The organism is Bradyrhizobium sp. USDA 223 (assembly GCF_044909005.1).
GTDB lineage: Bacteria > Pseudomonadota > Alphaproteobacteria > Rhizobiales > Xanthobacteraceae > Bradyrhizobium > Bradyrhizobium yuanmingense.
Map to the genome: position 1 here is coordinate 3,798,885 of NZ_JBIYDR010000001.1, position 57,671 is coordinate 3,856,555.

44 protein-coding genes and 1 pseudogene (1 of these 45 only partly in view) are annotated in these 57,671 nt (G+C 65.2%); 19 read left to right on the forward strand and 26 right to left on the reverse strand.

Features of this window, described 5'->3' with window-relative positions; genetic code table 11:
- The 3 genes in view from ABIA40_RS17585 to ABIA40_RS17595 are tightly spaced (at most 16 nt apart) and all read right to left on the reverse strand, a layout consistent with a single transcriptional unit that may run on beyond the window.
- On the reverse strand, positions 1 to 1,431 hold the 5' portion of the coding sequence (locus tag ABIA40_RS17585; protein ID WP_271545251.1) for a S8 family serine peptidase. It extends 279 nt beyond the left edge of the window; the window shows 1,431 of its 1,710 coding nt (coding positions 1-1,431); it begins with the start codon at positions 1,429 to 1,431; the stop codon falls past the left edge of the window.
- A 16-nt stretch (positions 1,432 to 1,447) separates the two neighbouring features.
- Entirely contained in the window at positions 1,448 to 2,143 is a 696-nt protein-coding gene (locus ABIA40_RS17590) for a hypothetical protein (RefSeq protein ID WP_271545252.1), read from the reverse strand.
- Positions 2,140 to 2,709, reverse strand: coding sequence for a sigma-70 family RNA polymerase sigma factor (locus ABIA40_RS17595; protein WP_271545253.1), 570 nt, complete (start codon positions 2,707 to 2,709; stop codon positions 2,140 to 2,142). Before ABIA40_RS17595 ends, ABIA40_RS17590 begins: the two co-directional genes overlap by 4 nt.
- 437 nt (positions 2,710 to 3,146) lie before the next feature.
- Between ABIA40_RS17595 and ABIA40_RS17600 the strand changes: the two genes are divergently transcribed.
- On the forward strand, positions 3,147 to 4,304 hold the full coding sequence (locus tag ABIA40_RS17600; RefSeq protein WP_271545254.1) for a GGDEF domain-containing protein: 1,158 nt from the start codon (positions 3,147 to 3,149) through the stop codon (positions 4,302 to 4,304).
- 63 nt (positions 4,305 to 4,367) lie between these two features.
- Positions 4,368 to 5,471, forward strand: coding sequence for a DUF2336 domain-containing protein (locus ABIA40_RS17605; protein WP_271545255.1), 1,104 nt, complete (start codon positions 4,368 to 4,370; stop codon positions 5,469 to 5,471).
- Positions 5,472 to 5,583: 112 nt separating this feature from the next.
- Here the strand turns inward: ABIA40_RS17605 and ABIA40_RS17610 are convergent, their stop codons facing one another.
- Both ABIA40_RS17610 and ABIA40_RS17615 read right to left on the reverse strand, forming a co-directional pair.
- Complete coding sequence (locus ABIA40_RS17610) at positions 5,584 to 6,222, reverse strand: NrsF family protein (protein WP_404542417.1); 639 nt, start codon at positions 6,220 to 6,222, stop codon at positions 5,584 to 5,586.
- A 2-nt stretch (positions 6,223 to 6,224) separates the two neighbouring features.
- Positions 6,225 to 6,770: a sigma-70 family RNA polymerase sigma factor gene (locus ABIA40_RS17615; protein WP_036042899.1), complete on the reverse strand. Its 546-nt coding sequence runs from the start codon at positions 6,768 to 6,770 to the stop codon at positions 6,225 to 6,227.
- A gap of 291 nt (positions 6,771 to 7,061) precedes the next feature.
- On the opposite strand from ABIA40_RS17615, the gene ABIA40_RS17620 reads away from it, so the two are divergent.
- The 5 genes from ABIA40_RS17620 (at position 7,062) to ABIA40_RS17640 (ending at position 11,823) form a co-directional block, all read left to right on the forward strand.
- Positions 7,062 to 7,718, forward strand: a complete 657-nt coding sequence (locus ABIA40_RS17620) for a hypothetical protein (RefSeq protein ID WP_271545257.1) — start codon at positions 7,062 to 7,064, stop codon at positions 7,716 to 7,718.
- A gap of 109 nt (positions 7,719 to 7,827) precedes the next feature.
- On the forward strand, positions 7,828 to 8,607 hold the full coding sequence (locus tag ABIA40_RS17625; protein WP_036006037.1) for an enoyl-CoA hydratase: 780 nt from the start codon (positions 7,828 to 7,830) through the stop codon (positions 8,605 to 8,607).
- A 188-nt stretch (positions 8,608 to 8,795) separates the two neighbouring features.
- Complete coding sequence (locus tag ABIA40_RS17630; RefSeq protein ID WP_271545258.1) at positions 8,796 to 10,226, forward strand: TolC family outer membrane protein; 1,431 nt, start codon at positions 8,796 to 8,798, stop codon at positions 10,224 to 10,226.
- A 25-nt stretch (positions 10,227 to 10,251) separates the two neighbouring features.
- Positions 10,252 to 10,809 (forward strand): hypothetical protein, encoded by a 558-nt coding sequence (locus ABIA40_RS17635; RefSeq protein WP_271545259.1) that lies wholly within the window; start codon positions 10,252 to 10,254, stop codon positions 10,807 to 10,809.
- 51 nt (positions 10,810 to 10,860) lie between these two features.
- A complete protein-coding gene (locus ABIA40_RS17640; RefSeq protein ID WP_404542420.1) occupies positions 10,861 to 11,823 on the forward strand; it encodes an amidohydrolase family protein in 963 nt (320 codons plus the stop codon).
- A 3-nt stretch (positions 11,824 to 11,826) separates the two neighbouring features.
- Here ABIA40_RS17640 and ABIA40_RS17645 read toward each other — a convergent pair whose 3' ends face one another.
- The 3 genes from ABIA40_RS17645 to ABIA40_RS17655 form a co-directional block, all read right to left on the reverse strand.
- Complete coding sequence (locus tag ABIA40_RS17645) at positions 11,827 to 14,943, reverse strand: efflux RND transporter permease subunit (protein ID WP_404542423.1); 3,117 nt, start codon at positions 14,941 to 14,943, stop codon at positions 11,827 to 11,829.
- 28 nt (positions 14,944 to 14,971) lie between these two features.
- Positions 14,972 to 16,222, reverse strand: coding sequence for an efflux RND transporter periplasmic adaptor subunit (locus tag ABIA40_RS17650; protein WP_404542426.1), 1,251 nt, complete (start codon positions 16,220 to 16,222; stop codon positions 14,972 to 14,974).
- A 166-nt stretch (positions 16,223 to 16,388) separates the two neighbouring features.
- Positions 16,389 to 17,789, reverse strand: a complete 1,401-nt coding sequence (locus ABIA40_RS17655) for a CoA transferase (RefSeq protein WP_271545263.1) — start codon at positions 17,787 to 17,789, stop codon at positions 16,389 to 16,391.
- A 109-nt stretch (positions 17,790 to 17,898) separates the two neighbouring features.
- Here ABIA40_RS17655 and ABIA40_RS17660 point away from each other — a divergent pair, with 109 nt between their 5' ends.
- Complete coding sequence (locus ABIA40_RS17660) at positions 17,899 to 18,186, forward strand: hypothetical protein (protein WP_135168054.1); 288 nt, start codon at positions 17,899 to 17,901, stop codon at positions 18,184 to 18,186.
- Positions 18,187 to 18,360: 174 nt separating this feature from the next.
- The gene (locus ABIA40_RS17665) at positions 18,361 to 19,131 is read left to right on the forward strand and encodes an SDR family NAD(P)-dependent oxidoreductase (RefSeq protein WP_404542429.1); all 771 of its coding nucleotides are present in this window, start codon (positions 18,361 to 18,363) and stop codon (positions 19,129 to 19,131) included.
- 239 nt (positions 19,132 to 19,370) lie between these two features.
- Here the strand turns inward: ABIA40_RS17665 and ABIA40_RS17670 are convergent, their stop codons facing one another.
- The 3 genes from ABIA40_RS17670 to ABIA40_RS17680 are packed head-to-tail and all read right to left on the reverse strand — an operon-like array spanning position 19,371 to position 25,121.
- Positions 19,371 to 22,844, reverse strand: coding sequence for an error-prone DNA polymerase (locus tag ABIA40_RS17670; protein ID WP_271545265.1), 3,474 nt, complete (start codon positions 22,842 to 22,844; stop codon positions 19,371 to 19,373).
- Positions 22,841 to 24,436 (reverse strand): DNA polymerase Y family protein, encoded by a 1,596-nt coding sequence (locus tag ABIA40_RS17675; protein ID WP_271545266.1) that lies wholly within the window; start codon positions 24,434 to 24,436, stop codon positions 22,841 to 22,843. The genes ABIA40_RS17670 and ABIA40_RS17675 overlap by 4 nt, the downstream gene beginning before the upstream one ends.
- A complete protein-coding gene (locus ABIA40_RS17680; protein ID WP_271545267.1) occupies positions 24,333 to 25,121 on the reverse strand; it encodes an ImuA family protein in 789 nt (262 codons plus the stop codon). The genes ABIA40_RS17675 and ABIA40_RS17680 overlap by 104 nt, the downstream gene beginning before the upstream one ends.
- Positions 25,122 to 25,283: 162 nt before the next feature.
- Here ABIA40_RS17680 and ABIA40_RS17685 point away from each other — a divergent pair, with 162 nt between their 5' ends.
- Positions 25,284 to 26,519 (forward strand): putative DNA modification/repair radical SAM protein, encoded by a 1,236-nt coding sequence (locus ABIA40_RS17685; RefSeq protein ID WP_271545268.1) that lies wholly within the window; start codon positions 25,284 to 25,286, stop codon positions 26,517 to 26,519.
- Complete coding sequence (locus ABIA40_RS17690; RefSeq protein WP_404542433.1) at positions 26,519 to 27,961, forward strand: UdgX family uracil-DNA binding protein; 1,443 nt, start codon at positions 26,519 to 26,521, stop codon at positions 27,959 to 27,961. Before ABIA40_RS17685 ends, ABIA40_RS17690 begins: the two co-directional genes overlap by 1 nt.
- Before the next feature lie 105 nt (positions 27,962 to 28,066).
- Here the strand turns inward: ABIA40_RS17690 and ABIA40_RS17695 are convergent, their stop codons facing one another.
- The gene (locus ABIA40_RS17695; RefSeq protein ID WP_036023104.1) at positions 28,067 to 29,239 is read right to left on the reverse strand and encodes a M20 aminoacylase family protein; all 1,173 of its coding nucleotides are present in this window, start codon (positions 29,237 to 29,239) and stop codon (positions 28,067 to 28,069) included.
- A 170-nt stretch (positions 29,240 to 29,409) separates the two neighbouring features.
- Here ABIA40_RS17695 and ABIA40_RS17700 point away from each other — a divergent pair, with 170 nt between their 5' ends.
- Positions 29,410 to 31,029: a GMC family oxidoreductase gene (locus ABIA40_RS17700; protein WP_404542436.1), complete on the forward strand. Its 1,620-nt coding sequence runs from the start codon at positions 29,410 to 29,412 to the stop codon at positions 31,027 to 31,029.
- 13 nt (positions 31,030 to 31,042) lie between these two features.
- Positions 31,043 to 31,923 (forward strand): annotated as a pseudogene (locus ABIA40_RS17705) (alpha/beta fold hydrolase).
- A 37-nt stretch (positions 31,924 to 31,960) separates the two neighbouring features.
- Here the strand turns inward: ABIA40_RS17705 and hpnO are convergent.
- Positions 31,961 to 33,352, reverse strand: coding sequence for an aminobacteriohopanetriol synthase HpnO (hpnO, locus tag ABIA40_RS17710; protein ID WP_404542439.1), 1,392 nt, complete (start codon positions 33,350 to 33,352; stop codon positions 31,961 to 31,963).
- A 141-nt stretch (positions 33,353 to 33,493) separates the two neighbouring features.
- Between hpnO and ABIA40_RS17715 the strand changes: the two genes are divergently transcribed.
- Positions 33,494 to 34,156, forward strand: coding sequence for a DUF2147 domain-containing protein (locus ABIA40_RS17715; protein WP_404542441.1), 663 nt, complete (start codon positions 33,494 to 33,496; stop codon positions 34,154 to 34,156).
- Here the strand turns inward: ABIA40_RS17715 and ABIA40_RS17720 are convergent.
- Entirely contained in the window at positions 34,124 to 36,712 is a 2,589-nt protein-coding gene (locus ABIA40_RS17720) for an MMPL family transporter (protein ID WP_404542442.1), read from the reverse strand. The two genes, ABIA40_RS17715 and ABIA40_RS17720, sit on opposite strands and share 33 nt — an antisense overlap.
- 454 nt (positions 36,713 to 37,166) lie before the next feature.
- On the opposite strand from ABIA40_RS17720, the gene ispH reads away from it, so the two are divergent.
- A complete protein-coding gene (gene ispH / locus ABIA40_RS17725) occupies positions 37,167 to 38,093 on the forward strand; it encodes a 4-hydroxy-3-methylbut-2-enyl diphosphate reductase (protein WP_157281381.1) in 927 nt (308 codons plus the stop codon).
- Between the two features lie 36 nt (positions 38,094 to 38,129).
- On the forward strand, positions 38,130 to 39,290 hold the full coding sequence (hpnH, locus tag ABIA40_RS17730; RefSeq protein WP_128262668.1) for an adenosyl-hopene transferase HpnH: 1,161 nt from the start codon (positions 38,130 to 38,132) through the stop codon (positions 39,288 to 39,290).
- 348 nt (positions 39,291 to 39,638) lie between these two features.
- On the opposite strand, the gene ABIA40_RS17735 is transcribed toward hpnH, so the two are convergent.
- The 7 genes from ABIA40_RS17735 to ABIA40_RS17765 form a co-directional block, all read right to left on the reverse strand.
- Complete coding sequence (locus ABIA40_RS17735; RefSeq protein ID WP_404542446.1) at positions 39,639 to 39,947, reverse strand: hypothetical protein; 309 nt, start codon at positions 39,945 to 39,947, stop codon at positions 39,639 to 39,641.
- Between the two features lie 183 nt (positions 39,948 to 40,130).
- Complete coding sequence (locus ABIA40_RS17740; protein ID WP_404542448.1) at positions 40,131 to 40,943, reverse strand: phosphorylase; 813 nt, start codon at positions 40,941 to 40,943, stop codon at positions 40,131 to 40,133.
- A complete protein-coding gene (shc, locus tag ABIA40_RS17745) occupies positions 40,877 to 42,829 on the reverse strand; it encodes a squalene--hopene cyclase (RefSeq protein WP_404542451.1) in 1,953 nt (650 codons plus the stop codon). The genes ABIA40_RS17740 and shc overlap by 67 nt, the downstream gene beginning before the upstream one ends.
- A 64-nt stretch (positions 42,830 to 42,893) precedes the next feature.
- Positions 42,894 to 44,150 (reverse strand): hydroxysqualene dehydroxylase HpnE, encoded by a 1,257-nt coding sequence (gene hpnE, locus ABIA40_RS17750; protein WP_275496554.1) that lies wholly within the window; start codon positions 44,148 to 44,150, stop codon positions 42,894 to 42,896.
- Complete coding sequence (hpnD, locus tag ABIA40_RS17755) at positions 44,150 to 44,989, reverse strand: presqualene diphosphate synthase HpnD (protein ID WP_404542454.1); 840 nt, start codon at positions 44,987 to 44,989, stop codon at positions 44,150 to 44,152. The genes hpnE and hpnD overlap by 1 nt, the downstream gene beginning before the upstream one ends.
- Positions 44,979 to 45,863: a squalene synthase HpnC gene (hpnC, locus tag ABIA40_RS17760; RefSeq protein ID WP_404542456.1), complete on the reverse strand. Its 885-nt coding sequence runs from the start codon at positions 45,861 to 45,863 to the stop codon at positions 44,979 to 44,981. The genes hpnD and hpnC overlap by 11 nt, the downstream gene beginning before the upstream one ends.
- 190 nt (positions 45,864 to 46,053) lie before the next feature.
- The gene (locus ABIA40_RS17765) at positions 46,054 to 46,287 is read right to left on the reverse strand and encodes a hypothetical protein (protein ID WP_225145159.1); all 234 of its coding nucleotides are present in this window, start codon (positions 46,285 to 46,287) and stop codon (positions 46,054 to 46,056) included.
- Positions 46,288 to 46,744: 457 nt separating this feature from the next.
- Between ABIA40_RS17765 and ABIA40_RS17770 the strand changes: the two genes are divergently transcribed.
- Positions 46,745 to 47,242 (forward strand): hypothetical protein, encoded by a 498-nt coding sequence (locus ABIA40_RS17770; RefSeq protein WP_157281367.1) that lies wholly within the window; start codon positions 46,745 to 46,747, stop codon positions 47,240 to 47,242.
- Positions 47,243 to 47,333: 91 nt separating this feature from the next.
- On the forward strand, positions 47,334 to 48,164 hold the full coding sequence (locus ABIA40_RS17775) for a hypothetical protein (protein WP_404542457.1): 831 nt from the start codon (positions 47,334 to 47,336) through the stop codon (positions 48,162 to 48,164).
- Positions 48,165 to 48,180: 16 nt separating this feature from the next.
- Here ABIA40_RS17775 and ABIA40_RS17780 read toward each other — a convergent pair whose 3' ends face one another.
- The 5 genes from ABIA40_RS17780 to ABIA40_RS17800 all read right to left on the reverse strand — a co-directional run bounded on the left by ABIA40_RS17780 (position 48,181) and on the right by ABIA40_RS17800 (position 55,522).
- Entirely contained in the window at positions 48,181 to 48,963 is a 783-nt protein-coding gene (locus ABIA40_RS17780; protein WP_404542458.1) for a class I SAM-dependent methyltransferase, read from the reverse strand.
- Between the two features lie 73 nt (positions 48,964 to 49,036).
- On the reverse strand, positions 49,037 to 51,403 hold the full coding sequence (locus tag ABIA40_RS17785; RefSeq protein WP_271545280.1) for an RND family transporter: 2,367 nt from the start codon (positions 51,401 to 51,403) through the stop codon (positions 49,037 to 49,039).
- A gap of 209 nt (positions 51,404 to 51,612) precedes the next feature.
- Positions 51,613 to 52,398 (reverse strand): ethanolamine ammonia-lyase subunit EutC, encoded by a 786-nt coding sequence (gene eutC / locus ABIA40_RS17790; protein ID WP_404542460.1) that lies wholly within the window; start codon positions 52,396 to 52,398, stop codon positions 51,613 to 51,615.
- A gap of 6 nt (positions 52,399 to 52,404) precedes the next feature.
- Positions 52,405 to 53,991, reverse strand: a complete 1,587-nt coding sequence (locus ABIA40_RS17795) for a B12-binding domain-containing radical SAM protein (RefSeq protein ID WP_157281353.1) — start codon at positions 53,989 to 53,991, stop codon at positions 52,405 to 52,407.
- Between the two features lie 148 nt (positions 53,992 to 54,139).
- Positions 54,140 to 55,522: an ethanolamine ammonia-lyase subunit EutB gene (locus tag ABIA40_RS17800; protein WP_404542463.1), complete on the reverse strand. Its 1,383-nt coding sequence runs from the start codon at positions 55,520 to 55,522 to the stop codon at positions 54,140 to 54,142.
- A gap of 235 nt (positions 55,523 to 55,757) precedes the next feature.
- On the opposite strand from ABIA40_RS17800, the gene ABIA40_RS17805 reads away from it, so the two are divergent.
- A complete protein-coding gene (locus tag ABIA40_RS17805; protein ID WP_404542466.1) occupies positions 55,758 to 57,497 on the forward strand; it encodes a methyl-accepting chemotaxis protein in 1,740 nt (579 codons plus the stop codon).
- Positions 57,498 to 57,671 lie beyond the last annotated feature (174 nt).

Sequence of the window (57,671 nt, forward strand, 5' to 3'; positions counted from 1 at the left end):
CGGCTTGAGTGCGTGGTTGCGCTCGAGCAGCAGCGCCGCGACGCCTGAGACATAGGCGGCCGAGAACGAGGTTCCCGATGTCACCTGGTATTTACCGTCGGGTGCCGGCAGGAAGATGTCGACGCCGGGGGCCGCGACGGCGATGTAGTTGCCGCGGTTGGAGGCGGAGAACAGCCTGTCCTGCCGATCCGTCGCGCTGACCGCAATCACGTTGGGGTTGGCCGCCGGATAGAGCGGCGGCGATTTCGCCCCGGCATTGCCGGCGGCGGCGATCAGGATGAGACCACGCGCGGCCGTCGCCGCGATCGCGCGCTCGATCACCGCGTCCTTCGGGCCGGCAAAGCTCATGTTGACGATCTGCGCGCCGTGCTCGGCGGCGTAATTCAGGGAACGCAGGATGATATAGGACGAGCTCTCCGCACCGCCATTGGCACCGCCGAAGGCGCGGATGGCGATGATGCGGGCCTCGGGCGCGCTGCCCATCAGACGGGCATGGGCCGCGATCGCCCCGGCGATGCCGGTGCCATGGACGTGCGGCCCTTCGGCACTGCCGAGCGCGTCGAAATTGTCGGCGACGGAATTGGCGAGCTCGGGATGCCGGGCGTCGATGCCGGAATCGATCACGGCGATCGTGACGTTGGCCCCGTGCGCCAACGTATGCGCCTGAGGCAGGCGCAGCTTTGCCAGCGCGTATTGCGCAGGATCGCCCTCGGTGGCGGCCGACGATTTCTGGTCCTGGAGCACGTAGCGGAAGTTCGGCTGCAGCGAGCGCACGCTGCCGTCGGCCGCGAATTCGCGCCGCACGGTCTCATAGGGCCGGCCGTCGGCGATGCGGAACAGGCCGAACGTGGCTCCGATCAGCGGGAAATTCTCGGAAGCGAGGCGGGTCAGGCCGTGGCGACGCGCCAGCTCGTCGGCCTCGGCCGTCGACAGCGCGCCGTCGATCTCGGCGACGAATTCGCCTGCGAAGCTGCGCGAGATCAGCGCCACCGGCGTGTTGTTCCCGCGCCCTTTGCCGGCGCTCTTCTTGCCGGATTTTCCAGTGCCCTCGCCGCCCGCGTTCGGCTGCGCCAGACATTCGCCGTCGCCGCTGCGATAGGGCGCGGTGCAGGCCGGATAGAGGTTCGGCGAGTAACGTGCATAGGGCAGCACCGGCGTCGTCGGCCGGATGCGCGACGTCGTGGGAATAGTCGCCATCGTCCGCGGGCCGCGGCCAACGCTCACCGCGCGCGCAGCGATGTTCGGGCTGACCCGCGGGGTGATGTTTGGAGAGACGGTCGGCGTGCGCGAGGGAACGCTGATCGTCGGCGTGCGCATGATCGCCTGCGCCTGCGCAACTTCCACGCCAAAACAGAAGGCGACCAGAAGCGCAACGCCGACGGATGAAGCGCGGGCCCCAGTGCGCACCCTGCTCTCGGATTTGCCCGTCATCGGCTCGGCGGCGCGCCTAGGGCGCCGCGACGGCGAGGTTGACGAACTTCTCGCGCTGCATCCTGCCGAGCAGCGAAGCGAGCTCGTCCTGGTTCATCGCCTTGTCGAACTGGAGGCGGAACATGCCGCCCTTGGCATCGCCGATGATCGAAGCCTGGTAGCTGTCGAGCAGCGCGGTGATGTCGGCGACGCGCGCCTCAGGGGTGAAGCGCACCAGCGCGCGCGCCGGCGCGGCGGCGCTACCAAGCTCGCGCGTGATCGGTGCGCTGGTCGAGAGCGAAGCGGTCTGGAAGGTCGCCGGCTGGTTCTTCATCAGCACGGCGCCGATGATGCCGGCCTGCAGCACGAGCGCGACGGCACCGAGGCTCGCCGACCACGCCAGCGTGCGCGGCGACAAGCTCGCGAAGAAGGTCGAGATACGCGCCGACAGCGGCAGCGAGCCGCTGGCCCTCGCCGGCTCGGCATCGATCGCGGCGAACAGCTTCTGCATCGCGCGCGCCGACGGAGCGCCAAGGCTCTCGTTCAGATGAATGGTCTCTTCGTACTCGCCCCGGATCGCCGCATATTGCTTCGCCAGGTCCGGATCGCGCGCCAGCGCTTCCTCGACACGGCGCGCATCGCGCGCGTTCAGCGTGCCGGCAGCGTGCCAGGGCAGCAGCAGTTCAATTTCACTGGGCTCTTGCTCCAGCATCTTCTTGCTCAAAGCCATCATGGCCAGCCTCGCTCGACGCCGGCTGCCTTCAGCAGTTCGGCCAGTTTCTTGCGCGCATAGAACAAGCGCGTCTTCACAGTGTTCTCCGGTATCCCGACGATTTCGGCCACCTCTTCCACGGACTTCTCGTGGTAGTAGACGAGATCGACGACTTCCCGATGATCCGGCGAGAGGCCCGTCAGACACTCCCGCAACGCCTCACTGGTATCCTTCTTCTGCACCACCGTTTCCGGATCGTCGGACGTATCCTCGATCGCGTTGGCGGCGTCTTCGTCCAGCTCGAAATCCTTCCTGCGCCGGAGCGCAGACAGGGCCTTGAATCGGGTGATTGCCAGCAGCCAGGTGGAAACGGCAGATCGGCCCTCGAATTTGCCGGCTTGACGCCAGACGTCGAGAAACACCTCGCTGATGAGGTCTTCCGCCGCCTGCTCGTCCCGCACGAGCCTCAGCCCGAACCTGTAAACCCTGACATGGTGCCGCCCGTACAGCACCTGCATGGCGAGCCGGTCACCTTGAGCGATCCTGGCGATCAGGATCTCGTCTGAAGCCGCCTGTGTCGCGCTCAATGGCCGTCTCGCAAGGTTGGTCGGGTCGATGCGGTGGACGGTTCGATGTGGGGGGCAAAATTGTTGAACCTACCGCAGTCATACGGGGGCTTGTGTGAGCTACCCCACATACGGGCATTTTTCCTGTCCCACCCGTGGTGGTCAGCGTCGCTCATCCGAATCGGTACCATAATACTGCGATATTCCCTGCGGGATGCCTGCCCGGACATAGGCAGGCCGGCCTCATCCGGTTCCATAGCAGCCCTGCACCACTTTTGTCGCGCCAAGCCTTGCTTCGGCTCGACCGCAGCGCACACGATGCGTGATCATCGGTAAAATTCTCACGCTAGATGATCGCCTTGTTCCCTGCTGCACGGTTCGGATTCGATTTCAAAGGATACCAAACCTAAAGGCTTGCCACGTAGGTTTTTACGCTGACATGCACCATTGGCGGGACCATGGATACGGCCGCGACGTCCTTTCCGGAGAGGAATGCCGCAGAGGTCGCGGATCTCGTCCTCGCGCCCGAGACGACGGCTCCCGAGGTCAAGGCGCGCCGCGTCTGGCAGCGCCGCCAGATGTATATCGGCCAGGTCGCGAGCTATTCGCTGGGCGGCGCGGTCCTGCTGCTCTACGCCTTTGACGGCGCGGTCTCCGTGGCCGTTCCGACGCTGTTCTGGCTCGGCGGCCTTCTGATCATCGGGACTTTCACGGTGCTGTCGGAGGCCGGTTTCGGCGACCGTTTCGACGATCATTACCTCACCGTCTATCAGATCTCGGCGCATATGGCGCTGCAACTGGTGTTCCTGCTCGCGGTGCCCACCATCGGGGTCGCGTTCCTTGCCGTATTGTTTCTGATCTTCGCGTTCGGCACGCTGCGGATGACGTCGAGCCAGGCCATGCTCACCTGGGGCCTCGCCACCTGCGGGCTCACCGTGGTTTTCCTGGGATCGGACCTGCCGATCGGACTGCCGGTCGCGACCCGGCTGCAGCGGACCGCCTCGATGCTCTGCTTCGTGCTGGTGATCGGGCAGTGCGCCTTCCTCGGCCTGTTCGGCGCCACGTTACGCAAGATCCTGTACAAGCGCAGCATCGAATTGAAGGCCGCCTATCGACGCATCGAGGAACTGGCCGAGCTCGACGAGCTCACCGGCTCCTACAACCGCCGCTGCATCATGCGGCTTCTCGACACCGAGATCGAAAAGTCGCGGCGGGCATCCACGCCCTTCGCGATCGCGCTGATCGATCTCGACTGGTTCAAGCGCATCAACGACGCTTACGGCCATCCCATTGGCGATGAGGTGCTGCGCACCTTCGCGATCACCATTTTCGCCAACATCCGCCCGGCCGACAGTTTCGGCCGCTACGGCGGCGAGGAATTCCTGCTGCTGCTGCCGGATACGTCGGGTGACGTCGCGCTCCGCACGCTCGAGCGCCTGCGCGGCATCGTCGCCGATCTCGACTGGGGCGCGTTCTCCCTCAGCCTGCGGGTGACCATTTCCGCGGGCGTCGTGACGCTGCGCGACGTCGATACTGCCGACACGTTTCTCGCGCGTGCCGACAGCGCGCTCTATTCCGCCAAGGCGCAAGGGCGCAACTGCATTGCAACGAGCTGACCGATCCATTTTTCTCCGGCACGACAGACGCCGCTGCCGGGCCGAACGCTCCAGGACAGAGCAATGAGATCCAATTCCGCAAGACCATCCGAAAGCCTGCTCGAGGAGTTGCAGGCTGCCCTCTCGCACGGCACCGTCGCGCGCCGGGTGGAGACGCTCCGCCGCGTCACCGATCTCTTCGTGGGCAACGCGGTCGACTATTCCGACGACCATATCCGCGTGTTCGACGACGTGTTCCAGTGCCTGATCGAGCAGATCGAGACGTCGGCCAAGGCGCTGCTCGCCGAGCGGCTCGCGCCGATCGCGGCTGCGCCGCCGCAGATCATCCGCACGCTCGCGCTCGACGAGGTGATCGAAGTCTCCGGCCCCGTGCTGTCGAAGTCGGAGCGGCTGGATGAGGCAACATTGGTCGAGATTGCGCGCACCAGGGGCCAGGCGCATCTCAAGGCGATCTCGCTGCGGCGGACGCTGTCGGAAGCGCTGACCGACGTGCTGGTGGCGCGGGGCAATGAGGACGTGGTGCAATCGACGGTCGGCAATCCGGGCGCGCGGTTCTCGGAGGAGAGTCTCGCCGACCTCGTCGTCCGCGCCGAGCGCGACGACGACCTCGGCGGCTGCATCGGCCTGCGACCCGACCTGCCGCGGCATCACTATCTGAGGCTGGTCGCCAAGGCATCCTCGAGCGTGCGCAGGAAGCTCGCGGCTGCGCATCCCGAGCTCGCGGACGAGGTGTCGAGGGCCGTCGAGGAAGCGGCCCAACGGGTTCGCGCCGTCGCCAGGACGAAACAGACGGAGATGGCTCGCGCGCTGGTGAAGTCGCTGCACGAGGACGGCCGCCTCAACGAGCTCCAGGTCGCCACCTTCGCCGAGCAGGGCAAGTTCGACGAGACCAATGCGGCGCTGGCCGCACTCGCGGGGATCGCGGTCGAGACCGCCGAGACCATGATGATCGAGAGCCGCACCGAAGGCGTGATGATCCTCGCCAAGGCCGCGGGCATGCAATGGTCGAGCGTGCGCGCCATCATCGCCTTGCGCGAGAAGCTCTCCGGCGGGTCGCAGACCGACATGCTGAAGCTGCGCGACACCTATGAGGCGCTGCGCTCATCGACCGCGCAACAGGTGCTGCGCTTCCACCGCATGCAGTTGCACGCGACGCCGGCGGCGTGAAGCCGGCGCGGCTAAAGCGCGATGAGATTTGGATGAATCGTCATCGCGCTTTAGGTTGTTGGTTGCGCATGATCTTTCCGGAAAACCGCTTCGCACTTTTCCGGATCATGCTTTAATACCGCAACACCCTCGATCCGACCGCCGCGCCGATCGCCGTCACCAGCGCGGTCGCGAGCGTGTACCAGGTCGCGACGAACAGCGGGGAATCGTCGGTGCAGTGCGAGGCATAGAGAGTCGCCGCAAGTCCCGCCGACACCAGCCCCGCGAGCGCTCCGGCGAGCGCGGGACGAGACGGCGCGCCGTGGCGCAGGCCGAACAGCGCCCCCGCAAGCAGTGGCAGCGCCATTGCGGGGATCGCGACCATGCAGACCCTGGAGTTCTTACCCACCAGGCGCATCGTCATCGGCATCGCCGGCGCCATCATCGCCTCGCTGCCAATCGCCACGGCGAGCAGCCCGACGGGAAGCAGCAGCAGCCAGCCCCAGCCGCGCAGCAGGGCTTCGGGACGCGACAAATGAAGGCTGACGATGATGGCGGGGATTGCGAGCGACAACGTCACCGCGAACTTCATGTCGAAGAACGGGTTGCGCATGGCGCTCATGACGTCGGCGCGCACGCCGAAGAACGTCGCAAAGATCAGGATCGACAGCGGCGCAGCCACCAGCAGGGCCATGCTCAGCACGGCGCCGACGCGGGGCGCGCGGTGCGGATTGTCGGCGGCGAGCGAGCGAATGAGTTGATCGGTGTCCATGATCAATGGTCCCGCAATTTGGCGGTCAACGCCGCAAGTCCGCGATGCAGCGCGACCCGGACCGCACCCTCGCTCATCGACAACCTTGCCGCCGTATCCTTGATCGAGGCGGCCTCGACCGCGATCGATTGCAGCACGTCGCGCTGACGCTGCGGCAGGGTTCCGAGCTGGGCGGCGACCTCGCCGGCCGAAGCGGTGTCCTGCGGCGCCTCGCCCGGCAGCGTCTCGGCGAAATCGTCGATGTTGACGAACACGCGCCTGCCGCGCCGCCGGAGCGCATCGATCAGCTTGTTGCGGCCGATCGCAAACAGCCAGGGCGCGAAGGGGGCTTCGCTGTCCCAGGTATGCCGCTTCAGATGTACCGCCAACAGAATCTCCTGCACGATATCCTCGGCCTGGTCGGGCGGCTGACCCGCCCGCGCCAAGCCACGCCTCGCGGCGGCCCGCAGCACCGGCGTGACTGCCTTCAACAGACGATGATACGCCGCATCATCGCCAGCCATGGCCGACCGCATCAGGCCGGTCCATTCGTCCTCACGTCCGCGCACGCGCGCCCCTCACCATGCAATTCGGCCGCTCGTTCAATTTGTTACGCGGGCGCCAAAATTATCACGAATTCGTGATCAAGATCCGGGCCGCGCGACCGATGCGGCCGCAAACATCTGCGACGGCTCTTAACACCGATCGGTGCGTCCTGCATCGGGCGGGCGGCTTGGGGAGGCGGTCTGCCGCGTTTTTGCCGGGTGTGGCCCGAAGATTCCCATTTTCTGCCCCGCTGTCGTCACGCCCCGGGGTCTCTGTTTGCTGCCGGGACGGGCGGAATTGGGGAGATCGTCGACATGATGAAAACCAGCGCGCGCGCGGCCCTGATCGTTTTGGCCGGGCTTGTCTTGCTGTCCGGGGGCCTCGCACAGGCGGCGCCGAACGCGGCAGCAGGCAACAAACCGGAGAGCGCCGACAAAGGGGCCGATACGGCCAAGCAGCGGCGCCACGAGTCGCGCCGCACCGACAGCAAGAAGACGGTGCAGAAATCCGAGGACAAGGCGGACAAGAAGGACACGGCGGCCAAGCCCGACGAGGCCAAGAAAGACAAGACCGACGGTCAGGTCCCAGCCTGGAGCCAGCTGGCCCCGGAGGTCGCCAACGCCAATGCGCAGCTCGCCGCCGACACTCCGACTGCCGCGGCAGCCTCCGCGATGACGAACCGCGCCAACGACAACGTCCAGGCAGCCGCCGATAATACCAGCGCCGAGAACCCCGAAAGCCAGGTCGTCGCGCCCGATCAACTCAACGACATCGATCGGGCCTTGCAGGAGACCCCGCCGCCGCAGAAGGCGGTGATCGCCGCAACCGAGGCGCAGCCGCGGCCGGCGCCGGTGATGGCCAGCAGCCAGCAGAGCTCGGCCTGGGACCAGAGCTCCCTGATCGGCAAGATCTTCATCGGCGTCGGCACATTGCTGACCCTGGCCTCCGCCGCGCGCATGTTCATGGCCTGATGGCCGGTTCCGCCGGGACGCGCCCCCGCGCGCGTCCCGCGTCCGGCCCCCTTGAAGGCATCCGCGCCAGCGGGCACATTGCCCGCTCAATCGAAAGCGTGGGTGGAGCATGAGCACGTTCGAACACATCATCGTCGAGAGCGTCGGCGCGGTCGGCATCGTCAAGCTGAACCGGCCGAAGATGCTCAACGCGCTCTCGTTCGGCGTCTTCCGCGAGATCGCAGCTGCGGTCGACGATCTCGAGGCCGATGACGCCATCGGCTGCATCGTCGTGACCGGTAACGAGAAGGCCTTTGCCGCCGGCGCCGACATCAAGGAGATGCAGCCCAAGGGCTTCATCGACATGTTCTCCGAGGATTTCGCCGCGATCGGCGGCGACCGCATCGCGCGCTGCCGCAAGCCGACGATCGCCGCGGTCGCCGGCTACGCGCTCGGCGGCGGCTGCGAGCTTGCCATGATGTGCGATTTCATCATTGCCGCCGACACCGCGAAGTTCGGCCAGCCCGAGATCACGCTCGGCACCATTCCCGGCATCGGCGGTACCCAGCGGCTGACGCGCGCGATCGGCAAGTCCAAGGCCATGGACCTCTGCCTCACCGGCCGGATGATGGACGCCGCCGAAGCCGAGCGCTCCGGCCTGGTCAGCCGTATCGTACCCGCCGACAAGCTGATGGACGAGGTCATGGCGGCCGCCGAGAAGATCGCCGCGATGTCGCGCCCTGCGGCCGCGATGGCCAAGGAAGCGGTGAACCGCGCCTTCGAGACCACGCTTTCCGAAGGCATGAGCGTCGAACGCAACCTGTTCCATTCGACCTTCGCGCTCGAGGACCGTTCGGAGGGCATGGCGGCGTTCATCGAGAAGCGCAAGCCTGTGAACAAGAACCGGTAGCGCACGAGCCGGTCAGGCCAGTGTAAGGCTCTGGCGCTTTCCCGCGCACAGCCTGTGACGCGCCTGCAACAAGCACGGAATACATGGGAGTTTTGCCCGCGGCAGTTTGCCTGCGGGACCTCGGCTGGCTAAACAGTTAAGAGGCCATCGTCGGCGGGGGGCGGACAGCCGGGGTTAAGCGGGATTACATGATTGGGCGTACCGCCAGAGCTGGTCGCGGGGTGACGCGACGTCGATCGGGCGCGGGTCATGTGCTTGCGACATGGACCACGCTGGCGCTCTCTTGCGCCCTTCCCTCCGTGGCATCGGCCGAAGCCCTGCCGGACGCCTTGGCAAAAGCCTATCAGACCAATCCGCAGCTCAATGCCGAGCGTGCGCGCCAGCGCGCCACCGACGAGAACGTGCCGCAGGCGCTGGCCGGCTACCGGCCGCAGATCGTGGCGAGCCTCAGCGCCGGCCTGCAATCGGTGCGCAATCTGTTGCCGGACAACACCATCCAGACCGGCAATCTGAAGCCCTGGATCATCGGCGTCACCGTGACGCAGAGCCTGTTCAACGGCTTCCGCACCGCCAACGGCGTGCGGGCCGCCGAGCTCCAGGTGCAGTCGGGCCGCGAAGCGCTCCGCAATGTCGGCCAGGGCGTGCTGCTCGATGCGGTCACCGCCTACACCAACGTTCTCGCCAACCAGTCACTGGTCGAGGCGCAGCGCTCCAACGTCGCCTTCCTGCGCGAGACGCTCTCCGTCACCCAGCGCCGGCTCAATGCCGGCGACGTCACGCCGACCGACACCGCGCAGGCCGAGGCCCGCCTCAATCGTGGCCTTGCCGATCTCAACGCGGCCGAGGTCGCGCTTGCGGTCAGCCAGGCCACCTATGCGCAAGTGATCGGCAATGCGCCCTCGCAGCTCAGGCCTGCCGAGGCCGTCGACCGCTATCTGCCGAAGAGCCGCGAGGACGCCATGACGATGGCGATCCGCCAGCATCCGGCGGTGATGGCCGCCAGCTTCGACGTCGATGTCGCCTCCACCAACATCCGCATCGCCGAAGGCACGCTGCTGCCGAGCGCAACCATCCAGGGCAGCGCCAGCAAGAGCCGCAACAACGACCCGACGCTCGGTACCTTCGCCGAGGATCAAGCCTCGATCGTCGCCAACGTCACCGCGCCGATCTACGACGGCGGCCAGGCCGCGGCGCAGACCCGGCAGGCCAAGGAGATCACGGCGCAGAGCCGCCTCGTTCTCGACCAGGTGCGCAACCAGGCGCGCACGGCGGCGGTCAGCGCCTGGGTCGCCAATGAAGGCGCCAAGGTCACGGTCTCGGCCTCGGAATCCGAGGTGAAGGCGGCCACCGTCGCGCTGCAGGGCGTGCAGCGCGAGGCGGCCGGCGGCCAGCGCACGACGGTGGACGTTCTGAACTCGCAGGCCGACCTGATCCAGGCCAAGGCCCGCCTGATCGGCGCGCAACGCGACCGCGTGATCGCCTCCTACACGCTGCTCAGCGCCATCGGCCATCTCGACGTCAAGACGCTGAACCTGAACACGCCGGACTACCTGCCCGAGGTGCATTACCATCAGGTCCGTGACGCCTGGCACGGCCTGCGGACGCCGTCGGGGCAGTAGCCTTAAGTCTCTTTGGTGGATGCACATGAAAAGCCGCCGCATCCATCTGATGGGAGCCTCGGGCTGCGGCGTGACCACGATCGGCCGCGCGCTCGCGGGCCGGCTGGCGCTGCCGCATCATGACAGCGACGACTATTTCTGGCTGCCGACGGTGCCGCCCTATCGGACGACCCGCCCCGCCGCCGACCGCCTGCGCCTGATGCACGAGATGTTCTTGCCGCGTCTCGACTGGGTGCTGAGCGGGTCCGTCACCGGCTGGGGCGAAGAGCTCGTTTCGTACTTCGACCTGGTCGTCTTCGTGACCGCGCCGCGCGAGATCCGGATGAAACGATTGCGCGCCCGCGAGGCCGCCCATTTCGGCGCCGATGCCGTCGCACCGGGCGGCTGGCGCCATGGCGAAACCGAAGACTTCGTCGAATGGGCCTCCCATTACGAAGCCGGCGATCGCGAAGGCCGCAGTCTCGCCAAGCACGAAGCGTGGCTCTCGGGCCTGCCCTGCCCGGTCGTGCGCGTGGACGGCTCACGTCCGCTTGCGGACCTTGTCGAGCAGCTATGCAGCGAAGCGGAGCAGTTGCCCGGCTGATGTGATAATCTCCTCCCACTCGCCGATAAAAAACAAACCGGGAGAGAAACCGTGCTCAGCCGACGCAGCGTCCTGCTTGCCTCCCTTGCGGCCGGAGTAGCCATGACTAGCAAAGCCCGTGCCCGCGCGGCGCAGCCCTCGACGCCGATCAATTTCGATGTGCCGGCGCATGCCTGCGACTGCCACACCCACATTCATGGCGATGTCGAAAAGTTTCCGTTCTTCGCCGGGCGTGTCTATACGCCGGAGCCGGCTTCGCCGGAAGAAATGGCGGCGCTGCACAAGGCGATGCATATCGAGCGCGTGGTGATCGTGACGCCGAGCGTCTACGGCATCGACAATTCCTCCACGCTGTTCGGCATGAAGGCGCGCGGCGCGACCGCGCGCGGCGTCGCCGTGATCGACGACAAGACGCCGGAGAGCGCGCTCGATACGATGCATCAAGAGGGCTTCCGCGGCATCCGTCTCAATCTGGCGACCGGCGGCGTCAACGACCCCAATGTCGGCCGGCCGCGCTTCACCGCCGTCGTCGAGCGCATGAAGGCGCGCGGCTGGCACGTGCAGCTCTACACCACGCTTGCCATGATCTCTGCGATCAAGGACCTCGTCGAGACGGCGCCGGTGCCGGTCGTGTTCGACCATTTCGGCGGCCTCGAGGCTTCGCTCGGCCTGGAGCAGCCCGGCTTCTCCGATCTCGTCGCGCTGGTGAAATCCGGCAAGGCCTATGTGAAGATCTCCGGCGCCTATCGCTCGTCGAAGCTGGCGCCCGACTATCAGGACATGGTGCCCTATGCCCGCGCGCTGATCGCGGCCAATGCGGACCGCATCGTCTGGGGCACCGACTGGCCGCATCCGGATTCGAGCCGCGTCGAGGGCCGCAAGCCCACCGACATCGCGCCGCTCTACCAGATCGACGACGGCCGCCTGCTCAACCAGCTTCCGGTGTGGGCACCGGATGCCGAGGTGCGCAAAAAGATCCTGGTCGACAATCCGGCGCGGCTCTACGGGTTCTGACGATCAGCGTGCGCGGCGGGAGAAGAAGGAGATCAGCACCGGCAAGGTCACCAGGATCACGACCGGCGCCAGCATCATGCCGGTGACAACGACGACCGCGAGCGGCTTCTGCACCTGCGAGCCGATCCCTTCCGACAGCGCCGCCGGCAGCAGGCCGACTCCTGCGACCACGCAGGTCATCAGCACCGGCCGGAGCTGCAGCTCGCCGGTGCGCACCACCGCGCTCATGCGGTCCATGCCCTCCTCGATCAGCTGGTTGAACTGCGACAGGATGATGATGCCGTCCATCACCGCGATGCCGAACAGCGCGATGAAGCCGATCGCCGCGGAGACACTGAACGCGGTGCCCGAGATCAAGAGGCCGAGCACGCCGCCGAAGATCGCCATCGGGATCACGCTCATCGCGAGCAGCGTGTCGGTCATCGAGCCGAAATTGAACCAGAGGAGCACGCCGATCAGCGCCAGCGAGATCGGCACCACGATCGACAGCCGCCGGATCGCGTCCTGCAGATTGCCGAACTCGCCGACCCATTCCATATGCGAGCCCGGCGGCAGCTGCACCTGCGCGGCGATCTTGTCCTGCGCCTCGCGGATCGCGCTGCCTAGATCGCGCTCGCGCACCGAGAACTTGATCGGCAGATAACGCTCCTGCTGCTCGCGATAGATGTAGGCCGCACCCGAGACGAGGCTGATGGTCGCGACCTCGCTCAGCGGAATCTGCGTGACGGTGCCGTTCGGCCCGGGCGCGCCGATCCGCAAATTCTGGATCGCCTCCGCGCTGCGGCGGTACTCCGGCGCGAGGCGGACGATGATCGGGAAGTGGCGGTCGCTCCCGGGCTCATAGAGGTCGCCGGCGGTGTCGCCGCCGATCGCGACCTTGATGGTGGCGTTGATGTCGCCCGGTGCAAGGCCGTAGCGCGCCGCCTTGGCGCGGTCGATGTCGATCTGAACAGTCGGCTGGCCCAGCGAGGTGAAAACCGCAAGGTCGGTGACGCCTTGCACGGTCGACAGCACCTGCTTGATCTTGTTGGCGGTGTCGGTGAGAGCCTGGAGATCGCTACCAAACAGCTTGATCGAGTTCTCGCCCTTCACACCGGACACGGCTTCGGAGACGTTGTCCTGGAGATATTGCGAGAAGTTGAATTCGACGCCGGGGAAGCGATCGTCGAGCTGCTTGAGCAATTGCGCGGTCAGCTCTTCCTTGTCGCGGGTGCCGGGCCACTGGCTCACGGGCTTGAGCGGCGCGAAGAACTCGGCGTTGAAGAAGCCGGCGGCGTCGGTGCCGTCGTCGGGACGGCCGTGTTGCGACACGACCGATTCGACCTCGGGCCGGGCGCGGATCACCTTGCGCATCTCGTTGACGTAGCCGTTGCCTTCCTGCAGCGAGATGGTCGGCGGCAGCGTGGCACGGATCCAGAGGTTGCCCTCCTCCAGCTTCGGCAGGAACTCGAGGCCGAGCAGCCGGGCGAGCGCGACCGTCACCAATACCAGGCCGACCGCGGCGCCGAGGACGATGTTGCGGTTAGCGACCGCCCAATTCAGCAGAGGCATGTAGAGCCGGTGCAGGATCAGCATCACCTTCGTCTCGGTCTCCTCGACATGCGCCGGCAGGATGATCGCGGACAGCGCGGGAGTCACGGTGAACGTGGCAAGCAGGCCGCCGGCCAGCGCATACGCATAGGTACGTGCCATCGGCCCGAAGATGTTGCCCTCGACGCCTGACAGCGTGAACAGCGGCAGGAACGCCGCGATGATGATCGCCGCGGCAAAGAAGATCGATCGCGAGACGTCGGCGGCCGCGCTGAGGATGGCATGGTTCTTCATGCCGAACAGCGTCTCGGGCGACATATGCTCGGATTCCGACATCGGCGTCGTTTGCGTGAGGCGGCGGAAGATCGCCTCCACCATGATCACGGTGGCGTCCACGATGAGGCCGAAATCGATCGCGCCGACCGACAGGAGGTTCGCCGATTCCCCGCGCAGCACCAGGATGATGACGGCGAAGAACAGCGCGAACGGAATGGTCGCGCCGACGATCAGCGCGCTGCGGAGATCGCCGAGGAAGATCCACTGCAACAGGACAATCAGCAGAATGCCGATCACCATGTTGTGCAGCACAGTGTGGGTGGTGAGTTCGATCAGGTCGCCGCGGTCGTAGATGCGCTCGATGCGCACGCCTGGCGGCAGGATGCTGGAATTGTTGATCTGTTGAACGAGCTCGTGGACGCGCTTGATGGTCGGCGCGCTCTGCTCGCCGCGCCGCATCAGGACGATGCCCTGCACGATGTCGTCGGAATCGTCGAGGCCGGCAATGCCCAGGCGCGGCTTCTGGCCGACGGTGACGGTGGTGACGTCCTTGACCAGCACCGGATTGCCGCCGGTCTGCGCCACCATGGTGTTGGCGAGGTCGTCGATCGAGCGGATCAGGCCGACGCCACGCACCACGGCGGATTGCTGGCCGATATCGACGGTGTTGCCGCCGACATTGACGTTGGAATTGCCGACCGCCTGGAGCAGTTGCGGCAGCGTCAGGCCGTTGGCGACCAGCTTGTTGAAATCGACCTGGATCTCGTAGGTCTTGCTCCTGCCGCCCCAACCCGTGACGTCGATCACGCCGGGCACCGCGCGGAAGCGGCGCTGCAGTATCCAGTCCTGGATGGTCTTGAGGTCGAGCACGCTGTAGTTCGGCGGACCGACGAGGCGATAGCGGAAGATCTCGCCGATCGGGCTGAGCGGAGAGATCTGCGGCTGCACGTTGCCCGGCAAAGGCGCGAGCTGCGCCAGGCGATTCAGCACCTGCTGCTGCGCCTCGTCATAGGTGTAGGCGAAGGAGAACTGGATTTTGACGTCGGACAGACCGTAGAGCGAGATGGTGCGGATGGTCGTGATGTTCTTCAGGCCGGCGACTTGGGTCTCGATCGGGATCGTGATGTAGCGCTCGATCTCCTCCGCCGACAGGCCCGGGCTCTGCGTCACGATATCGACCATCGGCGGGGTCGGGTCGGGATAGGCCTCGATGTTGAGCTGGTTGAACGCGATCAGGCCGCCGATCAGCACGGCGACGAACATGCCGACCATGAGGAAACGCCGGTTGACGGCAAGGGCGACGAGACGATCCATTCAGGTCTTCAATTTCTTGGGTCGTCGATCAGCTGCCGGACGCCGCGCGGTCGATGAACAGACTGCCTTTGGTGACGATCTGCTCGCCGGGTTTCAGATTGCTGGTGACCTCGACGAGGTTGCCGTTGATGAGACCGATCTTGATCTGGCGCAGCTCGACCGACTTGTCCTCGCGTGCGACCCAGAGGCGGACCTTGTCGGCCTCGTAGATCAGCGCCTGCTTCGGCACCGCCGGCGCGGCGCGGTCGCCGGCCGAATAGATCGTGACGTTCGCGAACATTTCCGGCTTGAGCAGCCCGTCCTTGTTGTCGATTGTGGCGCGGACCAGCAGGCGGCGGGTGGCGGGGTCGATCGCGGCGGCAACGTAGTTGATCTTAGCGCTGAACGGACGGCCCGGCAGCGCCATCACGTTGACGGTGATGTCCTGCCCGGTGCACACCGCGGCCGCATCGCTCTCGCGCACGAAGGCGGTGAGCCAGACCGTGGAGAGGTCGCCGACCACGAAGACCGGATCGCTGGCGCCGGAATTGACGTATTGGCCCGGGCCGATCTTGCGCTGCACGACGGTGCCGGAGATCGGCGAATGGATCGTGATCTCCCGATCGATGACGCCCTTTTCCTGGAACGATTTGATGGCCTCGTCGGTGAAGCCGAGGATGCGCAGCTTGTTGCGCGCGGCTTCCAGCGCCGTCATCGAAGAGCGCATGTCGTTGCGCGCCTGCACCTGGGCCGCTTCCGCCTGTTGGTAATCCTTGAGCGGAATGGCATGGCCCTCATAGAGGTCCTTGGCGCGCTTGAACTGGATGTCGGAGAGCTCGAGCGCCGACTTCGCCTTGTTCTGCGAGGTCATCGCCGCGATGAAATCGTTCTGGGCCTGCACGGTGTCGGCGGCCTCGATCGTAAACAGCGGTTGACCTTGCTTCAGCGTCTCGCCCGGCTTGGCGAGCAGCTTGGTGACACGGCCTGCATAGGGCGAGAACACCGGCGTCGAGCGGTCTTCGTCGACCGCGACCTTGCCCTCGGTGACATACTCGGCCCGGAAGCTCCTGGCTTTGACCGGCTCGATCGTCAGCGTCGCCCATTCGGACGGCGTTGGCGCGAAGGTCTGCGCATTTCTGCGCGACTGGCTCGAGATCTCGGAGTGATTCTTTGCCTTCGGGCCCGAAGAGAACAAGCCGTACGCTCCGACACCGGCGCCGGCGAGAGCTAGTAAAACTATGGATGCGATCACCCGTTGTTTTGCAATCAGGTGCAATCGCTTGATATTTTCAAGTGCCATGGGGCCCGGGCGTGTCTGCGACGATCTCGGCAAATGAGTGCCTCGTCGATCGCGCTAATAGTGCCGAATTGAGAGTTCAAACAACCTAAAAAGCGCGTGGCCCTTTCCGTTTGCTTTAAAATCTTGCGACACGTCAGCTTCACGTCAGTCCCACGTCAGCTTCATGTCAGCTTCGGCCCGGCCATTGTGCCGGATGACTGCCGAGCGGCATCGCCGGACGGCTCCATTGCGCCGGCGTCTTCGACAGAAGTGCGGAATGCTGCACCGCCTTCAACATGCCGAAGCCAGATTGCATGTGCTGCATAAACGCAGCATCTACGGCTTCTCCCCCAAGATCCGGGATATTCGATCCGCCCTCGAGCCGGCCGAGATTCCACAGCCAGCGCCCGGTCTGCGCCAGCGACACGCGCACGTGCCAGCTGCCGCCTTCGCGAACTTGGCGTGCCTTGGCCATCATCGCGCCGAACGCCATCAGAAAACCGGTGGCGTGATCGAGCATCTGTGCCGGTAATTCCTTGGGACCATCGATGCCGGCGGCCTGGCCTTCGGCATGGTTGAAGCCGGTCGTAGTCTGCACCAGCGAGTCGAAGCCGCGCCGCTCGGCCCAAGGACCGGCATGGCCGTAGGCTGACAACGTCACATAGACGATGCCGGGCGTGATGTGCGCCGCGTCCTCTGGCGCAAAGCCGAGCGCGGCGAGCGCGCCCGGACGATAGCCTTGCGAGAAGATGTCGGCGTCCTTCAACAGCTCGCGCAGCTGCGCCCGCCCGGCCTTTCTCTTCAGCTCGATGAAGGTGGTGAGCTTGCCGCGGCCGGTGTCGATGGTGAGCCAGTCGATTGCGGGCAGCTCCGGGCCTGACACCAGCAGCACGTCCGCACCGTGCGCTGCGAGCGTGCGGCCGGCGACGGGGCCGGCGATGACGCGGGAAAGATCGAGCACGCGAAGGCCCGAGAGCGGACGATCGCCTCTTGGCCACAGCCTAGGCGGCGCCTCGCCGATCTTCTCGATCGAGAGCAGCGGCAATCGCGCGAGCGCGCGCGCCTGCGGGTGCGCGGACCATTCGTCGTAGGAGCGCATCAAGGCGACGGCGCCGCACGCGGCGTAGGCCGCGGTTTCGAAGTCCTCGCCTTTCCACTGCATCAGCGCGGCCTGCACCTTCTCGCGCTCGGGCTCGCAGCCGAGCACCTTGCAGACGGCGTCGCGGTGATGCGGAAAATTGGTGTGGCAGCGAACGAAGCGGCCATCGCCGGTTCGGTAGACGCCGGCGATCGCGTCCCAAGCCGGCGGCGGCGGCTTGTCGTCGAGGCGCAGATAGCGCTCGGAACGGCATTCGGCGACAGCGTGGCGGATGTCGACGGAGACGTCCTGCGCCTCGCCGCTGCGCAGCTTCCATATCTCGGCGGCGGCAAGGCCGGCCGCCGCGATCGTGGTCTGGCCGGCGACGGCAACGCGAAACGAGGACGGTATTTGCGGCTCCTCGCCAGTCAGCCGCACGCGGCCGAGCGCTGTCGGATCCCCGCCAGCGGAGGTCCAGATGCCCTCGAGGATGTCGGCGGGGCTTTGCATGACCGCTTCTCTCCCTTGCGATTGAGCATGATCTTTCGGAAAACCGCTGCACACTTTTCCGGATCATGCTGTATTTTTACGACCATCCATCAGCACATAAGGGAATGCAATGGTCGCCATCGATCCCCTCATCGCAGGTGCCGTGTTCATCGCGACGGCGGCCACCGACGCCGTCTATGTCATGTTCACCTCGGCCGTGATCGCCCGCAAGCGCATCCCCGCGGCGAACTGGAGCGCGATCTGGTACCTGCTCTCCTCTTACGCCGTGATCAGCTACACCGAGAACGCCTTCTATGTCGCCTTCGCTGCGATCGGCTCCTGGGCCGGTGCCTATGCCTCGCTGACCTTCCTGCACCGGCCGCCCGGTGGCCCGCCGGTCGGGGCGGCGCCCGAGTGAGGTGGGCCCTGCCTCTCCCCACGTCATTGCGAGCGCAGCGAAGCAATCCAGGATCTTTCCGCGGCTGCAGTCTGGATTGCTTCGTCGCAAGCGCTCCTCGCAATGACGATCGAGAGACTTCTGAAGCTTTCTTGAAACAGCTACAGTCGCACGACCAACAAAACGGAGCCAACCATGGATCTCGGTCTCAAAGGCAAGAACGCCGTCGTGCTCGGCGGCACGCGCGGCATCGGGCGGGCGATTGCGGCGACGCTGGCCGGTGAAGGTGCCAATGTCGCGGTGTGCGCCCGCAACGCCGATCAGGTTGCTACCACCGTCGCGGAGTTGAAGGCGAGCGGCATCAACGCCACCGGCGGCCCGGTCGACGTCACCGACGGCGCGGCGCTCAAAAACTGGATCGAGGCTGCAGCAAAAGAGCTCGGCGGCATCGACCTTTTGTTTTCCAATGCCGGCGCAATGGCGCAAGGGCACGATCCCGCATCCTGGGAGCAGAATTTCCGGCTCGACGCGCTCGGCGCCGTGCACGCCTTCGACGCCGCACGGCCGTTCCTCGAGACAAGCGGCGCCGGCAGCGGCGATGCCGCGTTCGTGATCATCTCGTCGATTTCAGCGGCGCAGGCGGACGCGGCCAGCTCCTACGGCCCGATCAAGGCCGCGCTGATCCACATGGCCAAGGGACTGGCGCGGCAATACGCGAAGAAGAAGATCCGCGTGAATGTCGTGTCGCCCGGCACCGTCTATTTCAAGGGCGGCGTCTGGGAGATGATCGAGAAGAACATGCCGGAGCGGTACCAGGACGCGATGAAGCGCAATCCGACCGGCCGCATGGCGACGCCGCAGGACATCGCGAGCGCGGCGGTGTTTCTGGCCAGCCCGGTGTCGGGGTTCACGACGGGCTCGAATCTGGTGGTGGATGGCGCGATCTCGAACCGGGTGAACTTTTAAGGGACGGCATCATCAGCGACGAGCTTGTAGGGTGGCAAAGCGAAGCGTGCCCACCGCTTTCGCAACGAGATGCTAAAGCGCGATGCGATTAGGATTATTCGTCATCGCGCTTTAGGTTATTGTTTGAGCATGATCTTTTCGGAAAACCGCTTCACACTTTTCCGGATCATGCTCTAAGGTGGGCACGGCGCTTACGCGCCTTTGTCCACCCTACTGCAGCTTTGCGAGAGGCACGAGCCTCAATGGAAATCCCGCGACGGCGGCAGGATGCGGACGTTGCGGGGGTGGCGGATTTTTTGCGCAGGCATGTCCGTAAGCGCGCGGGGATCTTCGTTGAGCGGCTCGACCACGGTGGCGCCGGCGGGCAGCGGATGCTTGCGGCCGAGCGCATCGTTGGCCAATCCGACCAGATCGTGCGAGCGGTCGACCATGCGCTGGGCGATGAGATGCGTCACCTTCTCCGGGCTGCTCTGGATGTAGCCTTCGACCAGGATGAGGCGTGCGCCCATCACCTCTTTCCGGTACTGCTCCATGATCTTGGGCCAGACCACGACATTGGCGATGCCGGTTTCGTCCTCCAGCGTCATGAACACGACGCCGCTGGCGCTGCCCGGCCGCTGTCGCACCAGGACCACGCCGGCGCAGCGGACGCGTCGCCGCTCGTTCTCATGGCTGATCTCCTTGCAGGCGACGATACGCTCGCGCGTAAACATCTCACGCAAGAATTCCATCGGATGTCCCTTCAGCGACAGGCGGATGGTCTGGTAGTCGGCAACCACCTGCTCTGCGCGCGGCATCACCGGCAGCGGCTTTGCGCCTTCGTCCGGCTGCTCGCGCGCGGTCGCCGCCTCGAATAGCGGCAGCGGCATGTCGTCAGGCAGCCGCCGCACCTGCCACAGCGCTTCGCGGCGATCGAGCCCGAGCGAGCGGAACGCATCGGCATCCGCCAAGAGGATCAGCGCGCGCTTGGGCAGGCCGGTGTCGCGGGCGAAATCCTCCAGCGAGGTGAAGGGACGACGGTTGCGCGCGGCGACGATGCGGTCGGCCCAGTCGGGCACTCTCTCCACGTCGTCATTCCGGGGCGCGCATCTTGGCGCGAGCTCTGGTGCGCAATTGCGCACCTTAGAATCCATACTCCCGATCGTGGATTCCGGGCTCGACGCTGGCGCATCGCTATGGAATGACAGCTGAGAGCGCTTCAGGCGCTCCTCATCCTCGTCCAGCCAATGAAATCCATCGATCTGGCGGAAGCCCAGCCGCACGGCGCAGAATTTGCCGCTCCCCTCCTCCAGCGTGTTCTGCGCAAAGCTGTAGGACACGTCGATGTCGCGTACCTCGACGCCGTTCTTGCGGGCATCGCCGACGATCTGCGCCGGTGCATAGAAGCCCATCGGCTGCGAGTTCAACAGGCTGCAGCAGAAGGCGTCGGGGTGATAGTGCTTCAGCCATGACGAGATATAGACCAGCTGTGCAAAGCTCGCAGCATGGCTCTCCGGGAAGCCGTAGGAGCCAAATCCCTTGATCTGGTCAAAGCAGCTCTTGGCGAAATTGGGATCGTAGCCGCGGGCGACCATGTTGCCGATCAGCTTCTCCTCGTACTGGCCGATAGTGCCGACATTGCGGAAGGTCGCCATCGAGCGGCGCAGGCCGTTGGCTTCCTCGGAGGTGAAGTGCGCGGCCTCGATTGCAATGCGCATCGCCTGCTCCTGGAACAGCGGGACACCGAGCGTCTTGTGCAGCACCTTGTAGAGCTCGTCCTTGTCGCCATGCTCCGGCGACGGCGAGGGGTAGCTCACCTTCTCGAGCCCGTTCCGCCGCCGCAAGTAAGGATGCACCATGTCGCCCTGGATCGGCCCGGGGCGCACGATCGCGACCTCGATGACGAGATCGTAGAAGGTGCGCGGCTTCAGCCGTGGCAGCATGTTCATCTGGGCGCGGCTTTCGACCTGGAACACGCCGAGCGATTCCCCGCGGCACAGCATGTCGTAAACCCTGGGGTCGTCCTGGGGGACGCTCGCCAGCACAAAACGCTCGCCCTTGTGCTGGTCGATGAGATCAAAACATTTCCTGATGCAGGTCAGCATACCCAGGGCGAGCACGTCGACCTTCATCATGCTCAGCGCGTCGACGTCGTCCTTGTCCCATTCGATGAAGGTGCGATCGTCCATCGCGGCATTGCCGATCGGCACATAGGTGTCGAGCCGGTCCTGCGTCAGCACATAGCCGCCGACATGCTGGGACAGATGGCGCGGGAATTCGATCAGCTCGGTCGCAAGCTCGACCGCGAGATTGATCATGGGATTGCCGGGATCAAGCCCGGCCTGCCGGACCTGCATGTCGTTGAGGCCCTTGCCCCAGCTGCCCCAGACGGTGTCGGCGAGCGCGGCGGTGACGTCCTCGGTCAGGCCGAGCGCCTTGCCGACGTCGCGGATGGCGCTGCGCGGGCGATAATGGATGACGGTGGCGATGATCGCGGCGCGGTGGCGACCGTAGCGGCGGTAGACATATTGCATCACCTCCTCGCGCCGCGAATGCTCGAAATCGACGTCGATGTCGGGCGGCTCCAGCCGTTCCTTGGAGATGAAGCGCTCGAACAAGAGGTCCACCTTGGTCGGGTCGACCGAGGTGATGCCGAGCACGTAGCATACGGCCGAGTTCGCCGCCGAGCCGCGACCCTGGCACAAAATGTTCTGGCTGCGCGCGTAGTGCACGATATCGTGCACGGTGAGGAAATAATGCGCGTATTTCAGCTCGGCAATCAGCGCGAGCTCCTTGTTGAGAGTCGCGCGCAGCTTGTCGCCGATCTTGCCGCCGAAATATTTGTCGACGCCCGCCCAGGTCAGATCCTCCAGATGCCCTTGCGCGGTCTTGCCCGGCGGCACCGGCTCGTCGGGATATTGGTACTTGAGCTGATCGAGCGAGAACTCGATTGCGTCCGCAAAGCGCAGGGTCTGCGCGATCGCTTCGGGAAAATCCCGGAACAGCCGCGCCATTTCGCGTGGCGTCTTCAGGAAGCGCTCGGCATTGGCCTCGAGCTTCCGCCCAATCGCCTCGATCGTGGTCTTTTCCCGGATGCAGGTCAGCACGTCCTGGAGCGGACGGCGGCGGGGATCGTGATACAGCACCTCGTTGGTCGCGAGCAGCGGCACCTTTGCCTTTGCGGCGAGATCATCAAGCCGCGACAGGCGACGCTTGTCGTCGCCGCGATAGAGCAGGCTCGCCGCGAGCCACACGCCCTCGGCACGGCTATCCCTGAGTTTTGCGAGGACATCCAGCGCCCGCGCCGGCTCGAAACGATGCGGCAACGTCAACACCAGGAGCTGGCCTTCCGAGAATTCCAGGAGATCGGCCAAGGTGAGACGGCACTCCCCCTTCTCGATCCGCGTGATGTCGTCGCCGCGCTTGCCTCTCGTGAGGAGCTGGCACAGCCGGCCATAGGCCGCGCGGTCGCGTGGATAGACCAGGATGTCGGGCGTACCGTCAACGAAGACGATGCGGGCGCCGATCAACAATTTCGGCTTGTGCAGCACCTTGTCATTGTCGAGCTCCTTGTAGGCCCGCACCACACCCGCGAGCGTGTTGTGATCGGCAATGCCGATCACAGGAATTCCTAAAGCGCTCGCCTGGTGGACATAGGCGCGCGGATCCGAGCCGCCGCGCAGGAAGGAGAAATTGGTGGTGATGCCGATCTCGGCATAAGCGGGGCTGTTCATGCGAAGAGACCATGCACATACCAGCCGGGAGACGCCGGCTTGCCGTCACCGTCGAACACCTCGCCTTCATAGAGACCGTCACGAAAGATCCAGAAGCGCAGGCCCTCGGCATCCTCGATGCGGAAATAATCCCGCGTCAGCTGCTTGCCGTCCTGCCGCCACCATTCCATCGCGATGCGCTCGGGTCCCTCTACCCGCACCACCGCATGCAGCGCGCGCCGCCAGGTGAATTGATGCGGCGGGCCATCGGGCACGGTCGCGAACGGCACCTTGATCGGCTCCGGCTTGTCGAACAGGCGCAAGGGACGCAGCGGCGGCTCGCTCGCGACGCGCGCCGGCCATTCGGCCTGCATGGCAGCGGCGAGATGATGCTGCGCCGATGCGGCCAGCACCGCGCTTTCGGGAATATGAGTATCCTGCGGCAGGTGCACGACGACGCGTTTGCCGCCGATGCGCGCGGCGATGCGGTCGATCAGCGCGGCGAGCTCGTCGTTGTCGTGGACATGGGCATCGAGATCGCGCTGCTCCTGCACCACGATCTCGGTGCGGCTCGCCGATAGGCGCACCATGTCGAAGCCGAAGCCGGGATCGAGGGGATCGGCGAGTGCATCGAGCCGCTCGCGGAACAAGCGGTCGATTACGGCGCTTCGCGTCACCGGACGTCCAGTCTCGACCGTGATCGTACGCACCGCGCCATCGGTGCGGAAGAATGCCGCTTCCAGCCGCCGCGCGCCTTTGCCCTGCTTCTCCATGGACGCGATCAACGTATTGGCCAGCCGCGACAGCGTCATCGCGATCATGGTGTCGGTCGCGATCGGCTCGGCAAAGCGTTTTTCGACGATGTAATCGGGCGGCGGTTTGCGCGGGCTGATCGGCGCATCGCCCTGCCCCAGCGCATGGGCGAGCAGCGTGGAGAACCGGGCGCCGAACCGCGCCGTGATCTCGGAGGCGCTGCGCGATGCGACATCACCGATGGTCTTCAGCCCGGCGCGGCGCAGGCCGGTGGTGATGGCTTCACCTGCACCGAGCGCGGAGACTGGAAACGACCTGATCGCCTCCGCCTCCCCGCCATCGGCCACGATGGTACCCGTGGCCTGCCGCGTCAGCGTGCGCGCACAAACCGAGGTGCCGGCGATCGCCGCGTTGACGGCAAAGCCCTGACGGGCTAATGCGCGGACCAATGTCCGCAACAACGCGGCCTCGCCGCCGAACAGATGCGCGCAGCCGGTGATGTCCAGGAACAACCCGTGCGGCGGATCGAGCGCCACCAGCGGCGTGAAACGGTCGCACCAATCGGCGATATCGCTGAGCGTCTTCGCATCGGCCACGGTATCGGCGTCGAACACACGCAAGTCCGGGCACATCGCCCGCGCATTGGCGAGCGGCTGGCCAATATACAGACCGAGGCGCTCGGCGGCCTCGTCCAGCGCATGGATCACCAGCGCATTGTTGTCCTTGATGACGACGATATCAGGCTCATGATTGGGTTTACCCAGCCCGGCGCTGCCAACGAACCGCTGGATCCTGTCGATGGGCAGGCGCGGCAGCCACAGGCTGAGGATACGTCGAGGGTTCACTGAACTGGCACTCATCACAATTCCATTCCATGATCCACCGGCCGCACGGGCCATGACGATTGCGCAAGAGCTCGGCATCGAACACCGGCGCGCCCCAGGCACTCCACATCGAGCCCGGAGGCGAATGCGCCGCACGCAGCATCCATCGTGTCTCCGCGGTCGAAGGCAGCGGCTGCGCCGCCATGCGCAGCAAGAGGCCGGTAACGCCGGAAGATTGCGCGGCCAGCGTCAGTTTGCGGCTTGCCACCAGATCGAACTGCCTGACATCGCCCCAGAGCTCGAGCACGACGGCGCCCAGCGCATCGCAGGCGAGCGCGTCGGCCGAGGTGCGCAGCGCACTCTCGACATCGGCGGCGCGCACCATCACCACACGGCGAGGGTCGAGGCCTAGCTCGGATAACCCGCTCATCGACAGCGCACCGGTTTCGAGCTCCGAAAAATCCTGCCGCACCCACAATAGCGGCCGGCGCGCGCTCACGCGTCCCGCAAGGCCCATGACGAACCCCGTCGCAGCCGCGCCCTGACGCCCTTCGCAAAACACCTCGTGGATCGCCGCGCGCGCGAGCCCGCCTTTCAGCACGGCGTCGGCCGCGCCATGGCCGAGGGCGATGCGATCGCGCGGATGCACGACCTCCGCCGTCTCGATGCGCTCGATCTGGCCGCGCAGGATCGCAAGCGCGCTCATACGTGCGCCGCTCATGCTCGCCGCTCCTCAGAGGTGATTGCCGATGGCTCTCAAAAAGAGAACCAGCAGCTGGCTCATTTGTTCATGATATGTTCTAATATAAAGCTAACGGCGCCGGCAGAGTCAATCGAATTGGCGCATCCAAAGATTCATGAGCGGAATCAAAGAGATTCAAACATGGACGTACAACGCAAGCTGGAGATTCTGGCGGATGCCGCCAAATACGACGCATCCTGCGCTTCCAGCGGCACCGAGAAGCGGGATTCCAGCGACGGCAAGGGCATGGGCTCGACCGCCCCAAGCATGGGCATCTGCCATTCCTACGCGCCGGACGGACGCTGCATCTCCCTGCTCAAGGTGCTGCTGACCAACGCCTGCAATTACGATTGCCTTTATTGCGTCAACCGCGCCTCCTCGAACGTCCCACGCGCCCGCTTCACCATCGACGAATTGGTCAAGCTCACGCTCGACTTCTACCGGCGCAATTACATCGAGGGCCTATTCCTCTCCTCCGGCATCATCCGCAGCCCTGATTACACGATGGAGCAAGTGGTGAACGTCGCGCGAAAACTGCGCGAGGAGCATCACTTCCGCGGCTACATCCACCTGAAGACCATTCCCGAGGCCGACGACGCGCTGATCGCCGAGGCCGGCAAGTATGCCGACCGCCTTTCGATCAACATCGAGATGCCTGAAGAGACGAGCCTGCAGCAATTCGCGCCGGAGAAGGACGTGCGCGCGATCCGCCGCACCATGGGCCGGCTGCGGCTGAAGCTGGACGAGGCCGAGGACAGCCGCAGCGCGAAGACAAAGGCCAAACCGCAGCGCTTCGCGCCCGCCGGACAAAGTACGCAGATGATCGTCGGCGCAGATAGCGCCTCCGATCACACCATTCTCCACACCAGCGCCAATCTCTACGGCGCCTACCGGCTGCGGCGCGTCTATTACTCCGCCTTCAGCCCGATCCCCGACGCGAGCCATGCTTTGCCTCTGATACAGCCGCCGCTGCTGCGCGAGCACCGGCTCTACCAGGCCGACTGGCTGATGCGGTTCTACGGCTTCGACGTCGGTGAGATCGTCGACGACAGCGCGATGCTGCCGCTCGACATCGATCCCAAGCTCGCCTGGGCGCTGCGCCACCGCGACCGCTTCCCGCTCGACGTCAACCGCGCCAGCCGCGAGGAGCTGCTGCGGGTGCCGGGCTTCGGCACCAGGACGGTCGAACGCATCCTCGCGACGCGGCGCACCACCACGATCCGCCTCGCCGACCTCGCGCGGCTGCATGTGCCCCGCAACAAGGCACTGCCGTTCATCGTCCTCAGCGATCACCGTCCCGCACCGCATCGTCTCGATGCTGCCGGGCTGATCGAACGGTTCAAGCCGAAAGCAACGCAACTGGGATTTGGCTTCTGATGCAGTACATCATGCTCGACACCGAAACCGATTTCGACGGCTGGCGCAAAGCCGCGCGTAGCCTCGTGCTCCATCACGTGCCGCCCGGCGAGGCCACCTGGACCGTGCAGGGCCGTGAAGCCGAGCTGTTCGCGCCGCAAGCGCCGTCTCCGATCCTCGAGGTGAACGACGGCACGTTCACCGTCTCGGCAAAATTCGTCGAGCTTGCCAAGGCGGCGATCCTGCATCGCGACAACGAGCGCTTTGCGATCCTGTATCGCCTGCTGTTCCGGCTGAAGGACAATCACGATCTCATCGAGGTCGCGACCGACCCCGATGTCGCGCTTGTCACGGCCATGGCGAAAGCGGTCTATCGCGACGAGCACAAGATGCATGCCTTCGTGCGCTTCCGCGAGATCGGCAGGGAACGCCAGGCGCACTACGTCGCCTGGTTCGAGCCGGAGCATCACGTCGTCGAGCTCGCCGCGCCGTTCTTCGCCAAGCGCTTTGCCGACATGCCCTGGTCGATCCTGACGCCGGACCTCTGCGCGCATTGGGACGGCCATGCGCTCTCCTTCACGCCGGGCGTCAGCAAGAGCGAGGCGCCGGGCGAAGACCGGCTGGAGGAAACCTGGCGGCGCTACTATGCCAGCATCTTCAATCCGGCCCGGCTCAAGGTGAAGGCGATGCAGGCCGAGATGCCGAAGAAATATTGGAGGAACCTGCCCGAGGCCTCGATCATTAAGCCCTTGATCGAAGACGCCGAGCGCATGACCGGCGCCATGATCGCCAATGCCGCAACCGATCCGCACAAGCCTCAGAAGCGGCCGGAGGCTCCGATGAGACGCAAGCCAGCTGCCGACGATCTCGAAACGCTCCGCGAGGAGGCCGCGCATTGCCGCGCCTGCCATCTCTACAAGGACGCGACACAGACCGTGTTCGGCGAAGGGCCGAAGAATGCCAACATCATGCTGGTCGGCGAGCAGCCCGGCGACAAGGAAGACCTCGCCGGCCATCCCTTCGTCGGCCCGGCCGGGCAAATGCTCGATCGCGCGCTGGAGGAGGCCGGCGTCGACCGCAAGAAGGTCTATGTCACCAACGCGGTGAAACACTTCAAATTCGTGCCGCGCGGAAAGATTCGCCTGCACCAGAAGCCGAACACACCCGAGATCCGGGCGTGCCGGCAATGGTATGAGCGGGAAGTTTCGACAATCCAACCGGATCTCATCGTGGCGATGGGCGCCACCGCCGCGCAAAGCGTGTTCGGCAAGATCACCCCTATCGGGAAGAACCGCGGCCGGTTGATCGAGCTTCCCGAAGGCCGCAAGGCGCTGGTGACCGTGCACCCGTCCTATCTGCTGCGACTGCCTGATCCCGAAGCCAAGGTTCTGGAATATCGGCGCTTCGTCGAAGATCTGAAGATCGCCGCCGGCCTGCAGAAGAAGGCCGCACGGGCTGCGTGAATACAGCGGGAAATGGCTTCACGCCGTTGTTGACGATCCGATCTCTCAAATAGACAAGGGCCCGTGGAATGCACGGGCCCTTTCATCTGTGCTTCGGACCCGGTCCTACGACGCCGCGAGCTGCTCCTCGACCAGCTTCACCCAATAGGACGTGCCGTAGACGATCGCCTCGTCGTTGAAATTGTAGGCGGGGTGATGCAGGCCGGCGCTGTCGCCGTTGCCGCAGAAGATGAAGGCCCCGGGCCGCGCTTCCAGCATGTAGGCGAAATCCTCGCCGCCCATCAGCGGCGCCATCTCGTGGACATGGGCCTCGCCCGCGACCTGCGTGGCGATGCGCCGTGCCACTTCGGTTTCCGCCGCATGATTGTTCACGACCGGATAATTGCGCTTGTAGTGCAGGTCGATCTTGGCGCCGGTGATCTGCGCCATGCCCGCCACGACTTCATGCACGCGCTTCTCGACCAGCTTGCGCACCTCAGGCGACAGTGTGCGGATGGTGCCTCTCAGGGTCGCGGTCTGCGGAATGACGTTGCGGGCATTGCCGGCGTGGAATTCGCAAATCGATACGACCGCCGATTCCAGGGGATCGACGCTGCGCGAGACGATCGACTGCAGTGCGGTGATCACCTGCGCGCCGACCAGCACGGAATCGACGCATTTGTGCGGACGCGCGGCATGGCCGCCAACGCCCTCGATCATGATGTCGACCTCGTCGGTCGCCGCCATGATGGGGCCTGGCCTGATCGCGAACGAGCCGACCGGGATGCCCGGGCCGTTGTGCATGCCATAGACCTGCTCGATGCCGAACCGCTCCATCAGGCCATCCTTGACCATGGCCGCGCCGCCGGCGCCACCCTCCTCGGCGGGCTGGAAGATCACCACGGCATCGCCGGCGAAATTGCGCGTCTCGGCGAGATAGCGGGCCGCCCCGAGCAGCATCGCGGTGTGGCCGTCATGGCCGCAGGCGTGCATCTTGCCGGGGATCTTGGAGGCGTAAGGCAGATTGGTCTGCTCCTCGACCGGCAGCGCGTCCATGTCGGCACGCATGCCGATCACCTTGAGCCCCTCGCCGGTGGGCTTGTTGCCCTTGATCACGCCGACGACGCCGGTCTGGCCGAGACCGGTCACGACTTCGTCGCAGCCGAACTCCCGCAACCGGTCAGCAACGAATGCTGCGGTGCGGTGGACATCGTACAGCAGCTCGGGGTGCTGATGGATGTCCCGCCGCCAGGCCTGGATATCGGGTTGAAGGTCGGCGACGCGGTTCACGATGGGCATGGAAGGTCTCGAGCTGTTGGAAATACAGGATTGTCTACCATGCAAGCGTCGGTCCACCCAACCGCCGGCAATCGGGGTCTAGCCCTGTTCACTTGGCATGGCCGGGCTTGTCCCGGTCGGCTGCGTCTGCCTATTAAACGGAAAGCAAAGAGAATCCGGGTGGACGCAGAATGCCGAGGCGGCTTGAAGGTGAGTTTGACTACATCGTCGTCGGAGCCGGCACCGCGGGCTGCATCGTTGCCAACCGGCTGTCGGCTGCCCCAGGCAACCGCGTTCTCATTCTTGAAGCCGGTGGCGACGACAACTGGATCTGGTTCCATATCCCGGTCGGCTATCTCTTCGCCATCGGCAATCCGCGTTCGGACTGGATGTTCAAAACCGAGGCCGAGCCCGGCCTGAACGGCCGCTCGCTGGCGTATCCGCGCGGCAAGGTGATCGGCGGCTGCTCGGCAATCAACGCCATGATCTCGATGCGCGGACAGGCTGCCGACTACGATCATTGGCGCCAGCTTGGCCTGACCGGCTGGGGCTATGACGACGTGCTGCCGTTGTTCAAGAAGCTCGAAGACCACTTCCTCGGCGCCAGCGAGCATCACGGCGCCGGCGGCGGCTGGCGCATCGAGGCACCGCGGCTCTCATGGGCCATTCTCGACGCGGTCGGTGACGCCGCCGAGGAGATGGGCATCAAACGCATCCCGGATTTCAACACCGGCGACAATGAAGGCACCAGCTATTTCCACGTCAACCAGAAGCGCGGCCGGCGCTGGTCCTCGGCGCGCGGCTTCCTCAAGCCGGCCTTGAGGCGCCCCAATCTGCGGCTCGAGAAGCACGTGCTGGTCGACCGCCTCATCATCGAGCAGGGCCGCGCCGTCGGCGTGCGCTTCATCCAGAACGGCGAGATCATCGAGGCGCGCGCAAAGCGCGAGGTGGTGCTCTCGGGAGGCTCGATCGGCTCGGTGCAGGTGCTGCATCGCTCCGGCATTGGGCCGGCCGACTGGCTGTCGCCGCTCGGCATCGACATCGTCATGGACAAGCCCGGCGTCGGGCGCAATCTGCAGGATCACCTGCAGCAGCGCGCGATCTACAAGGTCGAGGGCGCGCGCACGCTGAACGAGACCTATTACAATCTGTTGCGCCGCGGCCTGATGGGGCTCGACTACGCTTTCCGCCGCCGCGGCCCGCTGACCATGGCGCCGTCGCAGCTCGGCATCTTCACGCGCTCCGATGCGACGCGCGCCCGCGCCAACATCCAATTCCACGTGCAGCCGCTCTCGCTCGACAAGTTCGGCGATCCCCTGCACCGTTTCCCTGCGATCACGGTGAGCGCGTGCAATCTGCAGCCGACCTCGCGCGGCACTGTGCGGTTGCGCGCGACAACGCCTGACGAGAAGCCGATCATCGCGCCAAATTACCTGTCGACCGACGACGACCGCCAAGTCGCCGCCGACGCTATTCGCACCACACGGCGCCTGATGCAGCAGAAAGCGCTGGCCAAATATCGCCCCAGTGAATATCTGCCCGGCCCCTCCGTCGGCGACGACGATGCCTCCCTCGCGAAAGCCGCCGGCGACATCGGCACCACCATCTTCCATCCCGTCGGCACCGCGAAGATGGGCACGGCGAACGATCCAATGGCGGTGGTGGACGAGCGGTTGCGCTTCTACGGCCTCGACGGCCTGCGCATCGTCGATGCCTCGATCATGCCGACGATCACCTCGGGCAACACCAATACGCCGACCGCGATGATCGCTGAGAAGGGCGCCACGATGATCCTGGAGGATGCGAAGTAGCATCCCATCGCTCATGATCGATCCGTACCGTTTCTCAATCGGTCCCGCCGACGCAGAGATCGCCATGCTGCAATGGGGCGAGAGCGGTAAGCCGCCTGCCCTGCTCGTACACGGCACCGGTTTCGTCGCCGACGTCTGGCACGAGGTCGCGCGCGAGCTCGCATCGACCTACACCGTCTATGCCCTCGACCGCCGCGGTCATGGTGCAAGCCACAAGCCTGGCGCCTATCACTTCCTTGATTACGCCGACGACATCTGCCGTTGGTCGATACGCTCGATCTCCGCGACATCTACGGAATCGGCCACAGCGCGGGTGCGACCGATCTCCTTCTCGCGGCGAAACTCCTGCCCGGTCGCTTCGCGCGCCTGTTCGTGATGGAGCCGACCGTCATGGACCCGCGCGCGGCGCGCTCCGGCGGATTGAGCGAGGAATCGCTCGCCCGCGTGCAGGGCACGCTGCGCCGACGCGCCGAGTTCGACAGTCCCGACGCCGTGTTCGAACGTTACCGCGCAGCACCGGCGTTTGCGGATTGGACCGAAACCTCGCTACGGGCGTATGTGCGCCACGGCTTCGCGCCCCTGGATGACGGCCGTATCCGGCTCTGCTGCACGCCGGAAATCGAAGCCGCGATCTTGCTCCCCATCTACGAGGCGATGGAGCAGGTCTACATTGGGGATGCCCGCGGCAATCCGTTTGCCTCGCTCACCAAGCTCGAGTGTCCGGTGCGCGTCACGACAGCGGCGAAGTCGGGTCCAATCTACAAGGAGATGGCGAGACGCGCTGTGTCGCTGATCTCGGGCGTGACCACGCGGGTTTTCGAGAATGCCGGCCACTGCGTCGCGCAGGAAGTGCCGGAGCACGTGGTGGAAGCCGTGCGCGAGTTTGCCGGGTAAGTTTCGGCCGCGGACGAGGCGGCCTGAGCGATCGTCTCTAGGCCGACCGTCGCACCGCGTTGTCCACCAGCGTCTTACCGAGCGACCAGATCGCACCGGGGACCTTGTGGCTACCGGCGATGACGTCGTCGAAGGCGCGCTCGATCCAGGCGCAGTCTTCCTCGGTGATGGTGAGCGGCGGCAAGAGCTTGATGGTGTGGCTGCCGTGGCCAGCGACTTGCGTCAGGATCTTGTGATCCTTGAACAGCGGCACGGTGATGAGCTGGCAGAACAGGCCCTTGTTGGCGGTCTCCAGCACGTTCCAGGAGGCCCGCAGGCGCAACGATTTCGGCGGGCCGAATTCGATGCCGATCATCAGGCCCTTGCCGCGGACTTCCTTGAGCAGCTCGTAGCCCGGCACCATGCGCGTCAGCGCGAGGCGCAGCTCGGCACCGCGCTTGGCGGCTGCATCGATCAGCTTCTCCGATTCCATGACGTCGAGCGTGGCGATGCCCGCGGCCATCGCGAGGTCGTTCTTGGAGAAGGTGGAGCCGTGCACCACCGCGCGGTCCATCTGGTTGAAGATCTTGTCGAAGATGCTCTTGCGCGTCAGCACGGCGCCGACCGGCACGTGGCCGCCCGACAGCGACTTCGACAGCAGCACCATGTCGGGCTCGACGTTCCAATGCTCGACCGCCAGGAAGCGGCCAGTGCGGCCCATGCCGGTCTGGATCTCGTCGGCGACGAACAGCGTGCCGTATTTCTTGCAGAGTGCGGCCGCGCCGGGCAGGAACTCGTCGCTGGGCATGTTGACGCCCTTGCCCTGGATCGGCTCGACGACGAAGGCGGCGACCTCGCGCGAGGCCAGCGCCTTTTCCAGCGCGGCCAGGTCGTTGAACGGGATCGCGGTGCAGCCCGGCAGCAGCGGCTCGAAGCCGGTACGGAAATTCGAATCGCCGGTCAGCGACAGCGCGCCGTAGGTCAGCCCGTGGTAGCCGTGGGCGCAATAGACGATGCCGGGACGCCCCGTCGCGCCGCGCGCGAACTTGATCGCGGCCTCGACGCATTCCGCGCCGGAATTGGCGAAGAACGCCTTGTCGAGATAGGGAACGTATTTCAGGAGGCGCTCGGCCAGCACACCGGCGAGCGTCGAGACGTCGAATTGGACGAGGTTGGGCAGGTCGGCATCGAGCACGCTCTTGAGCGCCTCGCGCATGACGGGATGGTTGCGCCCGATCGCGAACACGCCGAAGCCGGACAACAGGTCGAGATAGCGCGCACCCTCGCGGTCGTAGAGATACTGCCCATGCCCCTTCTGAAAGCCGACATCGTAGCCGATGGTCTTGAGAACCCGGACGAACTGCTCGTTCAGATACCGGTTATGCAGGGTGCTGCGCTGGGCCTGACGGTCCGCGAATAGCTGAGACATGTCTGGATTTGGGCTGTGCATCCGCTACATACTTCGGTTGAGGGCCGTCTCGTCAACTGAAAACGGACCGTTGCTGAAAACGGTCTGTGCGGCCTTTTGCCCTTTTTCGGACCATCTTCGCAAGCACAGCTTTAGACCATGTTGCACTGCCAAGGAACACACATGCGTTTGGCCCTTTACACCGGACTAATACTGGCTGGCGGTTACGCCGGCCCGACGCCCGCGCTCGCCGCGGATCCGACCGGCGACTGGCGGGTCGCCGACGGCGTTGCCAACATTCGCGTCGCCCAATGCTATGGCAGCATGTGGGGCGCGGTTTCCTGGGAAAAACAGCCCGGCGGACGCGACCAGAACAATCCGGACGCCTCGAAAAAGAACAGGCCGACGCTCGGCATGGCAACCCTGATCGACATGAAGAAGAAGCCCGGCGTCGATCAGTGGGAAGGACAGGTCTACAACGCCAACGACGGCCAGCTCTACAGCGCGACCATCACGCCGGCCGGTCCCGACCAGCTCGAGATCAAGGGCTGCGTCATGGGCTTCCTCTGCGGCGGCGAAACCTGGACCCGGGTCGGCCCGCCGATCCCTTCGAGCCCTGCCAACGCCATGGCCAAGGGCGCAGCGAAATCCAGCGGCACTGCGCCGAAGCCCCAAGGGGGGCAAGCGGGGCAAGGGGCCCAAGCAGCCCAAGCCGGGAGCGGCACCACCACGCCTGCACCTGCTGCTCCCAAGGCCGCCGGCGCAGCCAAGCCCGGTCAGAAGGGCGCCGCCGACCCGGTCGGCGACATCTGCCTACTCCCTGAGATTGCGGGGTTTGCCCATTAGGGCCGGCTGGAACAGCAGCACGGCGGCGAGCGTCGTCACCAGCGAGAGCGCCAGCAGCTTGCCCATGCTGGACGTGCCGGGATGGCTCGACAGCCACAGGCTGCCGAACGCGGTCGCCGTGGTCAGCGCGCTGAAGAAGATCGCGCGCGTCAGGCTGGTCTGGAGCAGGTTCGTCCTGCCCGAGCGCCAGGCCACGACATAGTAGATCTTGAACGCCACGCCAACACCGAGCAGCAGCGGGAGCGCGACGATGTTGGCGAAGTTCAGCGGCAGTCCGATCAACACGCAGATCTCGAGCGTCACCACGCCGGCAACCAGAAGCGGCACCAGCGTCATCAGCACGTCGACGAAGCGACGGAGCGTGATCCACAACAGGAGCCCGATCACCAGCAGCGCATAGATGCCGGCGTGGATGAACGCCTTCACGACGGTATCGCCGGATTTCAGGATCGAGACCGGCCCGCCGATCGCAGTCGGCTCGGCCTGGAGCACCGCTGCCGCAAATCTGCGCAGCGTATCGTTGTCGTTGGGATCGCCCTTGGGCAGCGCCTCGACACGGATGATGCCGTCCTTGCTCTTCCAGGCGCTGACGAGCTCGGGCGGCAATGAGTTCAGTGTGACGGGCCCGGCCTGCATCGCGTTGCGGAGCTGATCGAACACGATCTTCAATGGCGTGACGAACACGTCCTGCGCCTTGTTGCGTGTGGCCTCGTCGGCACTGGCGAGCTTTTCGAGCGCGCCGGCGAGACGGCGTGAGGCGACAGCGCCAGGGCCCTTCGCGTCGCCCGCCGTCCGGCGCAGATTGTCGACCGAAGATTTCAGCGATTCGACATTCTCCTGGTCCGTCGGCGCCGCATCGATCTGATCGGGGTTGAGGGCGGGATTCAGCACCTTGGCGCCCTGCGCGATGAGCTTCAGCTTCGGCGGCTGGTCCTGCGGCACGAAGCTGTCGAGCGACATCACCCTGAGCACCTCAGGCACCTTTTCCAGCTTCGCCTCGACCTGCTTCGCCTGCTCTTCCGACGTCGTCATCACGTTGACGGCATTGGCCCCGGTGTTCGGATCCTTGCGCAGATCGAGGAAGGTCGCGATCGACTCGGCGTGCGGATTGCGCAGGTTCATCGGGTTGAAGTCGAACTTCATGAAGTAGAGCAGCGGCAGGCCGCCGAGCGCGAGCAGCAGCGTGCCGCCGACGATCAGCACCCGATGCTTTTCGAGGAAGTGGTCGAGCGGCGCCAGGAAGGCGTAGCCGACGGGCTCCGGCTCGCCGGGCGGGTTCAGAAGCTTGAGCAGCGCCGGCAGCACGGTGATCGACGAGATGAACGCCACTAGCATGCCGACGCCGGCGATCTGGCCGAGCTCTGCGATGCCCTTGTAGTCGGTCGGCATGAAGCAGAGGAAGCCCGCGGCCGTCGCCATCGCCGCCAGCGACAGCGGCACCGCCGAGCGCTTGGCTGCCAGCACCAGCGCGCCGGCGAGATCGTCGTGCTTGTAGCGCTCCGAGCGGTAGCGGACGCTGTACTGGATGCCGAAATCGACTCCAAGGCCGACGAACAGCACCGCGAACGCAATTGACAGCAGGTTGAACGATCCGACCATCATCAGGCCGGCTGCTGTCGTGATCGCCAGGCCGACGAACAGATTGACGAACACCGCGAAGATGATCTTCGACGAATGCAGCGCGAGCCATAGGATGACCAGCACGACGAGAATCGTGCCGACGGCGTTGACGACAGCGCCCTCCTGAACGGTCGCGTATTCCTCGTTGGCGATCGGCACCGGGCCGGTCAGCCGCACCCGCGCTTGGTATTTGCCAGCAAAATCCAGATCCGCCGCCGCTTTCCGGATCGCGTCGGTCGCATCCTTGCCGGGCTCCAGCGCGTTGTAGTCGAGAATCGGCTTGAACTCGATGAAGGTGCGCTTGTCGGAATCCTTGAGCGGCTCGTCGCTGACGAGTTCGCGCCAGGAGAAGCTGGCGTTGCCCTTGTTGAGCACGGTCTCGACTGTCTGCGCGATCAGGTTGAAGGGCCGCTCGGTGCTGTCGAGCTTGACCTGGCCCCGCTTGACGCCGGCAAGGCCGGTCTCCAGCGCCCCGGTCAGGCCGCGGATCGAGGGATCGCCGGCCATGATCTCGATCAGCGGCGCGGCGGCTTCGAACTGGCCGGTGATCTTGCCGACCTCCTCGGTCGGCAGGAACAACAGGCCGTTCCGCTCGAAGAACGCGCCGCTGCCGAGCTGCTGCATCGAGTGGAAGTTGGTCCTGTCGTCCTTCAGCTTGGCATAGAGCGCGTCTGCCGCGGCGCTCGCCATTTCCGGCGTCCTGGCCTCGACCACAGCGAGGATCATTTCGTTCTGATCGAACGCCTTGTCGAATTGCTGGTCACGCTGCCGCCAGTCCAGATTCTGGGCAATCAGCGAGTTGATATCGGTGTTGATGGCGAAGTGGCGCGCAGCGTAATAGCCCGCCCCCACCGACAGCAGGAGCCCGAGAACGACGACGAGGGAGGCAAACCGGGTGCAGGCCCTGACGATGGCAACGACGACGCTTTGCAGCACTTCTTTTCTTTCTGCGGTTAACAGCTTGCCGGAAACGCCCGCTGTTTATCGGAGTTCCCGGCCGAAACCTATTGCTGTTTTGGGTGGTTCTCGCCGCCAGAAGGTTCGAGGTAAACGGCGGGAGACCGTGGCAAAATCATGCGGGGCGGCCGGTATAGCCAGGGAGTTGAGGCGGGAACGTGACGAAGGACTATGCAGGAATGTCGCGCACGTAGGCACACCACAATCCCTACTAAAATACCTCGGACGCCTCCCTCAGCGGTTCCACCTTCCCCTACCGCCGATTTTTTGACACAAAGTATTGCGCCTCCATGCGCCGGAGCCGTCCACAGGGGTGGGTGGCTACCGCAGGCGCGAACCAATGGTGCGGATATTGCAACTCATTGGTCAGTATCGGAGTGCCGCTTGGGGACTGCAAAGAGCGGATTGGTGCAACTTGCGTGATGGGCGTCCAATGGAAGTTTATCTGGCGCAACCGCGCGGCTTCTGCGCGGGGGTGGTGCGAGCAATCGAAATCGTGGAGCGGGCGCTGGAGAAGTACGGCCCGCCCGTCTACGTGCGCCATGAGATCGTGCACAACAAATACGTCGTCGAGAGCCTGAAGGCCAAAGGCGCCATCTTCGTCGAGGAACTCTCCGAGGTACCGCCGAAGGCGGTGACGGTGTTCAGCGCCCATGGCGTCGCCCGTAGCGTCGAGGAAGAGGCCGCCGCGCGCGACCTTCCGGTGCTCAATGCCACCTGCCCGCTGGTCACGAAAGTTCACAATCAGGGGAAGCGCTACATCGGCAAGGGCCGCACCCTGATCCTGATCGGCCATGCCGGCCATCCCGAGGTCGAGGGCACGATGGGCCAGGTCCCGGGGCCGGTGCAGCTCGTCCAGAGCGTTGAAGAGGTTAAGGCGCTGACCCTGCCGGCGGATACGCCAGTGGCCTACATCACCCAGACCACCCTGTCGGTCGACGACACCAAGGACATCATCGCGGCCCTTCAGGCCCGCTTTACAGACATTCAAGGTCCGGATATCCGGGATATCTGCTATGCGACACAGAACCGCCAATCTGCGGTAAGGGACTTGAGCAAGCTGGTCGACGTGATCTTGGTGGTGGGCGCTGCCAACAGCTCGAACTCGAACCGGCTCCGCGAAATCGGCACTGAGGCCGGCGTCGCGAGTTATTTGATTGCCGACGGCAGCGAGCTCAATCCGGAGTGGTTGAAGGATGCCAGGACCGTCGGCGTCACGGCCGGCGCTTCGGCGCCCGAGGTACTCGTGGATGACGTGATCGAAGCGATGCGGCGGATCGGACCGGTAAAGGTCTCGGTGTTGCCGGGCCGCGAGGAAAACATCGAATTCCGGCTTCCGGCCCAACTGGCCGCGAGCTGACCCACCCGAATTAAAAAGCCCAGAAAGAAACCTGTAATGGCCATCCCGTTCTTCAAGGAAATGCGTATCGGCGGCTATTTGCTCAAGCAGAAACTGCTTGGCCGCAAGCGCTATCCGCTCGTGCTGATGCTGGAGCCGCTATTCCGCTGCAACCTCGCCTGCGTCGGCTGCGGCAAGATCGATTATCCCGATGCGATCCTCAACCGCCGCATGACGGCGCAGGAGTGCTGGGACGCCGCCGACGAGTGCGGCGCGCCGATGGTCGCCATTCCCGGCGGCGAGCCGCTGATTCACAAGGAGATCGGCGAGATCGTGCGCGGCCTCGTTGAGCGCAAGAAGTTCGTCTCGCTCTGCACCAACGCGCTGCTGCTGGAGAAGAAGCTCGATCTGTTCGAGCCCTCGCCCTATCTGTTCTTCTCGGTGCATCTCGACGGCCTGCGCGACCACCACGACAAGGCCGTGTCGCAGAAGGGCGTGTTCGACCGCGCGGTGTCGGCGATCAAGGCGGCCAAGGCGCGCGGCTTCACCGTCAACGTCAACGCCACCATCTTCGACGGCCACCCGGCCGAGGAGATCGCCAAATTCCTCGACCTCACCACCGAGCTCGGCGTCGGCGTCTCGATGTCCCCGGGCTACGCCTACGAGCGCGCGCCGGACCAGGAGCACTTCCTCAACCGCACCAAGACCAAAAAGCTGTTCCGCGACGTCTTTGCGATGGGCAAGGGCAAGAAGTGGAATTTCATGCATTCCGGACTGTTCCTGGACTTCCTCGCCGGCAACCAGGAATACGAATGCACCCCATGGGGCATGCCCGCGCGCAACATCTTTGGCTGGCAGAAGCCCTGCTACCTGCTCGGTGAAGGCTACGCGAAAACCTTCAAGGAGCTGATGGAGACCACCGACTGGGATTCCTACGGCACCGGCAAGTACGAGAAGTGCGCCGACTGCATGGCCCATTGCGGCTACGAGCCCACGGCCGCGACCGCAGCGCTCAACAATCCGCTGAAGGCGATGTGGGTGGCGCTGCGCGGCGTGCGGACGAGCGGCCCGATGGCGCCGGAGATCGACCTCTCCAAGCAGCGCCCGGCGCAGTACATCTTCTCCGAGCAGGTCCAGAAGAAGCTCTCGGAGATCCGCAAGGACGAAGCTGCGGCTGCGCAGGCGAAAGCAGCGCAGAAGGCGTCGACGGCGGCGTAAAGCGCAGAGCCCGCAGCCCGGATGGAGCGCAAGCGAAGTCCGGGATGGTCTCTCCAAGGCCCCGGATTACGCTTCGCTCCATCCGAGCGACGAACGTCGAAACAAAAAGGCCCGGACGCCGATGGCAACCGGGCCTTTTTTTGCTTGTTCGCCGCGAGCGCCCAAGGAGACCTGAGTCGATCCGCGGGCTGCGTTCCCTTCCCTCCTCGGTTGGCCGGCTCGGGGCGCCCCTTCTGCAAAAAATGAAAAACAACCCCATGCACAGTAGAACCACGGCACCCCTGTCGCGATCTTCGCGACCATCACGGCTTTGCCGATCACGCCGACGGGGCGCTTCTCGCCTTTACGTCAGTCGGCATTGGAGCTAGCCCCTTTCACCTTGCCAACAGCCGTCATCCAGTCTTCCCACATTGCTGGATCGCTCGGAAATTTGTCGGTCAAGGTGGACCTTGAAAGGCCGCCGAGAAGCATGGCTATGTCGTCAGAATGCATTCCGTCACGACGCCAATAGGCGTCAAGGAACTCCACCATGGCATCATATGCTTGCAACTCATCAAGATGCAGAACGGGGGTAATTTGGCGATCCATAGTGCCAAGCCTATAGGAGGCGGCGTCGGAATGCGACAGGTGCGTCAACGTAAGACGCACCAGCGTCATCCAGCCGATTGGGCGGACGATCTGTCAGATGATGACCGCGATTACGGAGAGCGGTGATCGGCAAGAGATGGGTTTTGCAAGGGCTCAGCCCAACCTACCGGGCTGCTACCGTCACTAAAATAAAAAGGCCCGGACGCCAATGGCGACCGGGCCCTTTCTTTATACTCAGATCGAAGCCCCCGCTCACGCCGCCTTCGACACCAAGGGCTCGCTCTCGACGAACTCCGTCCCGATCAGATAATCGCGGCAGCCGCGCAACGACCGCAGGGCGCGGTTGAAGTCGATGCCGGTCGAGACCAGGGCATGCAGCGTTGCCGGATTGCGCACGATGCCGCGCAGCACGGCTCCGAGGTCGATCTGGCCGTTCGGCTTGATCGCGGCGCGGGCCAGCGCCGGCAGCGCGCGGTGGGCGGGGTCGCTGATGACGCGGACCGCGGCGAAGGGCAGCCCGGCCTCGGCGGCGTAGGCCGCGGCGATGTGGCTTTCCATGTCGACCGCGGCGGCCCCCGTCTCGGAGTGCAGGGCCGCCTTGCAGGAGCGCTTCGTGACCACTTCCTCGGCACCGGCGAGGCTGCCGCGCACGACGCGGCGGCGGCCGGAGGTCAGGCGCTCGATCAGCTCGTCGCCGAGCGACAGGCCGGCGGCCCAGCGGGTGTCGCCGGAGAGCACTTCAGTCGCCAGCACGACGTCGCCGGAGCGCAAGCTCGGGTCGAGCCCGCCGGCCACGCCGAATGAGATCACGCCGCGAATCGTCTCAGGATCCACCACCGTCAGAAGCGCCCGCAACTGGGTCGGGCTGCTGGATGAACAGATGACCGCCATTCCGGGCCCGGCCGCGATGCGGGCCTCCTGCACCAATCCGGTCACGATCAGTATCGGCCGCGGGTCGATGGCCTGACCCACGGTAAAATAGTCCCCCGTCCCCAAAGTCACATTCCGACCCCTACCACCCTGCTGTTGGTGTTCCGCAAGTTCCGATACCGCGCCAACGCCCACAGCGGAAAGAACTTTGGGTAACCATGATAACGTAGATAGAACACGCGGGGGAAGCCTGTGGCGGTGTACCGCTGCTCGTCCCACAGTCCTTTTTTGTCTTGTGTTGCAATCAGGTACTCCACCCCGCGGGCGACGGCCGGGTGATCAACCTCGCCTGCCGCCATCAGGGCAAGCAAGGCCCATGCCGTTTGCGAGGCGGTCGAGGGGGCGGCCTCCCAACCCTTGTAGTCGAGCCGGTAGCTGACGGCGTCCTCGCCCCAGCCGCCGTCGTCGTTCTGGATAGAGGTCAGCCAGGCCGCCGCCTTGCGGATCATGGGGTCCTTGTGGTCGACGCCGGCCATGTTGAGGGCGCACAGCACCGACCAGGTTCCATAGATGAAGTTCATACCCCAGCGGCCGTACCAGGACCCTTCCGGGTGCTGGGTCTTCCGCAAATAGGCGACCCCGGCGGCCACCTGCTTGCTGGTCTTGGCGGTCTCACCGAGCTGGGCCAGCATCGAGATGCATCGCGCCGTGACGTCCTCGGTCGGCGGATCGAGCAGCGCGCCATGGTCCGAGAACGGGATGTTGTTGAGGTAATATTCGAGGTTGTTGACGTCGAAGGCGGCCCAGCCACCGTCGTCGCTCTGCATGCCCTCGATCCACTCCCGGCCGCGGGCGATCGCGTCGTCATAGCCGGCCGCACCGTGCTCCCGGCGCATGCGGTCCATCGACATCACCACGACGGCGGTGTCGTCGAGATCGGGATAATGGGCATTGTTGTATTGGAAGGCCCAGCCGCCCGGGCGCACGTCGGGCCGCTTCACTGCCCAGTCGCCCTTCACCTCGAGCTCCTGCCTCGGGATCAGCCAGTCGAGGCCCTGCTTGGCGGCCGGCACCGCCTTGTCACCGCCGGCCTCCAGCAGCGCATGCGCGGTGAGCGTCGTGTCCCACACCGGAGAGACGCAGGGCTGGCAATAGGCTTCGTCGTCCTTGATGACGAGCAACTTGTCGATGCCCCGGCGCGTGATCGCGCGTGGCGGGAAGTTCTCGTCCTTGCCGAGGGCGTCGTACATCATGACGATGTTGGCCATGGGCGGGTAGATCGCGCCCATGCCGTCCTCGCCGTTGAGCCGTTCCTCGGTGAAGGCGAGCGCGGCGTCGATCGCGCGCTTGCGCAGACTCTTCGGAAACAGCGGCTCGATCACGCGCAGGATCGCATCGAGCGAACGAAACAACAGAAACCAGGCCATGCTCTGGTGCGGCGCCTTGGCGGTCATGCCGATCGAGCGCGGGTCCTGCAGGAACAATTCGTCGATGCCGACGCCTTTCGGATTCCTTGCGCGCGGCTTCAGCGCGGCGATCACCATCAGCGGCACCATAGTGGTGCGCGCCCAATAGGAGATCTTGTTGAGGTGGAACGGCGACCAGAACGGCAACAGCACGATCTCGATCGGCAGCACCGGCACCGCGCGCCAGGTCACGACACCGAAGGTCGCGAGCAGGAAGCGGGTGAAGACGTTGCTGTTGATCGCGCCGCCGCGAGCGTGGATCGCCTCGCGCGCGCGCACCATGTGCGGCGCGTCGACGGAGTCGCCGATCATCTTCAGCGCGAAGTACGCCTTCACGCTGGCGCTCATGTCGAACTCGCCGTCATGCACCAGCGGCCAGCCGCCATGGGGGCCCTGGATGCGGCGCAGATAGTTGCCGATCTTGGCCTCGAGCACGGTGTCGACCGGCTCGGCGAGGTAATGGCGCAGCAGGATGTACTCGGCCGGAATCGTGCAGTCGGCCTCGAGCTCGAACACCCAATGGCCGTCGGATTGCTGGAAGCCGAGGATGCCCTGGGTGGCCGACGCAATGCTCGATTCCAAAGCTTCGCGGCTGGTCGCGGTCACGGAATCCATGTCGCTCGATTGCTCCGATACTCGATTGAAAGTTGACCGGGACAATTGCCCGTCGGGCCGCCTTTCAGGATTCTTTGGCGGCCAGAACCAGATCGGCGGCGCGGTCACCCGACCGGACCGATCCCTCGATGGTTGCTGGCAATCCCGTAGCAGTCCAGTCGCCGGCGAGGAACAGGTTTTTCAGCGCAGTGACCGGCCCGGGACGCAGGGCATTCTGGGCCGGCGTCGCCGCAAATGTGGCGCGGCGCTCGCGCACGATCTGCCAAGGAGGCAGCTCGCCGGAGACACCTCCCGCCTGGCAGACCTCGTTCCAGATCGTCTGCGCCAGTTCCTCGCGCGGCATGTCGACCAGGCGGTCGCCATTGCTGATGGTCACCGAGAGCCGGTTCGGGAACGCGAACAGCCATTCCACCACGCCGCCGATCACGCCGAGGATGGGCGCCGAGCCCGGCGGCGGCTCAAAGCGGAAATGCGCGTTCACAATGGCGCGGAATTCGGTCGGCGTCTTCAGCCCCGGCAGCAGGTTGGCTGCCGCGCGCGGCGGCACCGCCATCACGACGACATCGCCCGCGCCGAGCTGGATCAAATCCTCGCTGCCGAAATTCAGTGCGGTCAACTTGCCGTCCGTGCTGACGAACGAGCGCAGCTCATGGCCGAGCTGAACGGTGTGGCCACGCTCCTGCAGAAACTTCACGGCGGGCTCGATCAGAACCGCGCTGAGACCATCACGCGCGATCAGCGGGCGGCAGGCCTGCCCGCCCGCAAGCAGCGTCTCGCGCACGATTGCGCCGGCGAGCCCGGCCGAGCCCTCGGGCGGATCGACGTTGAGAGCTGCCAGCAGCAGCGGCTGCACCAGGCGCTGATAGAGGATGCCCTCGGTCGGAATCGACTTGCCGACCAGCGTCTCCTCCGACGCCCAGATCAGCGGCGCCAGCTTGAGATAATCGGAAAGGCCGGTGTCGGGCACGCGGCGGCTTTCGTCGAGCACCCAGGTCGGCCACCGGCCATCGCCGAGATCGATCTGCCAGCGCTGCCCGGTCTTGATATCGACGAACGGAAATTGCGCCCGCTCGGGGCCGACCAGGCCCGCCTCGGTGCCGATCGCGCGCGCATAGGCGCGCGCATGGCTGTTGCCCGACAGCAGCAGATGATTGCCGTTGTCGATGGTGAGATTGGTGGCGCCGTCGAAATAGGACCGGCAGCGGCCGCCGGCCTGGTGCGTCGCCTCGTGCACGGCGACCTTGAAGCCGGCATTGGCGAGCCGCACGGCGGCGGAGAGGCCGGAAATTCCAGCGCCGATGATGTGAGCTGTGTTTTGCATCAGATGAAAGCGTAACGGAGCAGGATCAGGATGCGCGTGATCTTCGACACACGCACCGGCTCGCGCGGCGCGGTGAAGCCGCGCGCGATCAGGAGGTCCAGAATGGAATGGTAGTATTTCGACATGATCCGCGGCGCGCGCACGGCGCGGCGCCTGTTGCGGTTCATGATCTCGTCCGACTTCTCGAAATGCACCTTGGCGCGCTGCGCCAGCGGCATGCAGACCTTCGGCAGCGCGCGCTCGGCGATCACGCGGTTCGGATCATCAGAGGTGATGCCGGCATGCAGCAGCGCCTCGCGCGGCAGATAGAGCCGGCCAAGGCCGGCGTCCTCGTCGATGTCGCGCAGGATGTTGGTGAGCTGCAGCGCGCGGCCGAGGTGGTGCGCGAGCAGGATGCCGTCTTCCTCGGGCATGCCGAACACGCGCACCGACAGCCGCCCCACGGCGCTGGCGACACGGTCGCAATACAGATCCAGCGTCGCCATGTCGGGCGCACGGATATCCTGCGGCACGTCCATCTCCATGCCGTCGACGATGGCGAGGAAATCCTCGCGCTTGAGCCCGAAGGTCTTCACCGAGGCGACATAGTCCTTCAGCCGCGGCGGCGGATGGCCCTGATAGAGCGCGTCGATATCGTTGCGCCATTCCTGAAGTGCGGCGAGCCGCTCGGCGCGCGGGCCGTCGGAATCGGCGATGTCGTCGACCTGGCGGCAGAAGCTGTAGATCTGAAACATCGCTTCGCGCTGATCACGCGGCAGGATGCGCATCGCGGCATAGAACGAGCTGCCGGATGCGGTCGGGCCGTAATTGGCGCCGGGCGTGGTCGCCTCAAGCGTCATGGGCAGTCCCCGGTCTGGAAATGGCCTTGCGACGGATCGCGCGGCGGCCAACTTCGCCGATGATCCCGGCGAGGCTGAAGGCGAGCAGCTCGAATTTGTTCAGATGCACGCGCTCCCGCAAGGGATCGCGTACCTTGAGCAGGCGCACGATGCGGTCGGCATAGGCCTGGATGACGGAGACGTCGACGCCGAGACGGAAATCCCGGATCTCGGCTGCGAGCGACCTGCCCTCCCCGAGCAGCGCCTCGTTGCGTGCGGCGAGCGACTGCAGGCAGGCCAGCATCGCCGGCGGCGACTGCGCGAGACCGAGCTGCTCGACGGAGGCGCCGTGTGCTGCCAGCGCATCGCGCGGCAGATAGACGCGATTGAGCTCGCGATAATCCTTGCCGCAATCCTGCAGGTGATTGTTGATCTGAAGGCCCGCGCAGAGCGCGTCCGAGGCGGCCCATGTCGAGGTGCTCTCGCCGTGAACGTCGAGCATGAAGCGGCCGACCGGCATCGCCGAGTAGCGGCAATAATGGATGACCTCGTCCCAGGTCTCATAGCGCAGCTTGGTCACGTCCATGCGGAAGGCGATCAGCACGTCGAGCGCATGACGCGGCGCCATGCCGCGCTCGGCGAGCGCGCGGCGCAAGCTGACGGCCTCAGGCTGGGTGTCGCCCCTGCCGAGCAGTTCCGCCTCGAGCAGATCGAGATAAGCGAGCTTCTGGTCGGCGGGTAGCGTCGCGTGGTCGGCGATGTCGTCGGCTGTGCGGACGAAATTGTAATAGGCCAGGATCAGGGCGCGATGACGCGGATGAATGATCCAGGACGCGACGGGAAAATTCTCGTCGCGGTCACCCTTGCCGGATCGCAATTCGCTCGCAGAGGTCATCGAGGGCTGGTTTACAATCGTTTGGACAGGAAGGGCTTTTTCGCTCGGGCGGGCTCACGCCGGCGACGCCGCCGCGGCCCCCATATAGGGGAATACGGCCGCAAAACCAATCCTGTCCGTCGATGGCTGCCCCTTCGGATTAGGCCCGGAAAAGCGGCCGAGGGCCGCCTTTCTGGGCCAATGGCCGAGTTTATTGATTGTGGTTCTTCAGCACCTGGTCGCAGGCCTGCGAGATCTTGGCCCGGTTCTCCTTGAGGCAGGCCAGGATGGTGAAATCGCCCTGGTCGATGACCGGGCGGCAGAACTTCTGCACATCGCGGGTGCAGGCCTTCTGCTCGGCGTCCGTGCCACGCCCTTGCTGGGCGAACGCCGTCGTCGAAAGGGAGGCCGACAGCAGGGTGAGAGCGACGAGAAGATTGCGCATTGTATTCCTTCATTCTGACGGCAGAATCGCACCGATCCCGGACTGCGCAGGGCGGATGGCCGGAACGGATTGGTTCTGATGGCAAGTCGCCGCTTGTAGCGGCCTCAGAGAAGGCACAAGCACTGGCAAATGCGGCCAAATTGGCGCCGCCCCCGCCGAATCAGGTCTTCCCCGCGCCTTCATTGACAGATGTAAGGGATTGATACTACATCATAATTCGGGAGCATTGCGTTTTAATGCAGACCTGTTGCCGCGCTGCATCTCTTCGTCCGTCGTCGGCTGCCGGAAACATGACGAAACGCGGCAAATCGCGGCCCTGGAAGCACGGCGGCGTCGCGTGAACCGCCGTCTCTGGCCGCCAGGCTTTGAACCTGCGACTTGCTCGGAGTACTAAACTTTCGGTGTGGCGAGACGTTCTCAATCGAAGCGAACGTCGTTCCAAAACGGGATATTCGAGATGACATTCTTTGGGCGATCTGGACTGGCAATCAAGGCGGCCGGCATCGGGGCGGCGCTGCTCTTCTCGGCATCGGCAAGTCATGCTCAGTCGTCCGGACCGTTTGCCGGTTTCGACGGCGCGTGGACCGGAACCGGCACGGTGTCGCTGTCCGACGGCTCCACCGAGCGCATTCGCTGCAAGGCGGACTATAAGGTCGCCGGCAGCGGCCTCAACCTGAAGCAGGCGCTGAGCTGCGCCTCCGACAGCTACAAGTTCAACCTCACCAGCGACGTGACGAGCCAGGGCGACCGCATCTCCGGCAATTGGAGCGAGTCCAGCCGCAACATCTTCGGCAATCTCCAGGGCACCGCCGGCGGCGGCCAGATCGAGGTCTTCGTCGAGGCCAACGGCTTTGCCGCCAACCTGTCGCTGCGCACCAACGGCACCAAGCAGACGGTGCAGATCTCGTCCAAGGGCGAGATCCGCGGCGTCAACATCACGATGACGAAGGGCTGAAGGCCTTTCGCACGCAATGAGGAACATGCCCCCGGTTCTCGCGAGCCGGGGGCTTTTTGCTGACACGAACTGACCGGCTGGATTTGCTGAGATGGACCCGATCCGCAGACATCTGCTGAAGGCCGCCGGGCTCTTCGTGGCCAGCCGCGCCTTCGCCAGCGAGCAGCAGGGAGCGAACATGCAGCCTTCGTCCGTGAAGCCGCGTCACGTGCTCTGCTTCCTCGGCAAGAATGAAAGCCTGCTGCATCCGCCGAAGGCGGTGGCGAAGACGATCGCCGATTTCGGCTTCGAGATCGACCGCACCTATTCGCAAGCCAAACCGGATCCGCACATGGAGCGCTCTTTCGGTGTGTGCTGGGACCGCGTCTTTCCGAAAGCGTGGTCCGAGGCGGACGAAATGGCCGTACTCAATCACAAAGCGGTCCTCTACGTGCTGAGCCCGCCGATGGAGCAGCACAAGACGGTCGCCTATTCAGCTGCCGCCTTGCGAATTGTCGAGGAGATGATCGAGGCCGGCGCCACCGCCGTGAAGGGCGAAAGCGCGGGCGTTGCCCACGGCCTCGCGCGATGGCGGCAACTGGCCCGGGAGTGCAAGGCCGCCGCGAACCCGAGCCAGGGCCTTGTCACGGCAGCCATGGCCCGGACCTGCCGCCTCGCCTTCGCCAAGCGGCCGCTCGCCGGCGACACCTACAACGAAAGCGTCGGCTTCCATCTCGTCGGACTGCCGGACATCTATGTCGCACGATCGCGCGGCAGCGACCGGAACGCGGTGAAGCTGATGGACGAGATCGCGGACGCGATGGCTGAGCGCGGCATCGAGGCAACGCTGCGCGACCGCAAGCTCGCGCTGTCGCGGGAGCAGGACTACGCCGAGGGCGACTTCAAGTTCAATCCCTACGGAATCGTCCGCGTCGAGGCGTGAGCCGAACCGCGCCGGATCAGTCCTTTCGCGCGATGCATTCGCACCGGCATCGGAAATAGACCGCGTCCGGATCGCGTTCCCAAGCCTCCCATCCGGCAAGCGCGGCCCGGATCTCATCGTCTGTCGCGAGCCCACTGCCCACGAGTTGCGGTCCTAGGTCCAGCAGGCTCCGCCGCGCATCGGCAACGGCCTCGCTGCGGGTCTGCGCATCGGCACCGTGGTTGACGTAGCTTGCACCGGCCCAGACCGGCGCGAAGCCGTGGGCTCGGAGGATGGAGCCCTGCCGGCGCCCGAAGCGAAGCGCCTCCGGATCGTCGTGCTGGTACCAGCGTTGCCAGAGATCGAGCGCGAGCCGCACGCCGTCGATTTCAGGATAAAGAACGTTGCCGCCGACGTCGGCATCGCGCGTTGCGACGAGACCGCGCGGCTTCAGCACGCGGCGCGCTTCGGCCAGCGTTCGCGCCAATATCTCCCGGCTCTGATGGTAGAGCACCGCGTGAAAGAACACGGCGTCGAACGTTCCATCTGCGAACGGCAGCGCCGTCATATCGGCTTCGACAAAGGCCAGATTGGTCGAGCCCGCCGCCGACACGAGCCGATTGGCGGCGGTAATGGCCGTCGGCTCGATATCGAGGCCGACGGCCTTTTCGACGTGGTCCGCCAGCGCTGCCGTAATGGTGCCGGGCCCGCAGCCCGCGTCGAGCAGGGTCATACCCGATGTCAGGAACGGGACGAAAAAAGCAGCTGAATCACCGCCTCGCTTCTGTTGAAACGCCACGATGGAGCCGTCGTACTGCATGATTCGTCCCCGACCGGAACTCCGGCGCAGTCATTCAGACTGCGCCGATTCCATGTCCGGTGGATGAAGCCACTCAGATCGCCTGCTTGTCCGGGCCGTGCAGCTTGGCGTGCAGATTGATCAGCCACATCGCCGTCGGCCGGAGGATGAAGAGGTCGGCGACGAGCGCCATCACCATCGAGAAGGCGCTGAGCCAACCGAACAGCCGCAGCGACGGCAGGTCGGAGAACACGGTGACGACGAGGCCGCAGGCCAGCACCACCGTGGTCAGGATCAGCGCAGGTCCCACCAGCACGGTCGCCCGCTCCACCGCCAGCGCCGAGCCGACGCCCGGCTTGTTCTCCAGCCGCAGGCGGTTGAGGAAGTGGATGGTGGCGGAGAGGCCAAGTCCGAACGAGACGGTCAGCGCGACGACGCTGGCGAATTGCAGGCCCTCGCCCATCGCCCACAGCACCGTGCCCGACATCACCACCGGAAAGATGCCCGGCAGGATGCAGGCGAGCGTCACCACCCAGGAGCGGAAGGCGAGGCCGATGAAGATCGCGACCAGCGCGAATTCGATCGTGAGGCCGTGGTTCAGCTTCTCGATCATGTTGGCCGAGTTGCGCGCGGCGATGGCGGCGAGACCCGTCACGGCGATCTCATAGCCGGGATGCTTCTTGCGGACGGCGTCGAGCTCGGAATCGAGCTTGTCGACGATCGGCAGGAGCTGGCTGGAATCCTTGTCCGGCACGCGGCCGGCCACCACCACGGCGTCCTGCTCGGCGTCGATGAAGCGCCGCACCAGGTGCTCGGGGATGACGCTGACATATTCTTTCAGCGTCGCGACATCGGCACTGCCGGCCTTCTCCGCCAGCCAGCGGCGTAGCGTCTCCAGCGACCACACGTTGCCGACCCCTGCGGACTTCTCGACCGTCGCATGCACCTCGGCGATGGTCTGGAGCGTTTGCGGTGAATAGAGCGATTCACCCTTGGGGAACACGATCAGCACGTTGACGGGATTGGCGCCGGTGAGCTTGGCATCGAGCCGATCGCTGGCAGCAACCGCCTGGCGCTTGTCCGGCACCTGGTCGGCGAGCCGGTAGCGCGGCTCCAGATTGGCATAGATGACGCCGAGGCCGCCGACGAACAGCACCGCGATCAGGCTGAACAGGCCGGGCCGGCCGACCATGCGCACCGCGATCCAGTAGCAGAAATTGCGCAGCGCCTGGACACCGGCGTCCGCACCCTGGAACTTGACCGCGAAGACCTTCTCGTTGCGCACGAACAGGACGCCGAACACCGGCACCAGCGACAGCACCGCGACCAGCGCGATGATGGTGGCGGCAAGGCCCGCCTCCCCGAACTTGCGGATCAGGTCGGAGTCGGAGAACATCAGCGCGATGAAGGAAATGCCGGCGGTGCCATGCGTCAGCACGCAGGCCGGGCCCACCACCAGCACCGCGTTCTTGAACGCGGTGAACTTGTCCTGGCCCGCGATCAGCCGGTCGCGCGCGGCGAAGGTGAGCTGCATCGAGTCCGAGAAGCTGATGACCATGATGAGCGGCGTCATCACGTTCAGGAACATGTTGAGATTGAAATTGGCCCAGCCGAGCGCGCCGAGCGCCAGCAGGATTGCTATCATCGGCGGGAATGCCGCGGCGATCATGAACGAGATCTTGCGGAAGAAGATGATGGCGATGATGCAGCCGGCGAGGATGCCGAGGATGTTGTAGGTCAGCCCGTCACGCTCGACCGCATTGCGGATCTCGAGCTGCATCACCGGCACGCCCGAGAGCTGCACGTTGAGCCCGGTGTCGCCGAGATCCTCCTTCATCAGCGCGCGGATGTCGCCGACGGTCTTGGTCAGCTTGTTGGAGCCGACCACTTCGGGATCGAGCGACAGCACGATCAACGCCAGCGTGCCGTCCTCCGACAGCAACTTGCCGCGGATGATCTCGTTGTTCTTGACGGTCTCGATGAACTTGTCATAGGCCGCGCCCTCGGGCAGCTCGGCCGGGAACAGGGCCGCCGGCAGCTTGCCGGGGGCCGGCGCCTGGCGCGCCGAGAACAGCGAGACCAGCCCGCGGGTGCCTTCGACCAGCTGCAGGTCGGTGACGAAGTCGCGCAGCTTCTCGAGGTTGCTGCGTTCCAGGAGGGTCTTGCCCTCGACCACGACGAGGACATCGAACTCCTCCGCCGGGAACTTCTTGGTCACCTCTTCGTACTGGCGGAATTCGCGGCTGTCGGAGCGGAACAGCTGCGACAGCGAATCGTCGATCTTGATCCGGTAGATCCCGAACACCGCGCCGACGATCAACGCGAGCAGGACGATGCAGGAGACGATCGGGGCCCGAACGGCGATCAGCCCGAGCCGCTCCAGCCCGAAGGCGATGGAGGACGTAGGTCCCTGCTCGACCTTGTCGACATGAACCTCATTCTCGCTGTGCTTTTCGAGCATGCCTTATCCAGTTCCTAAATCGGCTCGGCCTTGCGAGCTTATCGCGCCGCGCGAACGGCTTGAAAACGCCATACCAATGGGAGGCTTGCCCTTTGAAAATGCGCGGAAAATCGCCGGCAGCGGTTTAGCAGGTCAACAGGTCTTTTCGCAAGCAGGCCCGGCGCGGCCGAATCGATCAGAAAAGTGGCGATCCGGGCTTGGAATGACCGTCATCCCGGCGAGGATGTGCCAATCTGGCGCGGCGCGCGGTCCGCACTCTCGTCCTTCAGCGCCACGCCGGTGATCTCCCGGGCCAGCCCCTCGCGGACCAGCCAGGCGATCTTGAACGCCGCCTCCTCGTGGCTCAACCCGGCGTGATGGATGTTGGAGACGCAATTGCGCTCGGCATCGGTGCGGCCGGGCCTCGGCGCAAAGGTCAGATAGGCGCCGAGGCTGTCGGGCGCGGACAGGCCGGGCCGCTCGCCGATCAGCATCACGACCATGCGCGCACCGAGAATGGCGCCGATCTCGTCGCCGAGCGCGACGCGCGCGCCCGATGCGACGACGACATGGCGAACCGCGACAGCATCCCCCTCCGCAAGCAATGGCAGCAGGCGCCTCACCACGATCGCCGCATGGCTATGGACCGCCGCCGCGGACAGGCCGTCTCCGATCACGACCGCGAGCTGGCACGGCGCCGAGATGCTTCGTGCCAGACGCTGGGCCGAGGCGGGATCGAGCTGCCGTCCCAGGTCCGGCCGCCGCAGATAGTCGCTGCGATCGACCGCCCGGCTCCTCACCTCGGTCGCGGCAACACCGAGCGCGTCGAGATCGGCGATGAGACGCGGCGTATCGAAGGCGGCATGCACGGCATCGCGGGCGCGGGCATGATCCAGCGTGAAATCGAGCAACGCCTTCGTCGGCAGGCTCGCGCCGCTGCGTCCCAGCGCGACGCGCGCAGGCGTGAACGACTGCAAATCGAGGGTCGGACGGCGCGGCAGGGCCGGGTCAGACATGGGGCATCATTCGGCCGGAACGGCGGCCTCGCGCAGCCGGATCGAATAGTTCGAAGCGTTCTGTTTGCCGCTGGAGGCCGCGCGCGCAAAGGTGATGAGATGGTGCGCGATCAGCGTGCAGCCGATCAGGCCTTCGATGTCGCCGCGCTTGATGCGGCCCAGCGCGAACTTCCAGAACACGCGCCTGTAGTCGCCAAGCACGCCGACCTTCCAGAAGATGTTGCGTAGCATGACGAGGCCGCGCCGGATGTTCGGCCAGGTCTTCATCTCGTCCGGCACCGGCACCTTGAGCCGGTTCACATAGACGTGGTCGCATTGGTGCTGATAGCGCGCGTAGACCTTGTCGGGCGCGTAAGCGACTGCCATGGCGTGCTTCCAGGACGCGACGACCTCGTCATAGGGCAATAGGAAGTCGACGTTGGAATCGCGGCCATCGTCCTCGACCAGCCGCCCCTCGCGCTCAAGCCGGTCCCATAGCGGCGTCTTCGGCAGCGCCTGCAGCAGATTGATGGTGAGCAGCGGAATCCGGGACTCCTCGACGAAGGCGAGCAGCGCCTCCGAGGTGTTCGGCTTGTCGGTGTCGAGCCCCATGATGATGCCTGAGACCACCTCCATGCCGTAGGAGTTAATGGTGCGCACGCCCTCCAGGATCGGGACCATCATGTTGTGGTCCTTCTGCATCGCCTTCAACGCGTCGGGATCGGGCGTCTCGATGCCGCAGAAGATGGTGATGAAATAGGCCTCGCGCATCTTCTCGAGGATCTCGGGGCGTTTGGCGATGTTGAGCGTGGCCTCGCAGGCGAGCCGCACCACGTAGCCGGTCCGCTTCTGCCACTCGATCAGGTGCGGCAGCAGGTCCATGGCCGCCTTGCGGTTGCCGATGAAATTGTCGTCGACGAAATAGACCGTGTCGGTCATGCCGCATTCGCGCAGGCGGTCGAGCTCGGCGATGATCTGCTGCGGCGTCTTGATGCGCGGATTGCGGCCGTAAAGGCCGGGGATGTCGCAGAACTCGCACTGGTAGGGACAGCCGCTGGAATATTGGATGCTGCCGAGGAAGTACTTCTTCACGTCGGCGAGCTCGTAGGCCGGAATCGGAAACTCCGTCATCGGCACGCGGTCCTTGGTCGTGAGCACGACCTGCTGCTCGGGCCGCGAGGTGTCGCGCGACAGGATCTCGATCAGCTGGTTGGTGGCATCGCCGAGCTCGCCGACATGCAGATAATCGAAGGACGGGTAATAGTCGGGACAGGCGCTGACGGAAGGCCCGCCGAGCGCGACCGGCAGATCGAACTCATGGGCACGGCGGCAGATGTCGTTCATCTGCTGGCGCTGGATGTGCATGCCGCTGACGAAGACCGCTTCCGCCCATTCGAACTCCTCCCTCGTCGTGCGGCGCAGGTTCTCGTCGACGAATTTGACCTGCCACTCCTTCGGAAGATAGGCGGAGATCAGCAGCAGCCCCTGCGGCGGCATGAAGGCGCGAACGCCATCGGTCAGCGGATAGGAATGCTCGAACGTGCCGAAGGACGAGGTGTAGCGCGGAAACACGCAGAGAATCCGCCGGGACGTTCCGTTACTTTCAGCTCGCATCAAAGCTCCCCCGCCACACTCAACCGATGGTGCGGAAATTGCCAGCCCGACACATAGCGTAATGCTGTCGCCGGAATTTCTCAATATTGTGGCGTAAGCATAATTCCGAGAGGCGCCGATGGTTTCCCAACCGAGTTGACCTTCCGCCTCATGCGATCAGCCGCGCGGCAAAATCGGGCAGCAGGCCTGCATCGCCGGCAATCCGGAAATCGGCACTTGCAATGCCCGAGCGCGCCAGCCAGTCGTCGAATTCCGGCGCACGGCGCAGCGCGAAGACGTCCCTGACATAGAGCGCGTCGTGAAAAGACGTCGACTGGTAGTTCAGCATGACGTCGTCGGCACCGGGAACACCCATGATGAAGGTGACGCCGGCGGCGGCGAGCAGCGTCAGGAGATTGTCCATGTCGTCCTGATCCGCCTCGGCGTGGTTGGTGTAGCAGATGTCGACCCCGAGCGGCAGGCCGAGCAGCTTGCCACAGAAATGATCCTCTAGCCCGGCGCGGATGATTTCCTTGCCGTCATAGAGATATTCGGGGCCGATGAAGCCGACCACGCTGTTGACCAGCAGCGGAGCGAAGGCGCGGGCGACCGCATAGGCGCGCGCCTCGCAGGTCTGCTGGTCGACGCCGTGATGGGCGCCCGCCGACAGCGCCGAGCCCTGGCCGGTCTCGAAATACATCAGGTTCCGCCCGACCGTGCCGCGCGACTGCGACAGCCCGGCCTCTTGCGCCTCCTTCAACAGTGCGAGGTCGATGCCGAAGCTGCGGTTGGCGGCCTCGGTGCCCGCGACCGACTGGAAGACGAGGTCGACCGGCACGCCCTGCCCGATCAGAGACAGCGTCGTCGTGACATGGGTCAGAACGCAGCCTTGCGTCGGGATCTGCAGCCGCGCGATGATCTCGTCGAGCAGCCGCAGCAATTGCGCGATGACGGCCGGATCATCGCTGGCGGGATTGATGCCGATGCAGGCATCGCCTGCCCCCAGCAGGATGCCGTCGAGGATCGAGGCGGTGATGCCCCTTGCATCGTCGAAGGGATGGTTCGGCTGCAGGCGTGTGCTCATCCGCCCCTTCAGGCCGATGGTGTTGCGAAAGGCGGTGGTGACCTCGCATTTCCGCGCCGCCAGGATCAGATCCTGGTTGCGCATCAGCTTCGACACCGCGGCCGCCATCTCCGGCGTGATGCCGGGCGCCAGCTTGCGCAGGATCTCGGGCGTTGCGGCGTCCGACAGCAGCCAGTCGCGGAAGGCGCCGACCGTCAGCGATGCCACCGGCGCGAACGCCCTGGCGTCATGGCTGTCGATGACGAGGCGGGTGACCTCGTCGGCCTCGTAGGGAACGACGGCTTCCTGCAGGAACTGGCCGAGCGGCACATCGGCGAGCGCCATCCGCGCGGCGATCATCTGCTCGGAGCTGGCAGCGGCAATGCCGGCCAGCCGGTCGCCGGAGCGTGGGGGTGTCGCCTTGGCGAGCAGGTCGCGCAGGTCGGGGAAGCTGTAGGTCGTGGCGTCGATGCTGTGGCGGTAGACCAAGGGTCTCTCCGGGGTTGCTCGGCCAACGGCCGACTCCAAGACTATCCCAAAAGACTATCCTGAAACTAAACCTTCGGATCAAGACGCTGAAATGACTTGCCTTTCCTTCGACCAAGGACGGAGGCGGCCAGGCCGCGCGTTAACGAGGCGTCCATCTTCGTTCTGCATAGTTTTGCAACAATTTGCCTGACCCCGTTCACCGGCCGGTCAGGCCAATCCGGGCTCCTTGAACATCATGACATCCGACCGATCTGGGAATGCCGCCAAGCCGGCAGGCCGCTTCACGCTTGCCAGCAAGCTCTATGCGATCTTCGCGCTGTTCGCGCTGCTCACGGCAGCGATCGCGATCTTGTCCGACTACAACAGCCGCCGCAGCGCGGACCTCGCAGTCGCGATCGAGACGGCCAATGCCGCCGCGCTGAACGTCGAGCGGGTCAACTCCCTCGTCTATGCGGTGGTGATGGAATCGCGCGGCATCTACATGTCGACCGAGCCGGCCGTGGTGAAGAAATACGGCGACGGCCTGCTCAAGTTCAACGCCCAGATCCTCGACGTCGTGAAACGCTGGGAGACCATCGTCAAGGAAGACGATGCCGAGCAGTTCGCGACCTTCAAGAAGCGCATCGAGCAGTTCGTCGAATTCCGCAAGGAGCTGGTGCGGCGCGGCGTCGAGATCAACGCGGCAGCGGGCCGCGAATGGGGCGACAACGACGCCAACCGCAGCGTCCGCTCGGCGCTGAACAAGGACCTCGAGGCGCTGTCCAAGGTCTATGCCGAGCGCGGCAGGCAGATCGCGCAGCAGACCGAGACCGCCCGCACATTGTCGTTCATCCTCACCTGCCTCGGCGGCGTGGCGCTGGCCCTCGTCGTCGCTGGCATCGTCATCATTGCCCGCTCGATCGCCCGGCCGCTCGCCGCGATCACCGCCACCATCAAGCAGGTCGCCGACGGCGCCGACGATGTCGTGGTGCCGCACTCCGACCGCGCCGACGAGATCGGCGCGCTGGCCCGCGCCATCCAGGTGTTCCAGGACTCGATGGGGCGCAACCGCAACCTCGCCTCGCAAGTGTCGCAAGACGCCGCCGCGCGCGAGGAGCGCGCCCGTCACGTCGAGCGGTCCGTCGAGCAATTTCGCGAGGCGATCGGCGCGATCATGCGCGGCCTCAGCGACAACGCCTCCGTCATGCGCGAGACCGCGCAGACCATCACGCGTGTCACTGCGGATGCTAGCAGCCGCGCCGGCACCGCGGCGAATGCCACCGAGCAGGCCTCGCACAACGTCACCGCGGTGGCGGGCGCGGCCGAGGAGCTTTCGGCCTCGGTGGTGGAGATCGGCCGCCAGGTGCGGCAGAGCGCGGGCGCGGTCGAGCAGACCGGCCAGCGCACCGAGAAGTCGATCTCCGAGATCGAGAGCCTCGCTGCAGCCACGCAACGCATCGACGGCGTGCTCAACCTGATCCAGGCGATCGCCGAGCAGACCAACCTGCTTGCGTTGAACGCCACCATCGAGGCGGCGCGCGCCGGCGATGCCGGCCGCGGCTTTGCTGTCGTCGCCCACGAGGTGAAGGCGCTCGCGGGCCAGACCGCCAAGGCCACGGCCGAGATCAGCGAGAACGTCGCGATGATCCAGGCCTCGACGCGGAACGCCGTCGACGCCGTGCGCGAGATCGGCGGGGCCGTGCGCGAGATCAACGAGGTCACATCCGCGATTGCCGGCGCCGTCAGTCAGCAGGACCAGGCCACGCGCGAGATCTCCTCCAACGCGCAAAGCGCCGCCCAAGGCAACGAGACGCTGGTGGCGAACATCACCTCGCTGCGCGATGCCATTGGCGAGACCGATACTGCGGCGGCTTCGGTGTTCACCGCCGCCAGCAGCCTGACCGAGACGGCGCAGACGCTGTCGCGGGAGGTGGAGACGTTCTTCCAGAACCTGCGCGCGGGGTCGGCGGACGGGCGCATCGCCAAGGCGGGATAGCGGCCCGCCTGGCGCCGCGAAAACGGTCGCTCCAGCAAAAACGGAAAAACAACCCCATGCACAGTAGGCGGGGTGAGGTTTTTCAGTGGCTTGGCCGAACGGCGCGAAAGCGTGCTGTTCTTACGGACCGATTTTGACTCGTCGGGCAAAACAGGGGCATGATGTCAGCATGCC

What these genes read in the sequence shown, in the direction of transcription:
- hpnH (WP_128262668.1), top strand. Translation starts at nt 38,130, where the DNA reads ATGGCCATCCCGTTCTTCAAGGAAATGCGTATCGGCGGCTATTTGCTC.
- ABIA40_RS17610 (WP_404542417.1), bottom strand. Translation starts at nt 6,222, where the DNA reads ATGGACACCGATCAACTCATTCGCTCGCTCGCCGCCGACAATCCGCAC.
- ABIA40_RS17650 (WP_404542426.1), bottom strand. Translation starts at nt 16,222, where the DNA reads ATGGCACTTGAAAATATCAAGCGATTGCACCTGATTGCAAAACAACGG.
- ABIA40_RS17645 (WP_404542423.1), bottom strand. Translation starts at nt 14,943, where the DNA reads ATGGATCGTCTCGTCGCCCTTGCCGTCAACCGGCGTTTCCTCATGGTC.
- ABIA40_RS17635 (WP_271545259.1), top strand. Translation starts at nt 10,252, where the DNA reads ATGAAAAGCCGCCGCATCCATCTGATGGGAGCCTCGGGCTGCGGCGTG.
- ABIA40_RS17680 (WP_271545267.1), bottom strand. Translation starts at nt 25,121, where the DNA reads ATGAGCGGCGCACGTATGAGCGCGCTTGCGATCCTGCGCGGCCAGATC.
- ABIA40_RS17675 (WP_271545266.1), bottom strand. Translation starts at nt 24,436, where the DNA reads ATGAGTGCCAGTTCAGTGAACCCTCGACGTATCCTCAGCCTGTGGCTG.
- ispH (WP_157281381.1), top strand. Translation starts at nt 37,167, where the DNA reads ATGGAAGTTTATCTGGCGCAACCGCGCGGCTTCTGCGCGGGGGTGGTG.
- ABIA40_RS17805 (WP_404542466.1), top strand. Translation starts at nt 55,758, where the DNA reads ATGACATCCGACCGATCTGGGAATGCCGCCAAGCCGGCAGGCCGCTTC.
- ABIA40_RS17665 (WP_404542429.1), top strand. Translation starts at nt 18,361, where the DNA reads ATGGATCTCGGTCTCAAAGGCAAGAACGCCGTCGTGCTCGGCGGCACG.
- ABIA40_RS17620 (WP_271545257.1), top strand. Translation starts at nt 7,062, where the DNA reads ATGATGAAAACCAGCGCGCGCGCGGCCCTGATCGTTTTGGCCGGGCTT.
- ABIA40_RS17655 (WP_271545263.1), bottom strand. Translation starts at nt 17,789, where the DNA reads ATGCAAAGCCCCGCCGACATCCTCGAGGGCATCTGGACCTCCGCTGGC.
- hpnC (WP_404542456.1), bottom strand. Translation starts at nt 45,863, where the DNA reads ATGACCTCTGCGAGCGAATTGCGATCCGGCAAGGGTGACCGCGACGAG.
- ABIA40_RS17775 (WP_404542457.1), top strand. Translation starts at nt 47,334, where the DNA reads ATGGACCCGATCCGCAGACATCTGCTGAAGGCCGCCGGGCTCTTCGTG.
- ABIA40_RS17600 (WP_271545254.1), top strand. Translation starts at nt 3,147, where the DNA reads ATGGATACGGCCGCGACGTCCTTTCCGGAGAGGAATGCCGCAGAGGTC.
- shc (WP_404542451.1), bottom strand. Translation starts at nt 42,829, where the DNA reads ATGGATTCCGTGACCGCGACCAGCCGCGAAGCTTTGGAATCGAGCATT.
- ABIA40_RS17785 (WP_271545280.1), bottom strand. Translation starts at nt 51,403, where the DNA reads ATGCTCGAAAAGCACAGCGAGAATGAGGTTCATGTCGACAAGGTCGAG.
- ABIA40_RS17700 (WP_404542436.1), top strand. Translation starts at nt 29,410, where the DNA reads ATGCCGAGGCGGCTTGAAGGTGAGTTTGACTACATCGTCGTCGGAGCC.
- ABIA40_RS17795 (WP_157281353.1), bottom strand. Translation starts at nt 53,991, where the DNA reads ATGCGAGCTGAAAGTAACGGAACGTCCCGGCGGATTCTCTGCGTGTTT.
- ABIA40_RS17605 (WP_271545255.1), top strand. Translation starts at nt 4,368, where the DNA reads ATGAGATCCAATTCCGCAAGACCATCCGAAAGCCTGCTCGAGGAGTTG.
- ABIA40_RS17660 (WP_135168054.1), top strand. Translation starts at nt 17,899, where the DNA reads ATGGTCGCCATCGATCCCCTCATCGCAGGTGCCGTGTTCATCGCGACG.
- ABIA40_RS17715 (WP_404542441.1), top strand. Translation starts at nt 33,494, where the DNA reads ATGCGTTTGGCCCTTTACACCGGACTAATACTGGCTGGCGGTTACGCC.
- ABIA40_RS17625 (WP_036006037.1), top strand. Translation starts at nt 7,828, where the DNA reads ATGAGCACGTTCGAACACATCATCGTCGAGAGCGTCGGCGCGGTCGGC.
- ABIA40_RS17590 (WP_271545252.1), bottom strand. Translation starts at nt 2,143, where the DNA reads ATGATGGCTTTGAGCAAGAAGATGCTGGAGCAAGAGCCCAGTGAAATT.
- hpnO (WP_404542439.1), bottom strand. Translation starts at nt 33,352, where the DNA reads ATGCACAGCCCAAATCCAGACATGTCTCAGCTATTCGCGGACCGTCAG.
- ABIA40_RS17685 (WP_271545268.1), top strand. Translation starts at nt 25,284, where the DNA reads ATGGACGTACAACGCAAGCTGGAGATTCTGGCGGATGCCGCCAAATAC.
- ABIA40_RS17695 (WP_036023104.1), bottom strand. Translation starts at nt 29,239, where the DNA reads ATGCCCATCGTGAACCGCGTCGCCGACCTTCAACCCGATATCCAGGCC.
- ABIA40_RS17630 (WP_271545258.1), top strand. Translation starts at nt 8,796, where the DNA reads ATGATTGGGCGTACCGCCAGAGCTGGTCGCGGGGTGACGCGACGTCGA.
- ABIA40_RS17765 (WP_225145159.1), bottom strand. Translation starts at nt 46,287, where the DNA reads ATGCGCAATCTTCTCGTCGCTCTCACCCTGCTGTCGGCCTCCCTTTCG.
- ABIA40_RS17780 (WP_404542458.1), bottom strand. Translation starts at nt 48,963, where the DNA reads ATGCAGTACGACGGCTCCATCGTGGCGTTTCAACAGAAGCGAGGCGGT.
- hpnD (WP_404542454.1), bottom strand. Translation starts at nt 44,989, where the DNA reads ATGACGCTTGAGGCGACCACGCCCGGCGCCAATTACGGCCCGACCGCA.
- ABIA40_RS17690 (WP_404542433.1), top strand. Translation starts at nt 26,519, where the DNA reads ATGCAGTACATCATGCTCGACACCGAAACCGATTTCGACGGCTGGCGC.
- hpnE (WP_275496554.1), bottom strand. Translation starts at nt 44,150, where the DNA reads ATGCAAAACACAGCTCACATCATCGGCGCTGGAATTTCCGGCCTCTCC.
- ABIA40_RS17735 (WP_404542446.1), bottom strand. Translation starts at nt 39,947, where the DNA reads ATGACGCTGGTGCGTCTTACGTTGACGCACCTGTCGCATTCCGACGCC.
- ABIA40_RS17770 (WP_157281367.1), top strand. Translation starts at nt 46,745, where the DNA reads ATGACATTCTTTGGGCGATCTGGACTGGCAATCAAGGCGGCCGGCATC.
- ABIA40_RS17670 (WP_271545265.1), bottom strand. Translation starts at nt 22,844, where the DNA reads ATGAACAGCCCCGCTTATGCCGAGATCGGCATCACCACCAATTTCTCC.
- eutC (WP_404542460.1), bottom strand. Translation starts at nt 52,398, where the DNA reads ATGTCTGACCCGGCCCTGCCGCGCCGTCCGACCCTCGATTTGCAGTCG.